Source organism: Vibrio sp. FF266 (genome assembly GCF_041439695.1).
GTDB lineage: Bacteria > Pseudomonadota > Gammaproteobacteria > Enterobacterales > Vibrionaceae > Vibrio > Vibrio tasmaniensis_A.
On the sequence record NZ_JBGOOO010000003.1, the window covers coordinates 57672 to 115342 of the forward strand.

At 43.6% G+C, this 57671-nt stretch carries 48 protein-coding genes (2 of these 48 cut by a window edge); 27 read left to right on the top strand and 21 right to left on the bottom strand.

The window, feature by feature from the left end; translation table 11 throughout:
* On the bottom strand, positions 1 to 1558 hold the 5' portion of the coding sequence (locus ACED59_RS03670; RefSeq protein ID WP_017096374.1) for a methyl-accepting chemotaxis protein. 386 nt of this gene lie to the left of the window's left edge; 1558 of the gene's 1944 nt are visible here — the first part of the coding sequence; it begins with the start codon at positions 1556 to 1558; its stop codon lies off the left edge, out of view.
* Between the two features lie 262 nt (positions 1559 to 1820).
* Here ACED59_RS03670 and thiE point away from each other — a divergent pair, with 262 nt between their 5' ends.
* Positions 1821 to 2438 carry a thiamine phosphate synthase gene (thiE, locus tag ACED59_RS03675; protein ID WP_029223730.1) on the top strand — a complete coding sequence of 206 codons (618 nt, stop codon included), beginning with the start codon at positions 1821 to 1823 and terminating at the stop codon, positions 2436 to 2438.
* Between the two features lie 128 nt (positions 2439 to 2566).
* Here the strand turns inward: thiE and ACED59_RS03680 are convergent, their stop codons facing one another.
* Both ACED59_RS03680 and ACED59_RS03685 read right to left on the bottom strand, forming a co-directional pair.
* Positions 2567 to 2911, bottom strand: a complete 345-nt coding sequence (locus ACED59_RS03680; protein ID WP_017096373.1) for a hypothetical protein — start codon at positions 2909 to 2911, stop codon at positions 2567 to 2569.
* A 418-nt stretch (positions 2912 to 3329) separates the two neighbouring features.
* A complete protein-coding gene (locus ACED59_RS03685) occupies positions 3330 to 4232 on the bottom strand; it encodes a LysR family transcriptional regulator (RefSeq protein ID WP_017096372.1) in 903 nt (300 codons plus the stop codon).
* 138 nt (positions 4233 to 4370) lie between these two features.
* Between ACED59_RS03685 and ACED59_RS03690 the strand changes: the two genes are divergently transcribed.
* From ACED59_RS03690 to ACED59_RS03710, 5 genes are all read left to right on the top strand, one after another.
* Positions 4371 to 4799, top strand: coding sequence for a PACE efflux transporter (locus ACED59_RS03690; RefSeq protein ID WP_017077482.1), 429 nt, complete (start codon positions 4371 to 4373; stop codon positions 4797 to 4799).
* A 180-nt stretch (positions 4800 to 4979) separates the two neighbouring features.
* Positions 4980 to 5960, top strand: coding sequence for a helix-turn-helix domain-containing protein (locus tag ACED59_RS03695; protein WP_017096371.1), 981 nt, complete (start codon positions 4980 to 4982; stop codon positions 5958 to 5960).
* A 357-nt stretch (positions 5961 to 6317) separates the two neighbouring features.
* Entirely contained in the window at positions 6318 to 7697 is a 1380-nt protein-coding gene (locus ACED59_RS03700; protein WP_017096370.1) for an amidohydrolase family protein, read from the top strand.
* An 81-nt stretch (positions 7698 to 7778) separates the two neighbouring features.
* Positions 7779 to 8438, top strand: coding sequence for a DUF3299 domain-containing protein (locus tag ACED59_RS03705; protein WP_017096369.1), 660 nt, complete (start codon positions 7779 to 7781; stop codon positions 8436 to 8438).
* 115 nt (positions 8439 to 8553) lie between these two features.
* The gene (locus ACED59_RS03710; RefSeq protein ID WP_050546534.1) at positions 8554 to 9753 is read left to right on the top strand and encodes a carbohydrate porin; all 1200 of its coding nucleotides are present in this window, start codon (positions 8554 to 8556) and stop codon (positions 9751 to 9753) included.
* A 96-nt stretch (positions 9754 to 9849) separates the two neighbouring features.
* Here ACED59_RS03710 and ACED59_RS03715 read toward each other — a convergent pair whose 3' ends face one another.
* Positions 9850 to 10317, bottom strand: coding sequence for a hypothetical protein (locus tag ACED59_RS03715; protein ID WP_017096367.1), 468 nt, complete (start codon positions 10315 to 10317; stop codon positions 9850 to 9852).
* Between the two features lie 343 nt (positions 10318 to 10660).
* Here ACED59_RS03715 and ACED59_RS03720 point away from each other — a divergent pair, with 343 nt between their 5' ends.
* Both ACED59_RS03720 and ACED59_RS03725 read left to right on the top strand, forming a co-directional pair.
* The gene (locus tag ACED59_RS03720; RefSeq protein WP_017096366.1) at positions 10661 to 11665 is read left to right on the top strand and encodes a Solitary outer membrane autotransporter beta-barrel domain; all 1005 of its coding nucleotides are present in this window, start codon (positions 10661 to 10663) and stop codon (positions 11663 to 11665) included.
* Positions 11666 to 11783: 118 nt separating this feature from the next.
* Complete coding sequence (locus tag ACED59_RS03725) at positions 11784 to 12857, top strand: sensor domain-containing diguanylate cyclase (RefSeq protein ID WP_017096365.1); 1074 nt, start codon at positions 11784 to 11786, stop codon at positions 12855 to 12857.
* Positions 12858 to 12893: 36 nt separating this feature from the next.
* On the opposite strand, the gene ACED59_RS03730 is transcribed toward ACED59_RS03725, so the two are convergent.
* A complete protein-coding gene (locus ACED59_RS03730) occupies positions 12894 to 13889 on the bottom strand; it encodes an AraC family transcriptional regulator (RefSeq protein WP_017096364.1) in 996 nt (331 codons plus the stop codon).
* A gap of 159 nt (positions 13890 to 14048) precedes the next feature.
* Here ACED59_RS03730 and ACED59_RS03735 point away from each other — a divergent pair, with 159 nt between their 5' ends.
* The 5 genes from ACED59_RS03735 to ACED59_RS03755 all read left to right on the top strand — a co-directional run bounded on the left by ACED59_RS03735 (position 14049) and on the right by ACED59_RS03755 (position 18794).
* Complete coding sequence (locus ACED59_RS03735; protein ID WP_017096363.1) at positions 14049 to 15170, top strand: HlyD family secretion protein; 1122 nt, start codon at positions 14049 to 14051, stop codon at positions 15168 to 15170.
* Complete coding sequence (locus tag ACED59_RS03740) at positions 15160 to 16179, top strand: DUF2955 domain-containing protein (protein WP_017096362.1); 1020 nt, start codon at positions 15160 to 15162, stop codon at positions 16177 to 16179. Before ACED59_RS03735 ends, ACED59_RS03740 begins: the two co-directional genes overlap by 11 nt.
* A gap of 22 nt (positions 16180 to 16201) precedes the next feature.
* Positions 16202 to 17302, top strand: a complete 1101-nt coding sequence (locus ACED59_RS03745) for an AI-2E family transporter (RefSeq protein WP_371704908.1) — start codon at positions 16202 to 16204, stop codon at positions 17300 to 17302.
* Entirely contained in the window at positions 17303 to 17959 is a 657-nt protein-coding gene (locus tag ACED59_RS03750; RefSeq protein WP_017096360.1) for a potassium channel family protein, read from the top strand.
* Between the two features lie 253 nt (positions 17960 to 18212).
* On the top strand, positions 18213 to 18794 hold the full coding sequence (locus ACED59_RS03755) for a hypothetical protein (protein WP_017096359.1): 582 nt from the start codon (positions 18213 to 18215) through the stop codon (positions 18792 to 18794).
* A gap of 239 nt (positions 18795 to 19033) precedes the next feature.
* On the opposite strand, the gene ACED59_RS03760 is transcribed toward ACED59_RS03755, so the two are convergent.
* On the bottom strand, positions 19034 to 19243 hold the full coding sequence (locus tag ACED59_RS03760; RefSeq protein WP_004731601.1) for a hypothetical protein: 210 nt from the start codon (positions 19241 to 19243) through the stop codon (positions 19034 to 19036).
* 949 nt (positions 19244 to 20192) lie between these two features.
* Here ACED59_RS03760 and ACED59_RS03765 point away from each other — a divergent pair.
* From ACED59_RS03765 to ACED59_RS03785, 5 genes are all read left to right on the top strand, one after another.
* Complete coding sequence (locus tag ACED59_RS03765; RefSeq protein ID WP_029223728.1) at positions 20193 to 21125, top strand: siderophore ABC transporter substrate-binding protein; 933 nt, start codon at positions 20193 to 20195, stop codon at positions 21123 to 21125.
* A gap of 99 nt (positions 21126 to 21224) precedes the next feature.
* Positions 21225 to 22178 carry an ABC transporter permease gene (locus ACED59_RS03770; protein WP_009844852.1) on the top strand — a complete coding sequence of 318 codons (954 nt, stop codon included), beginning with the start codon at positions 21225 to 21227 and terminating at the stop codon, positions 22176 to 22178.
* The gene (locus tag ACED59_RS03775; RefSeq protein ID WP_017096357.1) at positions 22171 to 23121 is read left to right on the top strand and encodes an iron chelate uptake ABC transporter family permease subunit; all 951 of its coding nucleotides are present in this window, start codon (positions 22171 to 22173) and stop codon (positions 23119 to 23121) included. The genes ACED59_RS03770 and ACED59_RS03775 overlap by 8 nt, the downstream gene beginning before the upstream one ends.
* Before the next feature lie 12 nt (positions 23122 to 23133).
* Positions 23134 to 23898 (top strand): ABC transporter ATP-binding protein, encoded by a 765-nt coding sequence (locus ACED59_RS03780; protein WP_017096356.1) that lies wholly within the window; start codon positions 23134 to 23136, stop codon positions 23896 to 23898.
* Between the two features lie 319 nt (positions 23899 to 24217).
* Positions 24218 to 30205: a response regulator gene (locus tag ACED59_RS03785; protein ID WP_371704909.1), complete on the top strand. Its 5988-nt coding sequence runs from the start codon at positions 24218 to 24220 to the stop codon at positions 30203 to 30205.
* 94 nt (positions 30206 to 30299) lie between these two features.
* On the opposite strand, the gene ACED59_RS03790 is transcribed toward ACED59_RS03785, so the two are convergent.
* The gene (locus ACED59_RS03790) at positions 30300 to 31190 is read right to left on the bottom strand and encodes a LysR family transcriptional regulator (protein ID WP_009844857.1); all 891 of its coding nucleotides are present in this window, start codon (positions 31188 to 31190) and stop codon (positions 30300 to 30302) included.
* A 227-nt stretch (positions 31191 to 31417) separates the two neighbouring features.
* Here ACED59_RS03790 and ACED59_RS03795 point away from each other — a divergent pair, with 227 nt between their 5' ends.
* Positions 31418 to 32593, top strand: a complete 1176-nt coding sequence (locus tag ACED59_RS03795; RefSeq protein WP_029223726.1) for an MFS transporter — start codon at positions 31418 to 31420, stop codon at positions 32591 to 32593.
* A gap of 213 nt (positions 32594 to 32806) precedes the next feature.
* Here the strand turns inward: ACED59_RS03795 and ACED59_RS03800 are convergent, their stop codons facing one another.
* From ACED59_RS03800 to ACED59_RS03810, 3 genes are all read right to left on the bottom strand, one after another.
* Positions 32807 to 35563: an immune inhibitor A domain-containing protein gene (locus tag ACED59_RS03800; RefSeq protein WP_017096352.1), complete on the bottom strand. Its 2757-nt coding sequence runs from the start codon at positions 35561 to 35563 to the stop codon at positions 32807 to 32809.
* Positions 35564 to 35610: 47 nt separating this feature from the next.
* Positions 35611 to 35922 (bottom strand): hypothetical protein, encoded by a 312-nt coding sequence (locus tag ACED59_RS03805; protein ID WP_029223725.1) that lies wholly within the window; start codon positions 35920 to 35922, stop codon positions 35611 to 35613.
* 576 nt (positions 35923 to 36498) lie between these two features.
* Positions 36499 to 37461: a hypothetical protein gene (locus ACED59_RS03810; RefSeq protein ID WP_017096350.1), complete on the bottom strand. Its 963-nt coding sequence runs from the start codon at positions 37459 to 37461 to the stop codon at positions 36499 to 36501.
* 151 nt (positions 37462 to 37612) lie between these two features.
* On the opposite strand from ACED59_RS03810, the gene ACED59_RS03815 reads away from it, so the two are divergent.
* Together ACED59_RS03815 and ACED59_RS03820 are read left to right on the top strand one after the other, a co-directional pair.
* On the top strand, positions 37613 to 38080 hold the full coding sequence (locus ACED59_RS03815; protein WP_009844861.1) for an Lrp/AsnC family transcriptional regulator: 468 nt from the start codon (positions 37613 to 37615) through the stop codon (positions 38078 to 38080).
* A 206-nt stretch (positions 38081 to 38286) separates the two neighbouring features.
* Complete coding sequence (locus tag ACED59_RS03820) at positions 38287 to 39849, top strand: PAS domain-containing methyl-accepting chemotaxis protein (RefSeq protein ID WP_017096349.1); 1563 nt, start codon at positions 38287 to 38289, stop codon at positions 39847 to 39849.
* Between the two features lie 182 nt (positions 39850 to 40031).
* Here the strand turns inward: ACED59_RS03820 and ACED59_RS03825 are convergent, their stop codons facing one another.
* On the bottom strand, positions 40032 to 40487 hold the full coding sequence (locus ACED59_RS03825; protein ID WP_009844869.1) for a methylglyoxal synthase: 456 nt from the start codon (positions 40485 to 40487) through the stop codon (positions 40032 to 40034).
* Between the two features lie 60 nt (positions 40488 to 40547).
* A complete protein-coding gene (gene torT / locus ACED59_RS03830) occupies positions 40548 to 41495 on the bottom strand; it encodes a TMAO reductase system periplasmic protein TorT (RefSeq protein WP_241820684.1) in 948 nt (315 codons plus the stop codon).
* Here torT and ACED59_RS03835 point away from each other — a divergent pair.
* Positions 41440 to 41604 carry a hypothetical protein gene (locus ACED59_RS03835; RefSeq protein WP_231847902.1) on the top strand — a complete coding sequence of 55 codons (165 nt, stop codon included), beginning with the start codon at positions 41440 to 41442 and terminating at the stop codon, positions 41602 to 41604. The genes torT and ACED59_RS03835 overlap by 56 nt on opposite strands.
* A 64-nt stretch (positions 41605 to 41668) precedes the next feature.
* On the top strand, positions 41669 to 44692 hold the full coding sequence (gene torS, locus ACED59_RS03840; RefSeq protein WP_371704912.1) for a TMAO reductase system sensor histidine kinase/response regulator TorS: 3024 nt from the start codon (positions 41669 to 41671) through the stop codon (positions 44690 to 44692).
* A 217-nt stretch (positions 44693 to 44909) separates the two neighbouring features.
* Here the strand turns inward: torS and ACED59_RS03845 are convergent, their stop codons facing one another.
* From ACED59_RS03845 to ACED59_RS03855, 3 genes are all read right to left on the bottom strand, one after another.
* A complete protein-coding gene (locus ACED59_RS03845) occupies positions 44910 to 47264 on the bottom strand; it encodes a fatty acid cis/trans isomerase (RefSeq protein ID WP_017096346.1) in 2355 nt (784 codons plus the stop codon).
* Between the two features lie 148 nt (positions 47265 to 47412).
* Positions 47413 to 49074, bottom strand: a complete 1662-nt coding sequence (locus ACED59_RS03850) for a VRR-NUC domain-containing protein (RefSeq protein ID WP_017096345.1) — start codon at positions 49072 to 49074, stop codon at positions 47413 to 47415.
* A gap of 77 nt (positions 49075 to 49151) precedes the next feature.
* Complete coding sequence (locus tag ACED59_RS03855) at positions 49152 to 50390, bottom strand: OFA family MFS transporter (protein ID WP_017079765.1); 1239 nt, start codon at positions 50388 to 50390, stop codon at positions 49152 to 49154.
* A 594-nt stretch (positions 50391 to 50984) separates the two neighbouring features.
* Between ACED59_RS03855 and ACED59_RS03860 the strand changes: the two genes are divergently transcribed.
* Entirely contained in the window at positions 50985 to 51365 is a 381-nt protein-coding gene (locus ACED59_RS03860; RefSeq protein ID WP_004730275.1) for a hypothetical protein, read from the top strand.
* Between the two features lie 189 nt (positions 51366 to 51554).
* Here the strand turns inward: ACED59_RS03860 and ACED59_RS03865 are convergent, their stop codons facing one another.
* Positions 51555 to 51899 (bottom strand): YajD family HNH nuclease, encoded by a 345-nt coding sequence (locus ACED59_RS03865; RefSeq protein WP_004730279.1) that lies wholly within the window; start codon positions 51897 to 51899, stop codon positions 51555 to 51557.
* A gap of 275 nt (positions 51900 to 52174) precedes the next feature.
* Between ACED59_RS03865 and yghU the strand changes: the two genes are divergently transcribed.
* The gene (gene yghU / locus ACED59_RS03870) at positions 52175 to 53032 is read left to right on the top strand and encodes a glutathione-dependent disulfide-bond oxidoreductase (RefSeq protein ID WP_017096344.1); all 858 of its coding nucleotides are present in this window, start codon (positions 52175 to 52177) and stop codon (positions 53030 to 53032) included.
* Between the two features lie 182 nt (positions 53033 to 53214).
* A complete protein-coding gene (locus ACED59_RS03875) occupies positions 53215 to 53538 on the top strand; it encodes a DOPA 4,5-dioxygenase family protein (protein WP_012600903.1) in 324 nt (107 codons plus the stop codon).
* A 110-nt stretch (positions 53539 to 53648) separates the two neighbouring features.
* On the opposite strand, the gene ACED59_RS03880 is transcribed toward ACED59_RS03875, so the two are convergent.
* The 5 genes from ACED59_RS03880 to ACED59_RS03900 all read right to left on the bottom strand — a co-directional run bounded on the left by ACED59_RS03880 (position 53649) and on the right by ACED59_RS03900 (position 57431).
* Complete coding sequence (locus ACED59_RS03880) at positions 53649 to 53801, bottom strand: hypothetical protein (protein WP_009844874.1); 153 nt, start codon at positions 53799 to 53801, stop codon at positions 53649 to 53651.
* 87 nt (positions 53802 to 53888) lie between these two features.
* Positions 53889 to 55181 (bottom strand): sensor histidine kinase KdpD, encoded by a 1293-nt coding sequence (locus ACED59_RS03885; protein ID WP_017096332.1) that lies wholly within the window; start codon positions 55179 to 55181, stop codon positions 53889 to 53891.
* Positions 55178 to 55852: a response regulator transcription factor gene (locus ACED59_RS03890; RefSeq protein ID WP_012600901.1), complete on the bottom strand. Its 675-nt coding sequence runs from the start codon at positions 55850 to 55852 to the stop codon at positions 55178 to 55180. The genes ACED59_RS03885 and ACED59_RS03890 overlap by 4 nt, the downstream gene beginning before the upstream one ends.
* Positions 55853 to 55860: 8 nt before the next feature.
* Positions 55861 to 56772, bottom strand: a complete 912-nt coding sequence (locus ACED59_RS03895; RefSeq protein WP_017096331.1) for a sterol desaturase family protein — start codon at positions 56770 to 56772, stop codon at positions 55861 to 55863.
* An 11-nt stretch (positions 56773 to 56783) separates the two neighbouring features.
* Positions 56784 to 57431, bottom strand: a complete 648-nt coding sequence (locus tag ACED59_RS03900) for a hypothetical protein (RefSeq protein ID WP_017096330.1) — start codon at positions 57429 to 57431, stop codon at positions 56784 to 56786.
* Positions 57432 to 57611: 180 nt separating this feature from the next.
* Here ACED59_RS03900 and ACED59_RS03905 point away from each other — a divergent pair, with 180 nt between their 5' ends.
* Positions 57612 to 57671, top strand: the 5' portion of a protein-coding gene (locus ACED59_RS03905; RefSeq protein WP_032499540.1) for an ABC transporter six-transmembrane domain-containing protein. It continues 828 nt past the right edge of the window; only the first 60 of its 888 coding nucleotides appear in the window; the start codon lies at positions 57612 to 57614; its stop codon lies off the right edge, out of view.

Genomic DNA, 57671 nt, shown 5'->3' on the forward strand with positions numbered 1-57671 from the left:
TTACTTCATCGGCCACTACCGCAAACCCACGACCTTGTTCACCCGCACGAGCGGCTTCAATGGCAGCGTTCAATGCCAATAGGTTGGTTTGCTCAGAAACGCCTTTGATTACTTCAAGAATGGCACCAATATTCATCGACTCTTTGTGGAGGTCAGTCACTTTTTGGCTGCTGACCTGCATGCTTTCATCGGCGCTGCCAATCTCATGCAGTGTTTTGTCTACTTCTTTGAGTCCCATCGCGACATTCTCGGTTGCTTGGTTAGCAACTTGAGACGCGTGGTTAGCACTTGCCGCAATTTCTGATGTGCTTGAAGCCAATTGATCAACGGCAGAAGAGATGTTGATCATTTCACTGTTCAATTGTGTTGCATTGGTCGAGCTGTTGTTTGTCACTTGATTAAGCGACTCCGACATCTCACCAATACGCACGCTAGAGCGGTTCACTTGGCCAACAATATCGCGCAGAGATTCAATGGTGATCTCCATATTAGTCAGCAGTTCACCAATCTCATTTTTGCTCTCAATGTTCACTTCCACATTCAGGTTGCCCTGAGAAAGCTCATTGGTGATCTGTTTAACTTGTGCGATGCCTTTGGTGATAGAGCGAGTCACCAAAACGGCGCTCGTCATGCCAATAACTAAAGCGACACCCGTTAGCAAGATGATGATTTGAACTGAACGTTTTTCACTGGCTTGCAGTACTGGCGTGAGTGCTTGTTTCTGCTGCTCGAGAATACTTTGAGCATCCGCTACCGCGATAGCTAAGCTGTCACCAATAGAGGCAAGGCTAGCGGTTCTTTGAGTGTTCTCAAGCATCTGTTGATGAACTTGCTCAAAGCCTTTTGCATACGCTTCACGTTGGTTTGAGAAGTCTTCAATCAGCTCACTTTGATAAGGCGATGATTTAAGAGATTCAATATCGCCTTCAATACCCGGTAGCGCGTATTCAAAGATATCTTTACCCGCTTCATAGGTTTTGAGGTCATTGTTGTTTGAATAACTGAGTACGGTGATCTTGGCTGCGAGGAAATTCTCCATCAACATGCCCGCGTATAAGCTCGCGTTAGGATCATTGTTATTGTATGACTCATACAACAAACTCTGAGCAGCTTTCAGTGCGTTGGTTTCTCGTTGGACCATCTCAACGTTGACCAGTTGGTCTATGAGAAGCTCACTCTGTTTCATTGAACCATAAGCCACATCAAACGCCACCACACTGTCTTGCACTAATTGCAGGCTAGCTAGGCTATCGGTTTTGGTGGTGGATTGGATTAAGTTGTTGAGCAGTTCATCAATCGCAAGTTTGCTTGATTGATAATTCGTTTCGTACTGTTCATCCAATGACTCTAAGTAACGTTCAGAAGCTAAACGCATCTGAAGAAAGTGCACTTGAATGTTGCTTGATAATGTCGCTTTTTGGCTGAGCTCACTGTATTGGCTAAAGCCGTTCGACAAGGTTTGGATACCTTTGTAACTCACAAAGCCTGAAATGACGAAAAAGAGCAAGCAGATGGCATAACCCAGCTTGATCTTGAGCGCTATAGAAAGGTGGCGCATAACTATCCCTATATTTACCTGATTCCTTCACAGCAGAGTATTTCATAAAACAGCGTTCTGGGCATGCTTGAAGTGAATACTTTGTGTAATAAGTAACGCTTTCGTTAAAAATTTCAGGGTTTTCGGTATGCTTTCAACGAGTTGCGTATTTGATGGTGCGTGTGTAATTGAGCTAATTTAGTATTAACTTCCATGCACATGATGTGATTTGTCGGTAAAATAGTGCAACGCCAATTTTAGACATCGACTCCAAAGGTACGATATGAACCCTTATAAGCTCTATTTAGTAACGGATGACCAACAAGATTTAGAAACGCTTAAGGTCGTGGTCGAACAAGCGGTCGCGGGTGGCGTAACTATGGTTCAAGTGAGAGAAAAGCACGGAGATGTAAGAGCCTTCATTGAACGAGCACAAGCCGTAAAGTCGATTTTGGCAGGTTCTGGTGTACCGCTGATCATTAACGATCGGGTAGACGTTGCATTGGCTGTCGACGCCGATGGTTTGCACTTAGGGCAATCGGATATGCCTGCAGAGTTAGCACGCCAGTTGATAGGTCCAGATAAGATTCTTGGGTTATCAATTGAAACTGAACAACAGCTACAAGAAGCCGATAGCTTGCCGATCGATTACATTGGCCTCAGTGCGCTTTTTGCCACACCGACTAAGACAAATCTTAAGAAACATTGGGGCTATGATGGAATTAAAATGGCGTTGGAGACAACGAAGCTACCGATTGTCGGTATTGGTGGAATTAACGAATCGAACATCCCGCAGTTAGTTGAGAGCGGTATTCATGGGTTAGCACTGGTATCTGCGATATGTCACGCTGAAGATCCAAAACAAGCGACGCGGGATCTGTTGTCTCTGATGGGAGAGTGAAGGGGTTATAGACTAGAAAACAAATGAGGTTAACCATTTGTTTTCTAGTTAAAGAACAGGCTCATAGAAAGGCTAAATTGGCCTATCGCTTGAGCTTTTAAGACAATTTATTTAATACACAGTTTGGTTTACTGAGCGCATAAAGCAACAGTACCGATGATCATAAGAACGATCGCGGCATACCAGCCGTATTGTGCGGTCTTATCAGCAACAAACACCTTAATGTAGTTGAGCTCTTCATGTGCCATTGCGATGAAGTCCGTGTAGTTAATCGATAACTCACGGCTAGCTTCTTTCAAGTCTTGCTGAAGTTTGTTGAAAGCCTCATCGATGAAGCCTTTTGTTTCTGAAACAGACGGAGTAGCAGCCAAAGTTAGGCTATTCCAAACCGCCATACGCGATTCATATTCGCTTTCACTGACACAATTAAGTACGCGTAAATCATACTCTCGTTTGTTACGCTCTTTGCCCATTTTCTCAGGGCAAATATTTCTTAAAACGTTCACGACAAATTTTCCAAAAGGTTCATTTAGATATAAAAAAGCACTCAAAGAGCGCTCATAAACTGGGTGCGAATCAATATTCAAAAGTGATCTATTTGAAGCTTTCACAAGTGGTTGCAGGGCAGGGGCACTTATTTGGGAGATTTGAAGTTGGGTCAGTGGTGTTAAAGAGCGATTTGGTTTTGTCGATATCAGTTTGATAAGACAAACCCTTTGGGATCGCATACTAGTTATGTCACTTTGGTATATCAACTAGGGTGTTTTATCCACACGACAAAGAAAATTATCGGCACGAAAAGCGGAAATGAGGTAGTGCTGGAGAAAACGCCACCGTCATTGATTTAGGATTCAGTTGCTGAAATAGGCTGAACTCAAGAATTGGGGGAGATTAGTTGGCTTGCCACTGATTGTTCTCTAATGAGTGGCCTTTTAGTTTTTCAAGTAAACTTGTTAACACTGGGCCATTGATATGACTGCGAGACACTAAGCAACCCACTGGAGTAATCCAACCACCATGCTCGTGTGCCACTGGCAGTGCTACGAGATCGCCTTTCTGAATCCCTTCCAGCACCATCATTTCAGGCACATTTGCCCACCCTACGTTCTGTTCAACGAGATCGATGATCGTTTTGTGGTTGTTGGCATACCAAAGCATCGAGCTAATACCGTAGGTGAACCACAGTTCGCGCTGCTTTGAACTGCGATGCACACATTGGCGATAACGCTTTAGATCTGAGTCTTGTACTACCGACATTTGGCTGAGTTCGTGAGTGGCGGAGCTAACTGTAAGAAAGCGGGCTTGGCCCAGTAAGAAGAAGTCCATATCCACTTTAAGTTCACCATCCGCATAGATGATGCCAATCTGCGCTTTGCCGCGTCTTACGAGGTCTTCCACATCGAAGGTTGAGGCCGTAATAATATCGAAGTGCGTGATTGGGAACTGATCGGCCAGTGAGCTGATTATCTTAATGAAATTCTTATCTATGATGCTTTCATCAACCGCAATGATCAGTTCGTGCTCATCTTCTTGTGTGAGCGATTCTACTTTTTGGTCGAAGTACTTTTGTTGGTCGAGAATCGACTTAGTGACAGGTAATAACGCTTTACCTGTGTTGGTCAAAACGGGGATGTTTTTCTCTCGGTTAAATAGCTCTTGGTCGATGGCAATTTCTAGGTTGGCGATCGACTGGCTGACTCCAGACTGAGCGCGTTTCAGTTTGCGAGCGGCGGCAGAGAAAGAGCCACTTTCACACACAGTGACGAAGACTTTTAATTGCTCAAAACTGTACATGTGATCTCTCGCTCAATACCAAAGGGGGTAATAACTCCTAGGCTATCACTATTCGTGATGGCTGTTAACTTTCTCTTATTATTTCAGGTGACATAATCTCGACCAATCCAACACGTAATAGATTATTTAGAGGAATGTATGAGTACGTTAGAAAGAGTGTTTCACTCTGTGTTATTTGAAGTATTGGCCGTCACACTATCAATTATAGGCTTAGCGATATTTACCGATCATGATGTGAATGCCTTATCAGGAACCATGATAGTTGTTGCGACCATCGCGATGATTTGGAACTACTGTTTCAACCGCATTTTTGATCGCTACTTCACGGGTGAAAAATCAAAGCGTTCACTCAAGTTACGTGTTTTTCATGTTGTGCTATTTGAGGCAGGCTTGCTGGTGGCGACGATCCCAGTGATGGCTTACTTACTTGATGTGGGGATTTGGCAGGCATTTTTAATGGATATCGGCGTGACCATTTTTATTACCATTTACGCGTTTGTGTTTAATCTGATTTATGATCATATACGAGCATTCTGGGTACGCAGAGCGGACTTAGCCGTTCAGTAATCTACCAAGTCAGTAAACACGAGTTTGGCTACTAACCGTTTGTTTATTCGTTATTTTGACGGAGACATCCGGTTAGTAGGTCTAGGTAACGCGGCGTTTGTTCTGCTATCTTAAAAAAGGTGATAATTTGAGTTCGTGAACGAATAGATAAGGGAAAGGATGCCAAATACCCCTCAGATAATGACAGTTGTCGATAAGAAAGAAGTCGAATTGTTCGCGGAACTGTTCAAACATATTGATGGTGAAATCTACACCTTACTACGCAGTGCCCAAATCCCTAATGATATTCTCACCAGTAATGACCATTACGATTATCTCCCTGAGACAACGGTTAAGAACGTGGTCAAGATTATGGGGGAATCTGCGTCGAGAGAAGAGTTTTCGCTGTTTATGTGGAGTTTTTGCAAGCAAACCTATGTGCCAAGGTTTGTGGCTAAGCTAAGCCAGCAGGATTCATTGAAAAACGCGCTAGACCAATTTGGTGAGCAGTTGAAGCTCGTATCCAATGGTGCGAATGTCTATACCAAGCAATCCGGAGGCAAGTGGTGGTTGGTTCGCGAGAAGCCATTTACTAACGCACCTTGGTTTAAGTTCGCTGAACTGTTCTCTGTTATTTTCATCAACGAGCTACTTTCAGTATTAACGCAAGGTCGTTGGAAGCCGTCTGAGGTTGGCATTCAGAATGGCGATCTCGAATGCTTTCAATCTCTACCACAAATGGGCAGTGCTCAGTTTTATACGCATAGGCCGGTCACTGCCTTTGAGATCCCTGAAGACATCATGCTTGCACCGATTGTTTTACCCAAAATTGCTCAAGTATCAGATCTCACTAAGCCTTTACCTAGCTCATTCCTGAGCGCTTTTAAGCTTGTTATTAAACCTTATCTCACGATGGGGAAACTCCCAATTAGCTTAGCTTCTGAGATTCTGAATATTCATGTCAGAACGATCCAGCGCCGGTTGGAAAGTGAAGGGGCGGTCTACAAAACCTTGATTGAAGAGATGGTTCTTGAGCAGGTTTTAGAATTGCTTAAGCAGTCCGATTTATCGGTCACGCAAGTAGGTGCGAAAATGGGCTATTCCGATTCTTCCCACTTTACCCGAGCCTTCAAACGACAGATGAACATGACGCCAAGACAGTACCGAAAAGAGCACAGCTAACGTCGGTAAGCAACAGTACCAAGCTACCAGTAAGAGCTTCGGCAATAATAGTTCCGCAGCGAAACTCTAGCCAATAAGTAAAAACTCCAGCTATTAAGCAGAAACCGGAGCCTGAACGCATAATTATTTATTGTCACCAAATGGCCATTTATCAACCTTGAACACTGGCAGTATCACTACTAAGTTATTGAATGTTGATGAGTTGTTTTTGCCTCGATTTTTTCCCGGAATTTTGATTAGATTTTTGTGATTATCACGGCTGACAAAAACACCTTTGAAACCTCATGACACTCATTAGTAGTTACGGAATCGTTATGGGAAGTGGACTCCACTCATAAACGGAATCAAGGTGTATAAATGAAAAATGCAGGCTTAAAACTCTCTGTTGTTGCTCTTTCGTGTTCATTTGCTCTTTCTGCAAATGCCGCATCAACGCTATTTACTTACGTCGATGTATTCAATGGCACTGAAAACAAATTGTACGAAGACCATCATGTATTAGTCGAAGGCAATCTTATCAAACAAATCTCTGCGAGCCCGATAGAGGCTGGTGATGCTGTAGTGATCGACGGCGAAGGCAAAACGCTAATGCCGGGTTTAATCGAAGGCCACGGACACTTACTGCTGAACGGCGGTAACCTAAGCGACCACGAGAACAACCGAACGATCGAAGAGTTAGCTGCGCGAGCGACAGTCAACGCGAACGCTGCGTTTCAATCAGGTTTCACCACGTGGCGTGATGCTGGTGGCTTGAATACTGGCTTACGTAAAACAATCGATTCTGGCATGTTGCCGGGCCCACGACTTTACACATCAGGCGCATTTATTGGCCCGACGGGTTCGCATGCCGATTTCAGTAACCTAACCACGGCTAACCAACACTTCTTTGGTTCATCGACCAGTATGGCTCGAAATAGCGTGAGCTTTAATGCCGATGGTATTACAGAAATCAAAGCCGCTGCTCGTCAAAACTTCAAGCAAGGCAATACTCAAATTAAGATCATGTCTTCGGGTGGTGTGGCTTCAACATTTGACCCTTGGCAGCTGAATGCGATGTCTGCGGAAGAAATTGAAGCCGCCGTTGAAATTGCTGATGCGTATGGCTCTTACGTGATGTCTCACGCTTACAGCAAAAAAGCGATCATGCGTAACTTGGATGCGGGTGTTAAAACGATCGAGCACGGTTTCATGTTCGATGGCGATATTGCCGACAAGATGGAAGATAAAGACGCCTACATCACAACTAACATGACCGCGTTTTCACCTTACCTGACACAGATCGAAGCGATTAACTCGAACCCAGCCTCTAAGCGTAAAGCGGAGTCGGCAACCAAAGCATTCAAAGACTACATCTCGAATGTAAACAAGTACCAACCGAAATGGGGTTTCCACACAGACTGTGTCGGTGACGTGGTTTCTTGTATCAAACAAACCGACCACACGATCTTCCTTGCAGGTAAAGAGTTAGGCAACTTCTTCACTTTGAAAGGGATGACATCGGTAAACGGTGAGATCGTTAAGTTATCTGGCGTGATGGACCCATACCCAGAGGGTAAGTTAGGCGTGATTGAAGCGGGCGCATACGCCGATATCATTATTGTTGAAGGCAACCCACTTGAAGACTTGTCAGTGATTGGGGCAAACGAAAAATGGTTTGATGCAGAGCCGCGCAGCCCTGAAATCGACACCATTAAAGTCATCATGAAAGACGGCAAAGTCTACAAAAACACGCTGTAGTTCAGTTCGACAACTCAGTTAGAAATTAAGCTTTAATGGGTGACCTATTTGGGTAGGTCACCTCTCTTCAAGGTATTCCTTATGAAAAAAGTGCTTTCTCTTATCCTGTCAGTGGTATCACTGACGGCCGTTGCTTTTCCTACTTTTGCTGAAACTGCGATGAATCTTGAGTGGCAAGATCTGAACTCAGAGTCTCACGAAATGAAAGTAGAAATGCCGGATCTCAGCGATCAACAAATGCGTCTATTACAAGGTGTGATAGCAATGAGTGCATCAGAGGAAGAGCAAGCTCAACAACAGGTTCTATTATTCAAACAAACGCTAAAAGAGCAGGGTGTAGACGCAGACGAAATGATCGCACTGCGTGACGAATACATGCAAACCATGAAAGCAAACGCCGAAGCTATCACGACAGAGTTTGATGGCAAGAAAGTACGAGTTCCCGGTTTCATCGTTCCACTGGAGTTCTCAGAGGGAATGACAGCAACAGAGTTTCTGTTAGTGCCTGTGGCGGGTGAGTGTATCCACATGCCGCCACCACCTGCAAACCAGATTGTGCGCGTGTCTTTCCCTGAAGGCTTTCAGGTACAGAACGTTCAGTATCCAGTGTGGGTAGAAGGCGACTTTAGCTCCAACAAAGTGACTGAAGAGGTCTTCCTCGTAGATGGTAAAAGTAACCTCACCATGGGTTATGAAATGAAAGCTTCGATGATCGAAGACTATTATGAAAAAGAAAATTAATGGTTGTCATCAAATGACAATTTTCAATGTGAGTAATGAATAAAATAAAACTAACTTAAAAAGCACTGGTGACATGATGAACTCAAGATTCTCTAAAATAAGTATGGCTATTGTGATGGCGGCGGGCCCAATGAGCGGCGTTGTTTACGGCGCTAACTTTGAAGGCCCTGATTCTGTTGAAAATACAATTGCAGAGCAGAAAGCACACAAGAAATCTTGGAGGGAGTCATTAGCTGAAGATGGTTTTACATTTGGTGCAGATTACTTTGCTTTGGGGCTGACCTCTGGGGATGGGGGTGGCGGCGATAGCGTTGATGCATCGTCGGGTGTGGCACGATTATACGGTTCATGGCATCTATTAGGTAAGGACACACAGAACTCAGGTAGCCTGGTTTGGAAGGTGGAACATAGGCATGCCTATGGTGATACTGCGCCAAAAGACTATTCATTCGGCCCACTTGGCTATGTCGGTTCAATTGGCCCTGCATACAGTGACCAAGGGTTTCGTGTTACGGACTTAAATTGGAAGCAAAAAATCAACGATGGCAAAGGCACTATTGTTGTCGGTTGGCAGGATGTAACGAACTATGCGGATGTTTATGCTCTAGCAAGCCCGTGGTCTGGTTTTACTAATTTGGCATTCTCGACAGGCTCTGGTGCGATGGGCTTACCTGATGATGGTGTATTGGCCCTTTCTGCTGGTCATATGCTGGGCGAAAATTTTTATGTGGTCGGTGGTATCGCCGATGCAAATGGTCAGTCAGATGACATTTTTGATGGCTTTGATACCGCTTTTGGTAGCGATGCGTCTTACTTCACAACACTGGAATTAGGTTGGACGGCTTCGCAAGAGCAGATCTACACCGATAACTTCCATGTGACTTTCTGGGATTTTGGTGACGATACGCGCCACAGTAATAGCCTTGCTGCGGAAGGTGGCTCGGGCGTCAATTTCTCATGGAGCCAGTTTATGACGCCGCAAGTTATGCCGTTTGTGCGAGGTGGTTTCTCAGAAGGGGATGTTGCCCTTTACGATAAATCGATTTCTGTTGGTATGGGCTACTTTGGATTAGGAAAACCGACCAACAACCTTGGTGTAGCGCTAAACTGGGCGGAAGTGAATGGTGATTCTTTTGCAGCTAATGCGAAAGCGATAAGCGGTAGCACAGAGCAATGGACAGCGGAGATCTACTACAACATGCAGTTTGGTGACCATTTCCAAGTAACGCCAGACATCCAGTACATCAAAGATCCTGCGTTCTCTAGTGAGAGCAGCGCTTGGGTATTCGGTATTAGAGCGAGAGTCTTTATCTAACTTCTCTGCTTGTTAATCGCTGAAACGTAAAGAATAGATGTAAAAAGTGAGCCTTGATAGGCTCACTTTTTTGTCTTAGGTGTGTATCAAAAGAGGCTATGCTTTTTCGGCTTTGGGCGTGTCATCGAGTGCGAAGTAGATCTTTGAAACAATAATCTCTGCGACCAAAATAGTGAATACCACAGCGAAGAACGCCACCACACCATTCCATGGGCCTGTGAAATCGACCTTGTCTCCAAACAAGATATTGATGGCTTCCAGCATCACAAACTTAGAGCCCACTAGAATCACGTAACTGGATAAACCGCGATAAATCTTAGGCGCAGTGCCGGGTTTAGACTTGAAGTAATCTGCGAGCTTATGTTCTAAGCCAATAGACAGTTTGAGCAAGAGTTGTAGCAGAATCGCAGCTGCAAATGAGATGGTGAAAGACTCAATATTGACGAAGTTCCAGTATTCATCAAAAAAATTAAGAACCGTTAAATCGACGAGTACCGCAAGCGTGTATCCGACAAAGAGTCGTTGGGGCGTATTAAATCCATATACTTTTTCTATATTGCTCATCTACTTCTTCCTGAGTAAAGGGTTATAAAAAACTTAGGAGTTAATCCTATAATTTTCAACCGCTTATTGTTTTATATGCGAAACAGGTCTTAAAGTCAGTTTGGCGCATTATGGTAAGTAAGCGTTTTAATAATGATTCAAGATAAGACTCCAATTTAGACAGAGGCGCATATGATTATTCATTTTAGAATCCAAGACGTAGAAGAACTTTGGGGAGCCATCGATTTAGCAACGCTCTTGCAGTTGGAACTGAGAGCAGTATCAACCACACCGTTAACTCTCTGATTGAATTAGTTAAGTTACCAATTACACTTAAAGCATAAGTTTGAATGGAGTCAACTTAATGCTTTCACCCCTATCGCACTATCCCCGTTATATTATTCTGCTCTTAATGAGCCTCAGTTCTTCCTCAGCCTATGCTTCTAATGAATTGATTCAGAACCGCTTAGAGAAGATATTTTCTGTATCAATTGCGCTGACTGACAGCGATGCCATTTCAATTGGCTTTGTGGATTTTGATCCTAATTCGTTTATCAATTTAAACGACAGTGGTTTTGGATCCGATAAAACCATCGATACTCGAAGCCAAGTGAGTGTGGGCTCCATCCCTTACTCTTCCGTGATTAAAACGGATGACCCTGACTTCGACCTTATTTGGTCTGTGCGAGGGTCTTATGCGCTTTCTGAACAGGATATTGAGATCTCATCAGATGTGACTCCTGACCGTCGTGTTAACCCAAATGAAGACTCGGTATTGGGCCTGTATGGCTTTTTTGGAGGGCAAAACCATTTAAACCAACATTGGTCTATCGCCTATGGCTTAGGCACTCACTTGCTCTATTACCGCAATAAATACGAATACAACAACAGCTACTCTCAAGCATTTCAATCTCAGCTAGACGGCTACGCGTTGAATACATCAGCATGGGCGCTTGTTGCAGAACCTTCAGTCAAACTTCAATACTTGCAACCAAAGGAGTGGGGCAGTTGGAATGTGTCTTCCAGAGTTCGTTACTTTTATGGAACAGGCTGGGGCGAAGCGAACGATGGCGATATCGGTAACCCAGAAGGGATGCGATTTATTAATGAACTAGAGTTTAGGCAAAATGTAGCGCTCGATGCTTGGTCGCTTAATAACCCTCAAATCCACTATAACTTAACCAGAATCGATGTCGCGGGTGATTTGACTGCTCCTTTAGATACGCACTATTACTATGAATTCGGGGCAGGATTAGTATTTGATGTGCCTTATGACTCTTATTTTTTTGACAACTTCGGGATTGGAATTAACTTCAATTATGGCAGCTCACTCAGTGGCGGTAGCTTGTTATTCTTACTCAATAATTAGCATAAGTTGTTGATCTTAATGGTACTCATATAATTTGAATTTGTATGTGTCGTAAAATGGTAAATATCTTAGTGAAAACTTAGCCATCATAGTCATTCGTCCATCACTAGAGCAGACTATGAATAAGTTAAGTTTTGACCGAAAAATGCCGCTATACGTGGTGTCTACACTTGCCCTTAATATGGCAGTTAGCTTGTGGTTATTGAGTATGGCTTCTTCGGCAGTCATGGCTTTTTCTGTGTGCGCGTTGTTTTTGCTCAGCACCCTCATTACTGCACGCCTATATCGACATGAAATGGCTCAAAGCAAGAATAGCTTGTCGGAAGCGATCATTGATGGCGTTGCTGGTTTTATCATCCTCGATAGTCAATTGAGGGTAATACAAGTCAATCAACAGTTCTCTAGAGTTTCAGGTTATGCCTTTAATCAAGTCGAGTCTCGCCCGATTTCTGATCTCTGTTTTATGAATAACAGCAGTTTAATATCTACCATTACTCGCTCACTCAAGGAAAACCAGAGATGGAAGGGTGAGTTGAGTGGAGTCAGTCGACTTGGTGAACATTTTACTGTGAATGTGGTTGTCGAAAAGTTAGTTGAAATACTGTCGCACAATAATAAATATGTGGTGACCTTTACGGATATTAGTCGACGCAAAGTATTAGAACGTCGATTAAGAATGTTGGTGGACACAGATTCTCTCACAGGGTGCTGGAACCGCCGCCGTTTTGATAAAGATCTTAATCATTATTCAAACTTAGCGGAGCGTTATGGTTACACGCATTCCTGTTTGGCGTTGATCGATTTAGATCATTTCAAGGCCATCAATGATAATCATGGTCATGACCAAGGTGATTCAGCGTTGAAAGAGGTCGCAGAACTGTTGAGAAATAACAGTCGAGACACCGACATCGTCGCGCGAGTAGGCGGCGAGGAGTTCGCTATCTTGATGCCCGAAACTAATTTGGCAGAAGCGTTTGAGGCGATGTATCGATTGAAAGAAGTGATTTCCAAAGGAACAACACTGAACCTGACTGTGAGCAGTGGTGTATCTGAAATACAAGCACAAGCCGAAGCGACCTGTCGCAGTGCGGATAAGGCGCTTTATCGTGCCAAAGGTAACGGGCGAAATAGGGTGTGTAGCTCTAGCTCTAGCTCTAGCTCGGGCTGTGCTACTCCAATTGCCCTTGGTTAGATGCAGGCCGCGCTTGGTTAATCAATCGAGCGGTATCTAAGCCGAGATTGAGCGTTGGTAAATCTTCGGCGTAAGACCAGACACACGCTTAAACGCACGTGAAAAATGAGAGATGTTGGTGTATCCCAACTGGCTCGAAATGTAGGTCAGCGTGTGTCCTTCTTCCATCAGCTCACATGCGACTGAAAACATTAGGTTTTCTTTGATTTTTCGATAGGTCGTATTTTCATTTTTGAGTTTGCGTTGAAAAGTTCGTACAGAAAAATTGAGCAGTTCAGCCGTTTCTTCAAGTGAGAGATCTTGTTCTTTCATGTAGGGCTTGAGTAGCTCATAAACGCTATCGGTAAAGCTGGTGTGCCACTCAATAAGCGTCGGTTTAGCACTGAGTTCTTTAGAGGTTAGGCGAATTGGGAGTTGTAAGATTTCTTCAGGGATCAGCACAGCCGTCGACGACTGTTCAACAAACAATTGGCAGCTACTTGGCACCAGTGTTTTGACGACATCGATGTCATGTCCTTGCAGACGCACCTTACTAGGCAACCATGGGGATTTGGATAAAATGGTTATTAACTCAATGATATATGTAATTGCAAAAGCTTCTCCCCATTGAAACGTAGGGGAATTGTCTTCGGGTGCAGTTCGGCAAAACCAACTTTGGCCGTGTTCTTGAATAAGCTCGACTTTGCTGCCTGGGGAGTCGTAGGCAAAGATTGAATTTAGGTGTTTCAGCGAATCACCAATGGTTTTAAATTCGGCAAATTGATGCAAGACATTTGGGATGATTCGACGTCGAAATGCGAGTCCTAGAATATCGGTGAACCGAGATACGCCAAGTTGCGCCGATGTGAGATAAATCAAACGCTTAATGGATTCCGATGGCACAAAATCGCTTTCTGATTCGATAAGGTCTGGTGGTAAACCGGAATCTTTAAGCAACATATGTAAATCAAGACCATAGTCAGAAAAAACCTGAACCAGAATTTTAGCGTAGTTCGTCTGAATTACTGGGACTTGGTAGTGACTAGAGGTCATGAGAATACAATCCTGTATATATTGTTGCATTATTAGACGTGCATATCATTTGCAACGTTTTGTTTACTAAATCTAACCCTATTTACTTGAGTTTTCCATTGCTGGGTTTATTTTTAAAGTATTAATTTTGTTGATGTTAGTTATCTAGAAGGGAGCCCCATGTCAGAAGCCAAAGGGAATAAGCAAGAAGCCAATGAAGAAGTTGGCCAGCAAGAAAATGGAAAAGACAAAGTAAGAAAGGTCACAAACTACCTATTGTTGTTTGTTGCATTCATGTTGCTCTTCAGTGTCATTTCAGACCGCATCATCCCTATAACTGATAATGCTCGTGTAAAAGGTTATATCGTTCCAATCAAGCCTGAGGTGTCGGGTAAAGTGCTCGATATACTGGTTCAACCAAACCAACTGGTTAATCAAGGTGACAAGTTAGCCATTTTAGATGAGTCTGATTACAAAATTGCAGTACAACAAGCCGAGCAAAATTTAGAGATTGCAGGCCAAAATGTCGGTGCTCAAACCGCGAGTATTGCTTCAGCGCAAGCGAAACTCACTTCAGCGATTGTTGAAAGACAAAACACCAAACTACAAGCCAAGCGTGTTTTAGAGATGGCAGACAAAGGTGTGGTTTCTAAATCAGATGCAGATAAAGCGCGAGCAGCATTAGCGACCTCTCGAGCAGCTGTTGTGAATGCAGAGGCTGATCTTGAAGGTGCGAAGCAACAAATGGGTAAAGAGGGACAAGAAAACAGTCAAGTGAAAGCGGCGTTGCTGGCACTTGAACAAGCTCAATTGAACCTAGAGCGCACCGTGATAACCGCGCCGACACAAGGTGGTGTTTCTAACTTTAGCCTGTCTGAAGGGTTTTATGCATCGGCAGGGCAAGCAATCATGACCTTTGTTTCAACCGAAGATATTTGGATTGAAGCTTATTATCGAGAGAACAGCCTAGGTAATGTAACGGTCGGTGATGAAGTTGAAGTGGCGTTAGACTTCGCACCGGGCAAAGTGGTAAAAGGGCGCGTAAGTAGCATCGATTGGGGTGTTGATTGGGGGCAAAATGATCAAGCAGGTAAGCTTGCGCAAGCTAGCCAACAAACGGGTTGGTTGCGCCAAACACAGATGCTTCCTATCACCATTGAATTTGATAATGAAGAAGTGACAGGCATGCTCCGAGTGGGTGGCCAAGCGGATGTGATTGTTTATAGCGGCGATAACTTTGTGTTCAACGCGATAGGCAAAGTATGGATTCGTCTGATTAGCGTATTGTCTTATGTCCGATAAGCGGATTCCTGACCAACAAACACAGCAACGTATCCTGCGATTTACTGTCGGGGTCACGTTGGCTGTTTTCTTGGCGGCGTGGATAAACTGGCCACTTGCGTTTGTGGCGCCAGTGTTCACTGCTAAGTTCTTAATTGATAAATCAAACCTCCATAAGGAAACGGTCTACGAATTGCTCTTGGCCGTTGTGGTGACGATGGGGTTAGGTTTATTGCTGTCGCGAGGAATTACCCATTACCCAATTCCATTGCTGATTTTGGTGGGGTTAATGATGCTGTGGGGTTACTACTTGTTTGTCGACCCAAAATGGAACCTGTTCGCCACCATACTGTTGATTGCGGTCTTGATGTTGCCATTCATGGCGATTGATAACCCTGGCGTTTCAGTCATGCTGGCCTCTGGCTTAGCGACCTCTGGTGTGGTTTCAGTCATGCTTTTTGCGTTAGTGCATGTGTTTTTCCCTGAGCCTAAATCGGCGTTCTCTGGCTTCGCTGCTGCGCCACTCGAAAAGAAACAGCGTTGGTATGCGGCCTTTAGGGCGATGATTATCTCCTATCCAGTGGTGTGTTTTTTCTTTATTTTTCAAATATCTGAAGCTTTGCTGACAATGATGTTCATTGCGTTGTTATCGTTGATGATTACGTCAGAGAAGTCGATAAAGTTGAGCGCTTTTCTGGTGATAAGTAACGGTATCGGGGGATTGCTCGCGATTGCTGCTTTTTCAATCCTTTCGATTGTTCCGAATATTATCTTCTACTCTTTATTCATAGGCTTGGTCGCTATTGTGATTGCTAAGAAAATCTACACGGTTCCCGAAAAAGCACCGATTTTCGCCACTGCATTTAGTACCTTGCTAGTACTTGTCGGTAGCACATTGATGAGCTCCGGCGATATCGATAGCAACACTTTTATTCGCATATTCCAATTATTGCTAATTGGCATATATATGATTTTGGCCTCTTTATTCCTAGAAACTCGGAATTGGAAGTTTCTACAAAATCAGCATTAATTTTGTCTAACAAGGACGTCTCATGAAGTTAACCGACGATTTTTCAAAACAGGCGATAGACGCTGCCATCAAAATTGCAGCGATTGCTATGCTCGTCTACTGGTGTTTTGCGATTTTACGCCCATTCATTCTATTGGTTATTTGGGGGGCGATCATTGCGACTGCGCTCTATCCAGTTGCTGTCGCGATTTCAAATAAGACGGGAATGTCGAAAGGAAAAGCCAGCGCATTACTGAGCTTTATCGGAGTACTGTTACTGCTCATTCCTTTAGTTGCGCTCTCTTCCGGTATTTACACCAGTGCTTCGGACCTAATGACAGGGCTACAGGACGGAACCCTGTCTCTGCCGAAACCCAAAGAGTCTTTACAAGATATTCCATTCATTGGGGAGAAGGTATATTCAACCTTGGTAGCTGCCTCCAATAATATTGAAGGTACGTTCATAAAGTATGCTGACGAACTGAAACAGTTTGCGACGAAAGCTGCTTCTGTTTTAGGCTCTCTCGGCGGTGGGTTTATTCAGTTTATTATTTCTACCATCATTGCTGGCGCATTTATGAGTAACGCCGATAAGTGCCAAACGGGGGGCACTCACTTAGTGGCTCGCCTAACCGATGGTAAAGGTGAAGAGTTGGTACAGTTATCTAAATCAACGGTACGTAGTGTCGTGCAGGGTGTGATAGGTGTTGCTGTGATTCAATCCATTATGTCAGCAATTGGTTTAGTTATTGCAGGCGTTCCTGCGGCTGCGTTTTGGGCATTAGCTGTTCTGCTCATTGCAATTATTCAACTTCCGCCGATTCTTGCTTTATTACCTGCAATTATTTACATGTTCAGTGTTGAATCGACGCTAGCGGCGAGCCTGTTCTTAGTGTGGTGTATTTTGGTCAGTGGCAGTGACGCTATTTTGAAACCGATGCTATTGAGCCGCGGCTCTCATATCCCAATGTTGGTTATTCTACTGGGTGCATTGGGCGGAATGGCGATGTCAGGCATCGTTGGTCTGTTTGTTGGTGCTGTGATACTGAGTTTAAGCTATGAGCTGATGATGGCATGGCTTGGACTTGAAGAGAAAAACCAAGAAGAAACTGAGAAAAAACCAGCAGAGGCAGAGGAAAAATAGATGAAGCCAGTCTCTAAAGACGACAACTTCTACTTCTTATTCTATGCACTGTTGGTGTTGTTTTTTGGTTGCGCGGTGATGCAGCAGTTTTATCCGCAAGGTCAAAAGACCATTCTGTTTTTGATCATTATTACTTTGGCTGTTTCGATAGTGGGAATACATAAAGAGCGAGCCTTGTATCGCTCTTGGTATGGTCTGCTATTGATAACCGCTACGGTGTCGGGGGTATTCTCGTTTTTGGAGGACTATAACCTTTCGATAGTGACGTTAACGGCATTGGCGGTGTTTCTGTTCTCACATATTTATTCCGCTCTCAAACAGGTAATGAAAGCAAAGACGGTGACGCCCAATCACATTATTGGTTCTATCTGTATTTACTTGTTGTTAGGGTTCGCTTGGTCGACTATCTACTTGTTGATTTTAGAAATCTTCCCTAATGCATTTAACGGGTTAGAAGAGCAAATCTGGCTGACCAACTTGTTCAATGCGATGTACTTTAGCTTTATCACCTTGACCACGGTTGGCTATGGCGACATATCACCGGCTTTGCCTATTGCTCAATTCTTTGTGTTCATGGAGTCCATTATCGGCAGTTTCTATTTAGCCATCATGGTCGCGAGCTTGGTGAGCATCCGACTTGCGCAGTCTCAATCTTAAGTGCAATCTTTTTCATTTTAGTACCTGTATAAGTTAGAAGTCTGTTTTGTTGGTACAGGTGTAGTATGGTTTTTATTCGATGATCAGTTTTACCATTTCATGCCAAGTAGTGTGAAAACTAGCCAAAAAATAACGTGTTGCGAGAAATTAAGTACGTAGCTAGATGTAACCTATCAAGTTACCGAAAAAACGAGGTTATATAGTGGTATGATCGCGGGCTCAGCACCATAAGTGATAAAGAATAGGAAACAGAATGACTCACCTTACAGAGCAGCAAGAAGCTGCAATGGCGACGTTTAAGGAAAACTTACACCTTCCAAACGGTGGTTTTCATAAACTGATTATCGAGCTAAGTAAGGAATATCAGCTGCCTTTTCAAAAGGTGCGTGCGGTTTTAAAGAAAGCTCAAAAAGGTGTTGAACGACAGATACGAGAAGACTTTAACAGTGTTGATGGCACAGTACTGAGCCAAGAGAATTGGGTGAACATTATTAAGTCGAAGCTTGTTGAGTTAGCGGAAGAAAACCAAACGGTGATGGATAAGCTGCAACAAAACCTGAAGTATCAAAAAGTGTTGTCGGCAACCGAAGGTTCAATCGCAAGTGAAGACGAACGTGACGAGTTGATTCAAGCTTATGAGAAAGAGGTGTTCAAACCTTTACTGGCGATGCTGCATACAACAAAGCTGTATTGGAAGTTAATGCTGGTGGATGAGACATGTAAGATGAATGAGGAGAATCGTGAGAAATTCAGCGATTACCCTCAACACATGCAAGCTGCAGAACACTTATATACTCTTGATCAAAAGTTAAGGTCGATGCCGTTAACTTATTAGTCCATGAATGCAATGATAATGACTCATTGGTGATTCAGAGTTTGATATAAGTTGGTTTCAATAGAAGCACGATAACCTAGCTAGCGTTAGCCGCGTGTGAAATGCAAAAAGGGCTAGGTTTCTGATCTGTTTTACTTCTACTCTATTTTGTTCTGCTAGAGCGAATTGAGGGTGACATCTTTGACTTTTTTTATATCTGTCGAACTAGACGGTGTTTCTTTTGCAGCCTATGGGAAATGCTATAGGAGTGTGAAATGTCCTAGGGTGTTTCCGTTGCCTGAAACGATAGTTCCGATGCTTTCTCGTTCATTAAATTCAAAGTCGATGAGATAACTGTGATGTTGTAGCTTGGGCAATATGTGGCGGTGGAGTATATCGCTATTGAGCTGTCGAATCTCGGTGACCCATGAAATCTCTTCTTTGTGTAAGTCTATTTTAATCTTGAGCATTTATTACCTTTTAGTTTATTGACTGTTTTTTCGCGTGATAGTTGGTACCAATGGGTTTGTCGTGTTGTTCTGCGTGACATAACTGTGCCTTGTGTTTATTACATTTGTATTTAAGTGATCGATCTATTCTGACTTCGCTGATAAAAGAGCGAATGACGAGAGATCGGTAGTAGGATCGAATTTAAAAGCTATTGAATGACTATCTGGGTGAAAGCTGACGCAGAGATGGTGTAACGAGGGAATCGAGAACTGTCTATGTGGAACTTGGACTTACTTTAGCATTAACAGCTCTATAGATTAGAGCCAGGTGGCGAACTATACGCCTAGTTTTTTAAATTACAACCCTATTTCTAATTAAATTTAAAAATATTTTTGAATGATTTGCCGTCGCTTATTGATAGTTAAATGAACGAAGGACAGGGGATTGACCAAGGTATCTGACTGAGGCTCTGTTTTGCACCGCTTCGTATTCTTTGTCATTGGTGGTTTTAATTGAGGTATTAATTTAGTGGTGGTTAAGTGTCTGTTATACTTGGTCTTTACATTGTAAATTGCAATTTGTGACTCTGAGGTTTAGCGTTGTAATTAGGAGGTTTAGCGTTGTAATTACAGGGTTTTCGGACATTTTCCCCCATCAGGTTTTTTCTTCAGATTGATGATCATTTTCCTCTTCGCGCTTTTTGCTATTTTTGATTCCTAATATATCTCCCGACTACGCAAAACATGAATACTCACTTTTACATTTCTGAATAATAAAGTTGTTGTGTCGCTAATTTAACGCAAATATAATTGATAATAGTTCTCACTTGTGTTACAAGTTTGTTGTCAAAGCAATGACAGACTTTAAATTATCGTTATTTAGCCGTTGTGTACGCCCCATGCTCATCTATGAGTAATGTGACTTTTATTGTCATGAGTGGTGGTTTGTATCCTTGGCAAAGGAAGACACATGAAGAAAACAATCAATTCAGTTCGTCAGTTATTGGGTGGGCTTGCTATCGCTCTTGCATCATCATTGATAATGACCGCTCAAGCGGAAACAATCACTATTGAACACGTAAAGGGCACGGTGCAGTTTACCGAAGTACCACAGCGCGTTGTAGTACTTGGCTTTGGTAGCTTAGATGTGCTTGATCAGATTGGTATACAGCCAGTTGGCGCGCCTCACAGCCTAATGCCTGACTATCTAGCTTCGTACAAAGATACGACGGCAAATACGGGCTCATTGAGTGAACCTGATTTTGAAGCTATCTACATGCTGAAGCCTGACATCATCATTGCCGAAAACCGTATGCTTAAGGTTTACGATCAACTAGCAAAAATAGCTCCGACCATCATGTTCTCTATTGAAGGTGACAAATACTGGGCTGATGCTCAGCAAAACTGGCGCGCGCTAGGCAAGCTCTTCGGTAAGCAAGCTAAAGTAGAAGCGCTCATTAAAGAGACTCAAGCGTCTATCACGGCGGTTAACGACAAAGTCGCGTCTGACGAAACGTCAGCAATGATGCTAATGAACAACGGCAACAACATTGCGATGTTCAATAAGGGCAGTCGCTTCTCAATCATCTTTGATGACTTTGGCTTTGTGGAGTCAAAGAGTGCGACAGTGGCTCCGATTAAAGGGAATCACGGCAATCTAATCTCGTTTGAATATATTGCTGACGCAAAACCTGAAGTGCTTTACGTGCTTGACCGCGAAAAAGCGATCGGTAAGTCAGAAGGGCGCGCACAACAGCTGTTTGACAACCCACTGGTTGCAGCAACACCTGCAGCGCAGCAAGGCAACATCGTTTACCTTGATTCAAGTGCTTGGTATCTGGTAGGTGGCGGCGTAACAGCGATTCACAGAATGCTTGGCGACATTGAACGTACGATTCAATAGTTACTAGTCATCAGATTCTCGGGCTTATAAGAGTGTTCTTATAAGCCCTTTTTCACTTTTTTATACGGTCTCCCCGATCCTACCTTTAGTATTACTTCTATGTTAAAACCCATTGCAGCTGCTGTATTTCTTGTTGTGTTATGCGTTGCGTCATTAATGATTGGAGTCGCTGAGATCAGTTTTAGCGATTTTTTCAATGGCAACCAACACGCCAACTCTATTTATGTTGTTAGTCGGATCCCTCGACTGTTCGCGATTGTGCTTGCCGGTGCTGGCTTGAGTGTTGCTGGCTTGATAATGCAACAGATTGTTCAGAATAAGTTTGCTGCACCTTCTACGATGGGCACCATTGATTGCGCCATGTTGGGGTACATCGTCGGTATTCTGGTGCTGGGTAATGCCGCTCAATGGAGCTACTTAGGCTTTATCTTTGCGTTTGCGGTGTTAGGCACCATGCTATTGGTCCGCTTTCTACAACACTTGAAGTTCAAGAATGCGGTGTTGGTACCTTTGATTGGCATCATGTATGGCAACGTTATTTCCTCTCTAACAACCTTTATCGCTTACAAATACGATTTAGTACAAACCATGTCAGCTTGGACGATGGCGAACTTTGCGAGTGTATTGCAAGGCAGCTATGAAATCCTTTACCTCGCGGTTCCTGCATGTGTGTTGGCTTATTACTTTGCGAGTCAGTTCAGTGCGGCAAGTATTGGTGAAAGCTTCGCAAAAAACATTGGCCTCAATTATCAGAAGATCGTCTTCATTGGTGTGGCATTGGTTGCTATCTGCGCCTCTTCTGTAGTGATGATCGTCGGTGTTATCCCATTCCTTGGCCTTATCGTGCCGAATATCGTGTCGCTGATGATGGGCGATAACATGAAGAAGATTCTGCCTTGGACAGCCTATTGGGGCGTGATCTTGGTATTGGTTTGTGACTTGTTAGCTCGAATCGTCATCTTCCCTTATGAGATACCAATCTCGATGGTAATCAGCATCTTTGGTGGCTTGATTTTTATCTACCTAATCATGAGAGACAAGTCGAATGCGTGATTCAGTAAAAATTGCGATTCTGGCTATCGCGTCTTTGGGGATGGCGGCAGTATTTGTGGGGCAAGGACTTGCGTGGGATAACTACGAGTTCTTCTTATCTTTGCGACTACCAAAACTGCTGTCGATTGTGTTGGCGGCGGTGGCGATCTCTGCATCGTCATTGGTGTTCCAAACCATTACTAATAATCGAATTCTAACCCCATCCATCTTGGGCTTTGACAGTCTGTATATGCTGGTTCAAACGGTGCTTCTGTTTGTGTTTGGCAGTACCAGTTTCTGGGTGATTGATTCAATCGTAAACTTTTCATTGTCTGTGACTGTGATGATCTTGTTCTCGTTTGCGCTGTTCCATTTTTACTTCAAGAGCAAGCGAAACAACGTATTTACACTGTTGTTGATTGGTATTGTGTGCGGCAGCGTATTCTCAAGCTTGGCTAACTTCCTTGCGATGTTAATTGACCCGAACGAGTTTGCCGTGCTGCAGAATGTGATGTTCGCAAGCTTCAATAACGTGAAAGGCGAACTGGTTTACCTCAGCCTTATTCCATTAGGTTTGAGCTTGCTTGGCCTGTGGTTGTTAGCGCCTAAGCTTGATGTGCTTTGGCTTGGTATTGATAACGCAACAAGCTTGGGTGTGAACACCAAGCGACTGACTCAGATTACTTTGGTGATTGTGTCAGTGATGGTCGCGGTATCGACTGCTTTGGTTGGCCCTGTGTTGTTCTTTGGTTTAATCACCGTGAGCTTAGCTCGTCAGATATTCAAATCTTATCAACATCGTGTGCTTATCATCGCGAGCAGTTTGTTAGCGGTCGTTCTATTGGTTTCAGGCCAATGGTTTATCGAAAAAGTAATGGCGTTTGAAACCACAGTAAGCGTGATCATTAACTTGGTCGGTGGTTTGTATTTTATGTTCTTGTTGTTACGTACCAGAATTCAGTAAAGGTAGTAAGTAGTGATTAAATTAACAGGTTTAACTAAGAAGTATGGCAAGTCACTCGTGGTTGATGATGCCAGTGCTATGTTCCCGAAAGGGGAAGTGACTTCTATTATTGGCCCAAATGGTGCGGGTAAAAGTACGCTGCTTTCTATGGCGAGTCGCTTAACCGAAAGTGATGCGGGCGAGGTCGTTATTGGCGATAAATTACTGGCTGAATGGGATACCAAAGAGCTTGCGAAGCACCTTGCTGTGTTAAGACAATCAAACAACATCAATATGCGATTTACGATTCGTGAGTTGGTCTGTTTTGGGCGTTTCCCACATTCTCAAGGTCGCTTGAAAGACGAAGATCATAAGATCGTCGATACGGCACTAGAGCACCTTGGCATTACCGATATTCAAAACAAATACTTAGATGAGCTCAGTGGCGGTCAGCGTCAAATGGCGTTTATTGCAATGGTAGTGGCGCAAGATACCGACTATGTCTTCTTGGATGAGCCACTAAACAACCTAGATATTAAACACTCTGTAGAAATCATGCAGACGCTACGTCGTCTAGCGCATGAGTTTAATAAGGCGGTGGTTATTGTGATTCACGACATCAACTTTGCTTCTTGTTACTCAGATAACATTGTCGCGATGAAGAGGGGCCAAGTGGTTAAGTCGGGCAAGGTCTCTGAAGTGGTTGAAAAGTCAGTGATGGAGTCGATTTACGAGATCCCATTTGAGATTCGTGAGTTCGATGGTGTTCGAATCTGTATGTATTATTCAGGTCGTTAGGTTGCGGGTTCGCTAGGCTATTTGATTCTCTAATGACTTAAGTGAAAAGAGCTCCCGAGTGAGGAGCTCTTTTTGTTTTTGCCAGTTTGTATTTTGTTAATAAAAGGTCTGGATTCAAAAGTAATCTGTATAATTTCCTTTGTATTATAATGACTTAATCGACGTAATATTGACTGGTCATACTTCGACAAACGTTGGTTTGATGTCACTCGAAGATCTACTCTTCATTTTCAATAAACAATTGCTATTTTTTCTGATTAACCTCTAAAAATCGTTCTACACTATATTTATAACTGTTTGATTTTTATACGAGGTATCAATGAGTCGTAAACCCATAGTGTTAGTCGTAGATGACACCCCAAGCAATTTGGATGTGTTGACTGCAATACTTAAAGATACCTATCAAGTCAAAGTAGCAATTAACGGTACCATTGGCATCAAGATAGCCAAGATGGTGCCTCAGCCAGACCTCATTCTCCTCGATATCATGATGCCTGATATTGACGGTTATGAAGTTTGCAGACAGCTCAAAGAACAGCCCAACACCGCGCATATCCCCATTATCTTCGTTACTGCCAAAATTGGACCTGAAGCCGAAGTAAAAGGGCTCTCCTTGGGGGCTGTAGATTACCTAACCAAACCGATAACCCCTGCTATTGCACTCCAGCGTGTGAAAACGCATATCGCACTTTATGACCAACAACGCGCGTTGTTTAGTCAGGTAAAAGAGAAAACTCAAGAGATCAATCTCGGTAAGCTAGAAACACTGAACATACTGGGTAGAGCTGCTGAATTTAAAGACAATGAAACAGGCATGCACGTTAAGCGTATGAGTCACTACTGTGAAGTGCTAGCTAAAGCCTTGGGAATGACTGACGAAGATACCGAGACGTTGCGTGATGCAGCACCAATGCATGATATTGGCAAGATTGGCATTCCCGATAGTGTGCTGCTAAAGCCTGGTAAGTTGGATGCCGGTGAGTGGAGTACCATGCAGAAACACGTCGAGTACGGTGTTGAAATTCTTGGTAGGCAGAGTGATTCCAAACTGATGCGTATGGCGATTCAGGTGGCGCAATATCATCATGAGAAATGGGATGGCAGCGGTTACCCAAACCAGATCGCGGGTGAAGAAATTCCTTTGGTAGGAAGAATCGCTGCGGTGGCTGATGTGTTTGATGCCTTGACAGCAGAGCGTCCTTATAAGAAGGCTTGGAGTGTCGATGAGGCACTGAGCTTGTTTGAAGAACAGAAGGCAAACATTTTGATCCAACTATCGTTGATCTGTTCTTTCTTAAGTTGCCCGAGATTCTTGCGATTAAAGAGAAGTTTAGCGATGAGTGATGGCTTGATGTTGTCACTAAATCGTTTTGTATTATCTCTTATCATTGGCTTATTGGTGTGGTCACTAGTCATTCGCAGTGTAAACGCGGCTGAAGTGACCGATGCTAAGTTAAGCCAGTGGTTGGAAAACCAACCGACCATCACATTTATTGCTCTTTCCGACCATTACCCGTACTCATTCATCGATGACGACGGGCTGGTTTCTGGGATCATCAAAGATTGGACATTGGATCTTGAACAGCGTTTTGGTGTCCATGTTCGGTTTATCACAGTTAACTCGCGCGTCGAGGCCAAAGCGGCGTTAGTCGATGGGCGAGGCGACGTGTTCCCATTCCAACAGTTCGACCCAAGTGAAGGTGGACGTTTTCTTGCAAGTGATCCCTATATTCCTTATCAGGTGGCTGTGATAGTCCCTATCGACAAAAAACTCGATGGAAATCTAGATCAAAATAATAAACGCCGCATTGCGATGGTAAATGAAAACATAGACTTGGAGCGTGCAGGAGTGAGGTTGAGCTCTATCGAAAGAGTCGATTTTGAGAATGTTATTGATGCGGTGCGTGCGTTAGGGTCTGGTGATGTTGAAGGCATGGTCGGTGAACCTATCACCACTATGGATCTTGCGAAAAAGATTGGCGTTCATGATCTAGCGGTCAACTATGTTTTGGAGCATTGGAAAAAGTTAGAAGCGTCGATGGTGATTCGAAATGACGAACCAGAGCTACTGACGCTAATCAACAAACAAATTGAAACTTTTGACGTTGCAAATAAGAACCAGATTTTATCAAAGTGGCTAGATACCTCTCCTTATCGAGTGCCACTAAAAGGCGTATTTGGCTTTGGTAACCCTCCGTATATGTATCCAGACAGCACCGCGGTCGGGCTAGAACACGACATTATTCAACGTGCTCTTAATGATATGGGGTATAAATTGGGTGACGTTGTCACTCTTCCTCCTAGTGCCGCTAGAAAGGCCATCGACAACAATAATTCTATTGCCTTTGTTTCTGGCGTTCAGTTTGATGATCCTAATGCTCATTTCCTAAGTGATAAAGTTCTTAATGTTGAGTTTGTTCCTGTTTCACTGACTCGCCGCAAGCTCAAACTTGAATCTCAGAACGACCTATCACTAGGGGCGTTATTGTTCGACGAGACCTCACCAATTAAAAATTCTGTTGAAGTACTGAAGGGTAAGTTAGACATTGGTCGTGTCGAAGATTACGAAGGTCTTGAATCGGCATTCTCACAATTGAGGGCTCAAAATGTTGACCTGTTAATGGTTGAACGAAGGGTTCTGGAGTGGTTTATCACCAATACTCGTTTTATTGAAATGGCAGAGCTAACGTTACATGACGAGTATAAAGTTGAGTATCCGATCTATGTTGACTTTAAGAGTGAGGAAATCAGAGACAGCTTCAATGCCGCGATTAACAACCTTAAACAGGCCGATGACGGTTTAAGCCAAATTATCGAGATGCAGGTTCAGAATGATCTAAGCCAAGTGCTTAAAAAGGCGAATATCATAGCGCAAATATCCGCGTATTTTATCGTCAATGACCGCTTTGAAGAGTTAACCGAAGTTTTTGAAATTTTCGATACGGACAGTTCATTTCAGGTGATCACTGCACAGGCGGATAATAGTAATCGTCCAATCAAATCTTGGTACATCGGTAACCTAGTTGATGAATATGGAGAGAAGAAAAACACCTCTCACTTTTCATCAGTCACCAAGGTCGCAAATTATCGAACCAAAGGAGGGAGCACCAATTCTGGTTCGATGACTTTCTACTTTGATGTTCAGTCGTTAGAGCGGAACCATGTTTATTTTCCATCAGTCGAACAATTTAGTTCATTCGGAGATGCGGCGAAACGCTATATTGCGGATGTTTATCAAGCGAGTAATTTGACTGGAGAGATCTTAAATCTAAGCCAAAAAGAGAGGAAGTGGATCAAAGACAATCCGGATGTTCGGATAGGTATCGATCCAAATTCGTTGCCTTATGAGGCGGTATCCAATATCGGTGAATACATCGGTATGATTGACGATTACCTAACGCTCATTGAGCAGAAAACAGGGTTAAGTATCAACCATGTAGACGTTGCAAGTTGGTCTGAGACCCGAAGCTTGGTTGATCATCATGAAGTAGAACTGGTCTCCGCAGCACAAGAGAACCGTTCGTTAGGAGACAACGTCAAAGCAGTTAAGAGCCTGTTTTCAAGCCGTTTAGCTATTGCATCGAGACGAGACATAAGTAGCTTGGTGCTTGAGGAAGCTGAAGGATGGAAAATCGGTATCTTGAAGAACGCAGCAAATACCGATGCGATTGTCGGGAAATACCCAAATATTGAATGGGTGAAAGTAGAATCCACTGAAGATGGGCTTAACCGACTGGATGATGAAACCCTAGATGGCATGATCGATACTGTCGAAGTCCTAAACTACCTCATTGATTCATTTGGTCATCGTGAGGTCGGAATTATCGGACGACTTGATTTTTTCCTTTCACCCACCTTACACGTCATTAAGTCTGAACCTTTGCTTTATTCCATTGTGAATAAGGCGATTGAGAGCATTTCTGCTGAAGAACGTCAAAAGATATCGGCGAAGTGGGCAGCGCCAAAAGCGATAGAAAGAGTCGACTATGAATTGGTTTATACCATTTCAGGTTTTGCTTTGGTGATCGTTTTACTTATCGTTTTCTGGAATCGAAAACTCTCGAAACAAATAAGCATTGCCAATGATGCAACAGAGGCGCTTAAGAAGGCTCAGGAGCAGCTCTACAATATGCTTAACAGCTCTCCTATCGCCGCGAGTGTTGTGTTTGAAGAGAAAGTTCGTTATGCCAACGATACTGCGAAACGGCTGTTTGGGGTTGAAGGTCTTGATCTTGATTCTATCGATGTAGCTTCTATTCATGACTCTTTATCCGTTCGGGATGATGTACATAAGGAGCTAATGCTCAATGGCAAGGTAGTAAACCGGGAGTTGGTGCTTAGAAAATCTGATGGAACCCGTTTCGTTGCGCTCGTCAGCTATTATTTGTTTGAGCTAGATGGCGAGATAGCCACGCTATTTTGGGCATTCGATATTTCAGAAATGAAGCGCCTTAATGAGCAATTAGAAGAAGAGAAACAGAGGGCCGATTTGGCGAGCCAAGCTAAATCGGAATTCTTAGCCAATATGAGCCATGAAATTAGAACGCCAATGAACGCTATTATTGGTTTGTCTTATCTGGCGATTGGCGAAATATCTAATCCTGTTGCTCGAAACTATATTGAGAAAGTGCACCGTTCGGGGCATTCACTGTTAAGCATCATTAATGACATCCTCGACTTCTCTAAGATAGAGGCGGGACAGCTTGTCATTGATAGCATCCCATTTGATCCCGTGACGACATTCCAAGATGTCATTGAGTTGATGGAACCCAAAGCGAATGAGAAGCAACTTAACTTGTCTATGTCGATAGATCTAGAGTTAAACACTCCTCTGCGCGGCGATCCATTAAGGCTGTTCCAAGTAATACTTAACCTTGTTGGTAATGCGATTAAGTTTACGGAAACTGGTAGTGTCTCGTTAACTGTAGCCCTTGTTGAATCAGATGATAACAGTCTGACTATGAAGGTGATGGTGGCCGATACTGGCATAGGAATTTCTGATGAGAATCTACACAAGCTCTTTGAAGCATTTAGCCAAGCCGATAGTACAACCACGCGCCGATTCGGTGGCACAGGGTTAGGACTCAATATTAGTCAGAAATTGGTTCGTGCAATGGGTGGCCAAATTAGTGTTGGGAGTGTTTTCGGGCAAGGCAGCGAGTTTTCGTTTGTTCTAACATTGCCAAGATCAAGCGTTGAAAAATTGGCAGAGTTTAAAGCCCAAGAGCTGCAACTGGATTACCAGATAGAGTTCAAAGGTCAAAGGGTGTTGCTAGTTGAAGATAATGAGTTAAATCAAGATTTAGCTTTGGCATTCTTCACCCGCTCTAATCTGAATGCCGACTTGGCAGAGAATGGAAAAGAGGCACTGGAGTTAGCTCAAAGCAATGAATATGAGATGATCTTTATGGACCTGCAAATGCCGATTATGGATGGTTTCGAAGCTACACGTTTGATTCGTGAGTTTGATAAAGATGTACCAATTATTGCGATGTCGGCCAATGTGTTTGCTGATGCGAAACAGCGAGCGCGAGAGGCTGGAGTCACGGACTTCTTGGATAAGCCCATTATCATCGATAAAGCCACCGCTTTGATTACGAAATACATCGTGCCAGAGGTTTTGGTTGAGGGTAAAGCGTCATCAGAGTCGCCTTTAGTTAGGATGCAAAATAGCAGCTCTAACAGTCCGACATTAAGCTCTGATACTCTGATGGTTCTCCCTGTTTTCTCATTGCCAAGGTTCGGTCAGCTGACTCATCATGATGTGAAGCTGCAAGACAAGATGCTTGGTAGATTCTGCCAAGGGGCGCCTGACATTATGTCGGATACCTTCGACAACCTAGTGCAAGATGAATGGGTGACGTTAGAGCGGAACCTACATACGTTAAAAAGCATGGCGGCTTCTATTGGCGGGTTGCAATTGGCTGAACAACTCGGTGGTCTTGAAAGCAAAGCGCATAACAAGGCGTGTGATGAGCAGGATCTTAAACAAGCTGAGCTTGGGTTAATCGAATTGATCAAAACGGTAGAGAGCAGCTTTGATGGCTCTGGTGCTCAAGGTGTTGAAACGGCATGTACTCAAGAAACTGAGGTGAGAAGCGCTGATGCATCGAATTCGCCTAATATCACTCAAGAGCAGCGTGCTAAGTTGTATTCGCTGTTGGATGCTTATGATAACGATGCGACCCAATACGTGACTGAATTACTGGCACAGTATCCACATTCAGCAGTTCTTAAAGATGTCCAAAGTGCGTTAGATAATTACGACTTTGAACGAGCCAAAGAGGTTCTGAGTGCTTCTGAGTAGCTGTCTTTTGAACATCACTCCAACATTAAAGCCTTTAGCTCTTGCTGCGAAATAACGAACTAGCTAAAGGCTTTACTTCTTTCTGTGTCTCGGATTAATTACTGACGTGTTGTTTGATTAGATCGATAAGGGTGTTGTATCTGTGCGGCAGTTTTCGATTTCTTTTCTGAACCAAATACAGTGTTTCTTCAACCTTCACTTTAGGTGGCACAACATGCAACTTCTCTTTGTCTGGAAAGTTTTCGACAGCCCCTGCGGGTAACACGGTGAACCCAAGCCCTTTTGATACGGGTAATAGAATTTGGTGGAGTTGATTAATGTAGCCAGACTTCGGGATCTCATTGATGTTGATGTTCGCTAAATCTTTATCTCCGCATAGGTCAAAATACAAAGACAGGTAATGAGCAGAGTCTGGATGGGCTATGAGGCCGATATTGTGCAGAGCTTCAGGGGTAATCTCTAAGTCAGCAAGACTATGATGGACGATTAAGCACAGCGCCTCATTACCAATAACTTGGCTCTGATAATAGCTGTCATTGGGTGAATGTCTTACGATTCCAATATCGGTGGTGCCTTGGATTAGGTCGTTCAATATCTTTTTGTTCGGTGCCGCTTCTAGGTTGATGCTCAGGTCTTGATGTTGCTGCTGCAGTTCAAGAAGCTTGGGATACAGACGCAAAGAGAGTGAACCCGAACAGGATAGATGACATTGCCCAGAATAAGGATTGTCGAAACTCAGAGATTCGAATAAATCTTCTTGGTCTTTTTCCAGTTTAAGAGCGTAGCGATACATAATCCGACCTTGTTCGGTCAGTTCGAAACTCTTATTTTCTCTCGATAACAAGTCACAGTTACAAGCTTGCTCAAGCTTTTTGATGTGTTGGCTAACGCCAGGCTGTGTCATATACAGCTTTTCTGCAGTTTGGGTGAAATGACCAACTTCAACCAGAGTCTTAAATGTATTGAGCCAAAGTGGATTAATCATACTCACCTTTAAATGCTAAAGCCTATAAATAACAAAAAATTATTATTATCTTAAGTAATGATAATTTCAACTCTAGCGTCTTAAGTAACGCTAATCAAAGTCATATGGTGGTAACTATTGATATTGGCCTATTGGCCGCTTTGTAGAGTTGCTATGAGTAACAAAGTGTTGCGACTTTGTTGATTATTTGGTCTATTGACCAACTGTGCTCATATTTAGGAACGAAGATGAATAGAAATGTTTGGCTGCTCTCGCTGTGTCAGGCCTTGCTGATGACGGGTAACATATTACTGATCTCGGTGATTGGCTTGATCGGCAAGCAGATTGCGCCCAGTGTCAGCATGATTACCTTGCCGGTTGCGCTGCAATTTTTGGGTTTAATGGCAGCCACTATTCCTGCGTCTCTAATTTCAGGAAAATTAGGGAGAAAGCGAGGATTTAGCATTGGTAATGTGGTTGGCATTACAGGGGCTAGCCTTGCCACTTACGCACTGTCTCAGCAAAATTTCTATCTGTTTTGTTTCGCCACGTTCTTACTTGGGATAGGCATAGGTTTTGGCACGCTTTATCGCTTTGCTGCAATCGAGGTGTGTGATGAAAATGCCCGTCATCGAGCGATATCTATATCGATGGCTGGTGGCGTGTTGGCGGCGGTACTCGGGCCAAACTTGGCGATTATGTCTCAACAATGGTCAGCAGATGGCTTGTACATTGGTGCTTTTGCTTCGCTGATCGGCCTAAACATCTTAGCTTTAGCCTTGTTACAAACAATTCAGTTTCCTAAAGTCTCTTTTAATAGTCAGGCTCCCAAAGCCGATCCTTTAGGCGTAATCGTTAAAGCACCGAACTTTATTGGCGCTGTGTTTGCGGCCATGGTTGCTTACGCCGTGATGAACATTTTGATGACGGCAACACCATTGGCGATGATTGGTTGCGGATTCGATTTTACTAAAGCTGCTGGTGTGATTGAGTGGCACGTATTGGGTATGTTTGTGCCTGCATTCTTTACGGGCTCCCTCATCGAGAAGTTCGGTTCAAGAATGATGATCCTTGCAGGTGGCGTGTTATTTGTGGTGAGTATTGCCATCAATATCCATGGCGTGTCAATTTGGCACTTTAGAGCGGCTTTGGTTGTGCTTGGTGTGGGTTGGAACTTTATGTTCATCGCTGCAACAGGCTTATTTAGCCAGTCGTATCAAGCTCAAAATAAAGCCAAGGCACAAGCGTTCAATGAATTTGTTGTGTTTGGTTGTGTAACTGTCACGGCGCTACTGTCTGGTTGGTTGGAGTCAACAGTAGGTTGGCAAAACCTTAACGTTTACGTTTTACCATTCGTTTTGGCCGTAATTTTGTTGTTTGCATTCAGTGCGCGTAAATCACGCATTCAAAAGCAGCCCGTGTAATGGTTCATCGAATGGTGGTTCAGCAAGTTTTTTACTGTGACTAAACCCCTAGTATCTTAAATTGCGACCAATAAAAAGCCCTACCGAATCGGTAGGGCTTTCGCTTATGGCTTAAATAATGACGTTTTCTTAAAACTGCTGTCGTGGTTTATATCCTGTGACAACAGTACTTAAGCTTATTTTGTAAATCCTCATGATAGAGCCTGCTATGATTTACAGGTCGACTAAAATTGTCTTAGTCGTAATCCCACCTTGGTCATCGATTATCTTCAGTGTCACCTCGTGCTCTCCGTATGAAGGGAAGATTGAAGTGAATGTGCGACCTCGTTTCACCTTTCCGTTTGGAAGTGTCCACTCGGTATCAACAATACGACCATCGCTGTCTGAACTTGTAGACCACATGGTTACCCAACGACCCAAGTGAATGTACTTCGCGCTCGCTTCTGGAAGGGCGTTTGGAGATTCAACACTCACCACAGAACTAAATGAATCGGTAGCGCCTTTGTCGTCAACAACAGTCAAGTTCACCGTGTATTCACCGGCTTGCTCGTAAGACCAAGTTGGTGCCACTTCGTTACTTGTTGTGCCGTTGCCAAAGTCCCATAGATAACTGACGATCTCACCGTCTTGATCAGAACTGAAGTTACGTGCAGAAACGTTCAGGGCAGTAACATTGAGCTCGAAGTTCGCAGTAGGGGCGACGTTGTGTTGGCTTACTTTCGATAAGCGAACCACACCGTATTCGTTGTTGTCACTCTGATTCACAATATCAACGGATAAGCCAAACTCCGTTAGGATACGTCCTGAATCAGGCGCTTGTGGAGAGGTGTAATCTTGGTCGTCAGAGAAGCTAGCATTGCCAACCAAACTGGTATCTTCAAGTACATCATCGTCGCTGTTCACAAGACGCATTGGGGTATGATCTTTGAGTGAAAACGCAGCATCACGAACTTGATAACGAGTTTGAGCGACTTCACCGGATTTTTCCCAAGTCATGGCATTCTGGTCTGCATCGACCACGCCTAACCAACCTTCACCTGGGTGTTTACCTACCCAGTTATCAGTCAGCGACTCGTCTACGTACCAAATGATCAAACCTGGGTCGAATGAGATCAGTTGTCCCATGCGTTTGATGTTGGCTAGACCTTCATCAACGTCCATGTGGCTGCGCCATTGCAACAGGTAGTAGTGTTGCGCTTGGTGGAACCCATTACTCAGCTTGTAACCATTTAGGGCGAAGGCGGAGTTGCTCTCACCATCGTCTATTAAGGTTACTTCACCATCAACGACCACACTGAGGTTATCCAAATAGAAACCTTCCATCGCCAAGCCACCATCGGTGATGTATTCAAACGAAAGCTCTACTTCTTGGCCTGCCCATTGTGAAACGTCGAACTCAGCATCAATCCAACCGCCAGATTCGCCGCCAATAGCAGGAACGAGGCCAGTATTGTACGGGTCATCCATTGAGGTGATGTTGCCGGCAATGGCTTCTCCATTCACGAGTACGCGTGCAAAGTCGTAGTCTTTCTCAATTTCATACCAAGTTTTGAACGAAAGCAGTGCAGAATCGCCGGCTGGAATCACCAACTTGCGTGTCATGCTGTTTTTCAGGTCATCGCCTTTTTGAGAGTGGAACGAATACTCACCAGCAAACGGTTTTAAACCTTCGATCTGTTTTTCTGGAAGATCCACTTTAATCATGTTCGGACGGTTGTTATCCGTTGTTTGGAACAGCGTGTAAACTTGTGGGTTGTCTTCTAGATCATTAATTGAGATTTGATCATCGTTAACCCAGCGACCACCAATCGACTTCTGTAGGAAGTGTTTTGCCCAAGAGCTGAATGCCGTTGGCTGTGTGCCACCAATTTGACCAGCCCAACTGCCCGAAGACATGATTGACCAGTAAGAGACAGGTTCACCCTTGCCTGTATATTGCGTGTCGTACTCGTCTGGCAAGCCTAAATCATGGCCATACTCGTGAGCACATACACCAGCTGCGGCATCAATCGGTTGAATCGTGTAATCAAATGCTGCGTATTGGCCACCAAAGCGGTCTGGAAGCGAGCTAGAGGTGCCTTTAAGTACATGGGTGCGACCAAGGTTGAATCGGTGAGACCAAATCGCATCAGGGCCTAATACGCCACCACCGGCTTCTTCACCAACAGATGCGTGGAACACCATTAGATGATCAATCACACCATCGGGTTCACGGAAGTTTCCGTCACCGTCGTAATCGTAACGATCTTCAATATCGTAATCGGCTAGATTGATACTCGGATCTTGAGCCAATTGATTCAGTGCTTCGCGAATCAGTTCTTGCGCGTTGAGATCGTTGTCGGTAGTAGGGGAGTTACCCCCATAGAATGACGCAGGTTTAGAGGCGCGATACCAACCTGCAGCTTGGCCCGCAACGCTGTAACTATCACCAGATTCGCTTTGGTAATACTGACGCATCGAGATTAGGTTTTCGCCGTTTGGCCCAGTGTAGCCAGAGTTTGAAAACAACAACTCTTGATAATGTTCTGGGTTGTAGCTCTCGTAGAGCATTTGTGTGTGCTCTTCGGTCAGTTTGTTGTTATCCCAGTTCAAATCAGGGAAATCGACTAACAGAGCGAGTACTTTATCGGTACGCTTGGTGCCGACTTCTAACGCAAAGACGCTCGCCTTTCTAACGCCAGATCCTTTTTCTATGGCTTTAAGTATTTTCGCTCGTTGCTCAAGTGCTTTTTTACCGAATTGAGCGTCACCTTTAAAACCGGAATTGATTTTATTCTTCAAGTAGCGGTCAAGTGCGTCGTGCTTTGCCACATCGGTTGCATCTTGGTCGACTAAGCCCTGTCTAACTAGCATTTCAATGAGTTTGTCTTCATTAACAACGCCTAAATCAATAGGTGTTTTTGCATAACTACTGACGCTAAATAGAGTAAGCATTGCTGAAGCCAACAATGTTTTTCTCATCATTTTCATTATATTTTCCTTTTATATTTCCATGTCGATATCAGTATCAACTTGCCTTATTCGGATCTGTTGTCCGAGTTTGGCCTAATACACTCTTGTGGTGTCTTATTTAACTGACGTGTGTTTGTTGTATTTTTTTTACTTTCTATCTCCTTTGTATTGGTTGTCTCTTTTCTACTTTTTGAATCAAACGGAGTGCTCTTCGCTTTTTTAGCGTTGAGATAGATACGTAAAGCTTCTTGATTTTCCTCATAGGTTAAGCCAGAACAGATAACACCTCTTTTAATCAATGACTTAAGCAATAGTTCATCGTTCTCAATAGTGGAAGCCTGTGACAGTGATGACAAAGTTAGAACCATTAAAGTCATTGCTTTTATGGGTGTTTTTGTAAGAATCTTAGTTGTGCGAGCCTCGGTTGTAAGAGGCGCTGTTATAAGGAGCATATTGAAAAGAGCCATCAGTTTTGATTATGTAACAAAATATATTTATAAAATTAACCAATCAAATAGATAATTATTACAAGCAATTGTTCGTTCCGATTTCAACATTTAAAGTTAATATCAAATAATGGTCGTTATTTATTTTATTATCAGCTATTTAATGAGTTTTGTTGAATGAATAGTTGATAGTTTGGATTTTAATAATCTTGGTTGGGAAGTGATTATTATCTTGAGAGTACTTTATACAAGGTATGGAGTTATAAGTAATAAGATGCGTTTTATATTCTCTGTGTTTAAATATTGCATTTAATAATTGAGTTATTAGTAAATACCTGTGCTGAAATTATTTTCACACGAAATATCAATAATTAGGGTGTTGAGAATGATTTTCAGTGTTTCAAGGGCGTGAAATTTAAAAATAGCGGAGGTGATAGGAGTACCAAGCCGTAAAAAAGAACCCGTATTTGAGTTCTTTTCCTTTTATTCTTGTTGGCGATTTACTTATTACTGAGAGACATCGCGATAAAAATACCGTTCGCAAGTGCTTGGATTCATGCGCTTAATGACGTTTGATATCACAGCGACAACCAACACCGAGAATACAAGCCTTCCCCAAAATATCGTGTAGAAATCAGCCCCGATGAGTAGGATCAACAACGTATCTTCAATTAAACTGTGGAGCAAGTTGAGCAGCATGATTGCGGTGAATACGTCTCTTGCTGAGATATGCCCTTTCTTAGCTTCATTGATTAATAAGCCGCCACCAAACGAAAGGCCGAGCGTGATTCCTATTATTGTTAGGTTTGTTGCGTCTTTGCTGATTCCCAGCACTCTTAACAATGGTCTCAGTAATACTGCCATGAGTTTCTCAATACCTAGAACCTTTAAGATCTTGAGTAACAGTAATAGTGCTGAGATTACCATGAAGATAACCGCAAAGTTCTTGAACTGTTCAAGCGCCCAACCAAGATAACTCGTGTCTCCAGATACTTCCGGTTGCCAAAGCACGGTTGCTGGGTAGTTGAGCCAGTCTCCGTATTGATAACTGAGGTTGAGTAGCCATGCCAGCACTAAGCCTCCACCCACTCTCACCGATAGGGTAGCCAGCCAGTTAACACCTGCTTTTTTGGCAATTGCGCCTTCAATTGGCAATGAGTGAGCAAGGAGCATCATGCTGCCTAAAATTGAAGCTTGAGCAACCGTTAAGGGAACATCGGAATTAATAAGAATAATCAGCCCCGCATAGATGTTAGTGAGTATGGTTGTTGCCCATACCAAGCCCATTTCTTTGGGTAATCCGACGCTTTCCATTATAGGGCTTAGCCATTCGCTAAGAATCATTATGCCGCCAAGCTCTTCGACGACTTTTATCAATATGATGATTGGAATCATGATACGGAAAAGCGTCGAAGTGACATCGAAGATTTCTTTGAGGAGCTCTTTGAAAAATTGATAGGTTGATTTCATTGTTACGACCATAACTCGTTGTGTTGTATAAAAAGATCTTACCGCGATTGTTGTGATTATTATTTCAAAAATAACCTATAAAGTTGCCTATAATTTTTAAATTGCCTTAAAGTAAGAAATTATCAATCAAAAAATCATGGTTTAAGAAATTATGGAAATAGACCGTATAGATAGAAGCATATTGGTAGAGCTTCAGAAGAATAACCGGATCCCTAATCAGTCGTTAGCCGAGATCGTAGGGCTATCACCTCCTGCTTGCTTAAAGCGAGTGAAACGATTGAGGCAAGAGGGCGTGATCGTCGGTGATGTTTCGATCATTAATCCTGAGCTTACTGGCAGCAAGATGACCCTAGTTGTGTCCGTTGAAATGGAGCGCGATCGAGGGGATATCTATCAAATTTTTCGCCATTCTATTTCTAAGGCGTCAGAGGTTACTCAGTGCTATCAGATATCAGGCAGCTTTGATTTTATGTTGATTGTTACGGTGAAAGATATACAAGCTTACGAAGACTTTGTTGAACGAGTATTGCGCAAAGATCTGAATATTCGCAAGTTCCATACCTCCGTCTCTATGAGAACAGTGAAATTTACCACTGCAGTTAACTTAGATGAGTCATGACCTTTAGCCAGATAGAGGTGTGAATAATTAGATCAAAGGCATAATAGTTAGGGAAGAGGCTTAGCGTTTAGAGTTTTGTGAGGTGCATTGGTTATTTTTGTATAAATAGCAGTCATTTACACAAAATGTTACGTTCGCATTTTGTAAGAACTTTAATAATTGTATATATTCCTCGGCTACAATAATAGTTAACAAAAGTTAATATAATGACAGCCAGCTCTCCTTCTCAATCTCGTGAAACGCTTTTAAGCGAAAATGAACAACTTGTCTCAACTACTGACCTTAAAGGTGTGATTACCTATAGTAATGACGCTTTTTGTCGCATTGCAGAATACAACCAAGATGAATTACTTGGGCAAAACCATAATATTGTTAGGCATGGTGATATGCCTAAAGCGGCTTTTGCCGATATGTGGGTGAATCTAACACAAGGCAAGGCGTGGCGCGGGATCGTAAAAAACAAAACTAAATCCGGTGGGTACTACTGGGTTGATGCTTACGTTACCCCTATTTATGATGGCGGGAAGGTGAGTGGCTATCAGTCTGTTCGTGTTAAGCCGAAAAGCGAGTGGGTGCAAGTTGCGGATAAGGCCTATCAAAGCTTGTTGAAAGCTGAGACGTCAGGTCGCCAATGGTCACTACAGATCAGTGACAGTGTTCGTTACGCAGTGTTACTTGGCTCTTTGGCTGCGCCTCTGATTTCAAATCTTGTAGAAGTAGGGCAAGCATCGCAGTGGATATTGAGTCTTCTTCCTGTCTCTGCTCTAGCACTGCTTTTCCGACAAGAGCTCATTGATACTCCATTACAGTTGAAAAAACTGCAATCTAAATTCGATAGTGTCAGTCGCCTTGTCTATTCAGGTAATCGTCAGTTCTCTGTTGCCGATTTTCATCTCAAGCTGCTGTCTGCCCGAATCCGCACTGTATTAGGTCGTATGACAGACTCAGCGAAACCATTGCAAGATTTAGCCGATAACCTTAATGCGACGTCATACCAAGTCACTGAAGCGCTCGATCAGCAGACAAAAGATATTCTTCAGGTACGTGAAGCAACTGAAGAGGTTGAGGTGACCGCCAATGAAGTCTCTACTCGTACAGAAGAAGCTCACCAAATTGTTGATGTGACCTTGCAAACTTGTGCAGGTGCTAAAGAGAGCATTGATCAAACCCATCGTAACCTTGAAAATTTGGCATCTCAGGCGGAGAAAGCGACGCACACGACTTACCAATTGAGCGACCAAGCGCAAAGCGTGAGCAAGATAATGGAAGAGATTGGTGGAATCGCTGAGCAAACTAACTTGTTGGCACTTAACGCTGCGATTGAAGCGGCAAGAGCAGGCGAGCAAGGAAGAGGCTTTGCAGTTGTTGCCGATGAAGTACGTGCGTTATCTGGGCGAACGTCAAAGGCCACAGTTCAGATTAAAGAGAGCATCGATACCATGCTGGCGACGATTGAAAGCTGGCAGAAAGATATTCTGGCGAACAGAGACCAAACAGACGCGTGCGGTGATGTTGCGAAGGTGAGCGCAGAGCGTTTATCTGAAGTTGAAAATCTAATGCAATCGATGAATGAATTGATGCAATCTGTTGAAAGCTCTGCTCATAAACAACGTGAACTATCGAGCGAAGTGAACCTGCATATGCAGTCTATTGCATCTACCGCAGAGCAAAACTTGGTTGCAACACATTCCGTGAAAGACCACTCCACAGAGCTAAAAGAGCAAGTGAATGAGTTCTATCACTTAGCGAAGCGCTTCGAAGAAAAATAGCGGTTAGATTTTAGAGTAATGAGAAATAAGAGAAGCCTTGCGAAACTAGCAGGGCTTTTTTGTGGCTCAAAAGAGCAGATTACAAAAACAGAAAGCCCCCAATAATTGATGTCCAACTGTTGGGGGCAGTTCATAATGCAGGCTCTTTAGTGTGTTTAGTAAAGGGCTAATTTAACGTGTGATTATGTGCGCTCTGCCAAGTATGCTTCGTAGTCTGGGATCTCAATGATCACTTCTTCTTCAAGCAGTGAAGAGTTAAACAGGAAGTTAGCGGTAGCGCGGTTGGTTGCTACAGGGATGTTCCAAACACTTGCGATACGAAGCAGTGCTTTTACGTCCGGGTCGTGTGGTACGGCATTTAATGGATCCCAGAAGAAAATCATCATATCGATCTTGCCTTCAGAGATAAGCGCACCAAGTTGTTGGTCACCGCCCATTGGGCCACTGATCATACTCTTAATCGCTAAGCCTGTTTCTTTACTGAGTAGAGAACCTGTCGTGCCCGTTGCATAAAGGAAGTGCTTTTGTAGTTTTTCTTTGTTCTCTTTGACCCATCTTAATAGCTCAGGTTTGAAATGGTCATGAGCGACCAAAGCGATATTCTTATGCGTTGGCATAGTACGCGTCGTTTTTTGCATGGATGTTCCCTAAATGATTGATTCGTTTTTATTGTTTTGAGTTCTTTAGTCAATATAGCACTAAGGATTCACACTGAATACCGGGCGAAACTCAGAAGGTGACAATGAGTCGGCGATAATTTGATCTTTGAGTGTTGCTGGTGTCAGTGCCTCAATCATGGGTGCACTATGTTTTTCATAAGGTTGACCACGCAAGTAATTGGTGGCTTGCTTTACCGACAAGCGACCTTGTTCAACCATTTTATCTGTTGGTGCAAAAAGCACCTTGTTACGAAGCAAACCGCGGTAGATTCCGTGACTTAAGTAACTTGAAATTAACCCAATATCTTTGGTTTTACCCGCAGCTCTTAGTTCACTTATCGCAGCTTCAATCGCGACTGCACTTCCGACAATATATTGAATATCCGGTTGTTCGATGACTTGTTGTACCAAGTTTCTTTGCAGTTCTTTATCGTTGTCTGCCCAATAGCTGATCGCGATTTTGATATCGCTCGATTTGATTGCATCATAAAACCCGAGCGCCACAGGTTTAGTGCCACCGCTTGCTTGTGGGCCAAGTAATAGGGCGATAGGTGTTTCTCCTGACCCTTTTGGATGTCTTTTCGACAAAAACTCTCCGACTTGGAAGCCCATTTGATACCAGTCGACACCGACCGTGCCTTTTAATACTCTTTGTTGCTCTTTATTGACGGTTAACTCATTGACTGTGGCAAACACAGGGGTTGCTCCGACCCAGTTGGTCAGATTCTCATGGTAAGCGTCAGGCGAAACGGTGCCTAAAATAATGGCATCAGCTCCCCACTGCGTGCAAAGCACCAGTTGTGAGGCCTGTTTGGCTACGTTGGGGTAACCGCCAGCTTCCAAAACTCTAAGTTCGACTTGTTGCTTTTCTGCTTCTGAGACCATTCCGTAGTTAACCGATAACCAATAAGAGTCTTTTAGGTGCGGATAAATGGCACAAATTTTTTCTTTTTGTGATGTGGCTTCTGCCGGTTTTATTGGGCTCAAAGGCTCACTAGCACTTGCTACAGTGGTGACTGATGCTAGTAATGAGAGAAGAATTTTTGAAGTTAAAGGTCTAGATAGCATGAATTGCCGTTTTATTGGTTTTAGATAAGAAACACTGCAAAATATAGCGTATTCTGCATGGGTAAAGAAGAACGTTTTAAGGTTTAGAGTTTATGTTGTTAGCTTCAGCGAGTATTGGACGCAAGCTACTCGCCTCATTCTTAGTGATGGCCCTGTTGGTTTTATTGTCTGCATTGATCGGTGTTTCTGGTTTTAGCTTTGTAGCAAAGACTGAAAGAAACGTCGTCGATTCTGCTCTTCCTGCCATGATCGAAGCTCGTCAAGTGTCTGAGTTGAGTAACCGTATTATTTCGTCTGTACAAACGCTTTCTAATGCGAGAAATGAAGCAGAAAGAAAAGAGGCGGGGACTATGTTGTTCGGTCAACTTGAGTCGCTTCTTCAGCATATCAAAGAACTTGGCGTCGACAGCTTTGATTCCCAACTTCTTAATAAACTCGAAAACAATGTCCAAAGTGTTATTAATACACTGGCTGAGTTGGGCGTGTCAGTTGAACGTAAGCTTTGGTTAAACAAGGAACTGTCTTCTCGTGTTGAAGAGATGCGTCTACTTGCGGAAGAGCTAGAACAGCTAACCCGAACCCAAGTGTTGAACACGGCCACCATCGCAGTTGCCAACGTTACACACATTTATGATCTACTAGAAACCAAGCAAACTGATAAAGCCTACCAAGCCTTAGATGCGCTTGTTGAGGTAGACCTTGATTTGTCTGAACGCTTGCATGAATTACATTTGTTGGCGTACAAAATGCTTAATCAAATTGAAGAAACGCAGACTGTCACTAACGTTGAACGTATTCATCAAATCCAATCTGAGTTTGAATCTAATCTAAGAATTATGGCGCGCCGTGTGAAAGCGGTCGAAGACCCGACTCGTTCAGCGCAGATGTCTCAGCTTCTTGAAGAATTAAGAAAACGCCAAGTCGTGTTCGATATATCGCTAGAACAATATGAGAACACCAAAAAATCTGAATTTCTGATGCAAAATACGCTGGAGCTGTTTTCGCAACTGAATACAACGGTTAACCAATTGATCGACGATTCGAATCTAAGTACCAAAAAAGCGGTTGATGAGCTGACTAGCACGCTGAATCTAGCTCAATGGTCGTTGTCGGTGATTTCGGTTATTGGCTTGGTTATCGTTGCCGTTATTGTGTGGCGAGTTGTTTATATCTCGGTGGTTAAACGTCTTACTGAATACTCTTCAGCTTTGATGTCTATCGCTCAGGGGCGCCTGAATATCGATATCTCGGTTAAAGGTAATGATGAACTGGCTCATATGGGTGAGGCTATTATTACAGCGAGAAATACGGCACAGGCGCTACAAGTGGTAGCAGTTGGAGAAGCGAAGGCGAAACGTGAGCTCGAAGAACATAAAGAGCACTTAGAAGAATTGGTCACCGACCGAACTTATCAACTGCAAAAAACCAATGAGAAGTTGAATGTCGAGGTGGAAAATCACGCTAAGGCTCGTAATGCCGCAGAGCAAGCAAGCCGGGCTAAGTCCGCCTTCCTCGCGACGATGAGCCATGAAATACGAACACCGATGAACGGTGTATTAGGTACGGCTCGATTACTTAAAGATACTGGGCTAGATCCTTTGCAATCGGGTTATGCCGATATCATTAACCGCAGCGGCAAGAATCTTCTCGCCATTTTGAATGACGTGCTTGATTATTCAAAGATAGAAGCGGGGCATTTAGAAATTCGCACGGCTTCGTTTGATCTCTACCAGATGGTTAAAGATACCTACCAACTAATGGAGGGACGTGCTGCTGAGAAGAAACTTAATTTCGATTTCCATATTGAAAGTAACGTACAACGTTATTGGCGTGGTGATGTAACACGAATCAGCCAAATTTTGAACAATCTGGTTGGCAATGCGATTAAGTTCACTGAAACAGGCTCAGTCGATATCTTTATCAGCTTAGATATAGAAGATGAAAATCGAGTGATGTTTGAAGTGTCAGACACGGGGGTTGGCATTGATAGCAAAGAGCAAGCTTGTCTGTTTGATGCATTCACCCAAACCGGTAGTGGTCGCAATAAAACTGGCGGCACTGGGCTAGGGCTAGCGATCAGCAAAAGTATCATGCAAGCAATGAACGGTGATATTGGTGTTCATTCCGAAGAAGGTGAAGGTAGCCAATTCTGGTTCTCAGTACCTTTGTTCGCGGGTGAGAAGATTGAAACGAAAGCACCGACTATTGAAGCTTGTATCCGTGCCAAAGTATTGTTGATTGAAGATAACCCTGTTAACTGCATTGTTGCTGAAGGATTTCTGAATAACCTAGGCCATGACGTTGTGATGGCGACAACAGGAGAAGAGGCCAGAGCTATATTCAGTGAGCAGGCGTTTGATATTGCGTTGGTAGACATTAACCTACCCGATTGTGATGGCATAGAGCTGATTCAACAGTTAAAAGCGATTCTAGAACAAACGTCCACGGCTGAGCCGATAAATATACCACCTATGGTGGCGGTGTCGGCGCATGTATTCAATGAAGAAGTCGAAAGCTATTTAGCATCAGGGTTCGATGGTTTCTTGCCTAAGCCGTTGGAGAAAGAGGCTCTTTCTCAGCTCATCGTTACTCAACTCGATGGTAAAGCACTGTTGTTACCACAGCCTGATCCGAACGATGCTGTTTGCAAACAAAACTATAAACGCGTAATTGAGAGTAACAGTGATGAACGGAACGCCACACAGGTGGCTGATGTTTTGGCTAATCACACGGCTACCATTGATGCTCAATATGATACCCAAGACCGAGGAGATGCTCCGGTGAAATTGATTGATTCCAAAGTGATAGAGGGTGATCTGTCGATTCTTGGATTAGAGAAAATGAAACAGATCGTTGCGCTGTTTGATGAAAGCAGTGACCTGACCTTGAATGAATTAGCTGAGGCTAGTCAAGCGGATGATGGACGAGAAGTGAAGTCCTTGGCGCACAAACTTAAAGGGTCGGCGGGTAGTTTGGGTCTATCAGCACTGTACAGCTTGTGTCAGAGCATTGAAGCAAGCGAAGAACCATTATTGCAGTATCGAGATAACGACCAAGCTTTATCGGAACTAGTTAGAGATTCGTTGAAGGCACTTGTGCCCTATGTTTCCGTTTAACGATGTGAGCCTGTTTTAAGCTTATACTTAATCTGCAAGCTAAATAAAAAATCCTCTGAACGACTATTCGTCAGAGGATTTTTTCTAGCATGTGTACCAATGGTTCTCTAAGAAAGACTCACCAAGATTCCAAGCAATATAGCCGACGCTTGAGGCAATATAGTCAATGCTCAAAAGCTAGAATCAAGGTATACCGTTTACTCGCTATCTATTTTTACTATCTATTCTCAAAACGGTTGTAATCCAATAAACCAAACTCAATCGGTTGATCTTGTTGATACCAACGGTGAACTCGGTCGCTGAATGGCCAAAACTCAGGCGAACTGCGTCGTACTGCAAACTTATCCAGTAACGCGACGTAATCTTTTTCTGTGTCCAAGCTTTGCAGTGCTTTAACCAGAGTCGGTATATCGCGCTCAGTTAATGACAGATAAGCGGCAGGGTAGCTACCTATAACCCCACGTACCAGTGTTAAGTCGTCATTGGCGTAATCTCGATTACCCTCTTCATTGAACAGGCTTGAAATGTTGCTGTGAGCGTTATTGTGAATCATAGTGAACAGCTGCTCATCGCCGCTCTCGCTTTCAATCATGATCGTCACTAATTGAGGCACATGACGCAGACCAACTCCCTTAATCAAATTCACTTGTTTGAGCAGAGCTTCGTTTTTCCGGCTGAACCCTGTTTCGACAATATCAAAGCGATTATCGAGGATCGGCGCGAGCTTATCTTTGATCATATTAAGCAGTTCACGCTTAGGATTTGTCGTTTTGTATATCACGTTGGTTGGCTGGTCAAAAGGTGCAATATTGCGCTGCAAGTAGTCGCTCAACTGTGAGCTTTGGTTTTCATACCAACTTGAGTGTTCAATGTGTCGCACGTCTTTTGGAAGAAGGGTCAAGAAGTTACTCTCACCCTCAAGGCGCAAGAAGTCCATAAACATGCGGGTAATCAGTTGGTGGCCGAAGTTACCGTAGACATCAAAACCAGCAACGAGAAGGTAATGGATACGTTCTAGAAGGGCGTAATCAAGAATCCACGCTGTCTTGGGTTGTGGGCCAACTAAACCTTGAACAACTGAAGCGCTATCAAAGTGTCTAAAGATAGTAAGCGCGGCATTAGGGTTCGTGCCATTGCCATCCCAAATGATATCTGTGTCTAGATTTACGCCGCTATCAAACCATTGATTGGTGAAGTCTGATTTCGCATTAAGGTATCGAGCTTGCTGCTTCGCGTAGCTCACCCAGTTTGTGACAGGGACAGTGTTGCTTTCTAGTTCACTAGGCAGCTTTAGGTTTTGCTTCTGGTTGGCATAAAACTGATTAATTTCAGGCAGATCCGCTTTATCAGGATCGATGAATAGTACCCAGAATCTATCATTGATCACGTTGAGTGCCAGCTGCCCGCGACACACCGGCCCCTTGATAAAGGCCATGATGGTGTTTTGTGCATTGTCCAGCATGAAATGGAAGCGCGAGTTCACCGGAAGAGCTTCAAACGAAGTCATTGGATTCGCCGCGACGTCAATCGCGTAGCTAGGAAGTTGTTTGACAGCGTAACGAGCATCCACAAACCATGTGTTCCAATTGTTCAGGCGTTCTTCATTTAATGCAAAAGGCATGTGTGTTTTGTGGACGATGGTGCCTTGCTCTGGAATCAGGCGATAATAAACCCGATCCACTTTTGGATCGTCGTAAGGTCGACGACTCGTGATGCGTTGAACCGCTTCACCAGGAGGCGTCGCAGAACGAACCAAGGTGAAGAAGCGTGTTGGCTGAGCTATATCAGAGAAGTAGAGGTGTGATAGAAACAGATGTTCATAGATATAACGTGCTGAAAGCTGGCTTTTATTGTCACTCTTATTGAGAAAGCTCTCGTAGATATCAACGAGCTCTTGTTCCGCATCATTCAGTGGAATATGGTCGTTCATTAATGCGCCATTTTCCAACCAGCTCATTAAAGTCGCGTATTCCGTTTTATCTAAGTTCGGCATGCCATAAGGCATTCCCCATGTCGGGTAATCTCTTTCGTATTGAGCGTACTCTTCAATGGTTGGACACTGTTGGTCGCGATCGGTTGAAAAGTCGAAGCCTTCAAGTTGCGTTTGATCTGGAAGAGGGTGATTTTCTTTTTGCATCAACATACGAGAAACAAGCCCAGCATCAAGGTTAGCCGTTGAATTCTGCATACGCTCGTTAAGCACTGGATGAAAATCCGCATCACGCCACTCTTGTGTGGTTATCGCGTCTTCAAACAGGCGGGTAGGGGCTGAGGCGGTTAAACGGGTGCCTTGATAAACGAGTGCTTTACTAGCCCCTCGGTCGATACCTTCAACTGAAGACATTTTGAGCTGGCAAGGTGCATCATAACAAGCGTGGCAAACAACACAGCGGCTATCAATGATAGGTTTGACTTCGTCAATGAAATGCTGTGCTTGAGATGAAAGAATAGGCGCTTGGCGATCACGGACTTGTTGTTCACCAAAGAGCTGATCGAAGTTCAACCCCGCGTAGACGGCACAACCTGAGAAGACGCTAACAAAAGCTAAAATGAAGAGTTTTTTCAAATTCATACGTATTAAAGATTAGGCATTTTCTCTAATTATATCGAAAATGATTGAAAAAGCTCATGTTCTGACTATTTTATAGATAAGATATTGATGTAAGTTATTTACTAGAGACTAGAGACTAGAGACTAGAGACTAGAGACTAGGCAACTATCTAATGATTGACGTAGTAAACCGAGAATGGAACAGATAATCGCTCGAACTCTTTGATCCATCGCCACTGGTTGTCTTGCAATTTATCGCCGGGCCCTTTGACCTCAATCCAATGAAACTCTTTGTCCTTGAATGCAATCAAATCCGGCATCCCAGTTCTAAATAGCTTTAAATCACTCAATATCACTTTGAAAAGATCAACAATCAAGGCGTTGGGAATAGCCTCCATACTGTGCTCGACGAGTGATCTGGGGAAGTAGTTCCAATGAACAAATGGATTGGCGATACCGCGCTTCTGGTCATAAATATTGAGTAAGTGGTTCGGCCCATGCTTGAATATAGTCTGAAACACCGTTTCGACCTGTTCGGCTCGTTTGTCTACGAAATCGGAATGGTACAGATCCAGAGGTCGATGTTGGTATCGATTGATAAAGGCGCCTTCAACATCTGCAAAAATGACCTCCCAGAAAGCCAAGCCGAACAAGCCACATAAAAAACTGTTCTCAGAGAAGTAGACATTCCATCCTTGGCTTTCAAAGTGCTGCGTTACCGCAAGCTCGACTCGCGTTTGGCTTAGGTCTAACTCCAGTTTTATCTCTTTGCAGTTAGGTTTTATGGTTCGTGAAACTTTGTGCCCCTTCTTTGTAGATAACATTTGCTTGCGTAATAACCTTTGCTCAAGCTTAGCCGCGACTTCCAACTCTGACACATCCGATGGAGTAGCTTTCATTTGCGTGACAATGTCACACATCAAGTCTAACTCGTCTTGCTTGTCATAGATGCGCGCAAGTCGTTCTCTGCTCGGAGGAAGTACAGATTGTTTGAACCAAAAGATAGCTTGGTCGTTTTGGTTGAGCCTTTCTAGATCGCGCGCGATATCGTTGATCAAACGCGATCGTTTTCTGGCACTGCTCCTGTGCTCCGATTCAGCGGGTATCGATTGTAAAAGGAGTTCAAGAAACTCTGGGTCTTTACGGTCGCCCTCAGAATATTGGCGTTGAATATCGCGCATCTGGATCAGTTGATTGAGTTGATCTCTTGAAGTGAAGAAGCGGCGCTGCTTGCTTAATGGGTAGTTCTCAAAGGTATTGAGCCCAAGATCGCTTAAGACGAACTGGCTTAAGTCTTGATAGGTGTTAGCAAAGAAGAGTAACAGCAAAACATCAATAACTTGAGATTCGACAACGTAAATACAATCGAACGACAAGTTTTGGAACTGATCAAAAGGTTGGTGATCAAGTAACGCCAAGAGTTCGTCTTTCTTCGCTGTCTTATTGTTTTTAAGAGATGGAAATGCGCTCAACAGCTCTGGTTTAGTGAGTAAATGCAATCCTAGTTCGACATTGCTAATGACAAGGTCATGTTGTTCGGTGGGATGACTTAACGCAATAAAGCCTGAGGTGCTTAGCTCTTGTAGTGCGGTATTCAAATCAGAAATCTCAACATAGTTGAGTTTATCGCTGCGAAACCAACGGCCTTTACGAGAAAGCAAACGAACCATTAAGCATTGGCTTGAAACGGAAAGACGTTTGTATGCGGACAACCAACGACATTCATCGTCACTTAGAAGATCGGTATAGAGCGTTTGAGCGTGTTCAACCAACCGATTGAAGTTGTCGAGATAATAAGTAGGGGGGAGCTGAAGATTGGTTTCTATCGTCAATGGTTCATCGCTTGATACAAAAAGAGCCTAACCCTAAGGTTAAGCTCTTCAGTAACAAATTCAATCTTTTCTGATGATTAAGCTTGAGATGCTTTTAGTTCAGAAACTTTAGCTTCAGAGATTGGCTTAGTGACGATTGCAAGAACAATACACACTGCCATCATAGCTGCAGAGATTGTGTAAGCTAGGCCGTAACCTTCGCCGTTTGTCATTGAGTAACCAACAACTGCTGCACCGATAGCGCCGCCGATACCCCATGCCGTGTAAAGCACGCCGTAGTTAGTACCGTAGTTTTTCAGGCCGTAGAACTCAGCAGTAAGTGTTGGGAATACTGCTAGAAGCGTACCGTAACCAACAGCTGCGATAGCCGTGCCAATGATTAGCGTGAATTCAGAGTTGAACGTAGCGAATAGAGCCATGTTCGCCCCTTGAAGGATGAACGCTAGAAGTAGAGTACGTACGCCACCGATTTTATCTGCAAGCATACCCGCAGCAACACGGCCGCCTGAGTTGAACACAGCAAGGATAGACGCTAGGTAAACTGCGTTTGGTAGGTTCGCTTGAACGCTAGCAATCGTAGTGATGTTACCGATGATCATAAGACCAACAGAAGCAGCAAATGCGTACATGATCCATAGAGAGTAGAACTGAGGAGTCTTCAGCATTACTTTCCAAGTTAGGTCTTCAGTCTTCTTAACTGCCTTAGGTGCTTGGCCTGCTTTTACTTTAGGCTCAGCTGGCGTGTAATCCGCTGGTGGGTTGTTGATTGTTGCTGCTAGAGGTACTGCAATCGCAAGTACGCCGGCACCAAGAATCATAAAGCTTGTTTGGATACCCATGCTGTCGATTAGCGCAGAAGTGAGTGGTGCTAGGTAAATAGCAGCAAGACCAAAACCTGCAGCGATTAGACCGTTAACCATACCTTTCTTCGAAGAATGGAACCATTTCATTGCTGATGGCGAAAGACATGCGTAACCAAAGCCGATACCAGCACCTGTCATCACACCAAACGTTAGATTTAGCATCATAGGAGTCGTAGCGAAACCAGAAGCAATCATACCTAGACCAGTAAGCGCTGTACCAAGAATAAGGATCTTACGTGGACCCATACGGTCTTGTAGGATGCCTGCAACAAGAAGACAAACAGAGAATGTGATAGTTGCAATAGCGTAAGGTGCAGATGCTTCAGCAGCACTCCAACCAGCTTCGGTGACTAGCGCCTTGTTAAATACACTCCAAGCATACAGGATGCCAAGACAAAGGTTGATACAGAAGCCTGCTAGCAGGATACGTGATGCTTTATCAATCTTGCTCATTTTTATTCTCAGTTTTGTCGTTGGTTAGTGGTGAGCCACTTAACTAAAGACGGGTTATTGTGATTGTTTCTTCAAAATTAGTTTGCGTTTATCAACAGACAGCGCAAAAGAGCGCGGATTATAACCAATAAAAATGTGATTGGAATCTCTTTTTCCATTTTTGGTAAATAAACTCAAACTTGTTAATAAGTTGTTTTTTATTGGTTTTGCAATTGTATTTAATACCTTTCTGTTTTGTTCTTTTTAACGTGGCGAGCCTATTTTTTAAGGTGTTCTTCGATAAGTATTTCTGAATTGCCACGTATTCCGTGCGGATATCACAGAGTTACGAATTATTTTAATTATTTTCTAAGGTTAATTTTGTGTAACAAAATAAATCGAAGTGGAGCTTTGTCCATATGAGACAAGGAGTAACGGAGTTTTATTAAAAACAAAATGTTAACCAGTTGTTACAGGTGGTTTTTGGCGGTACCTTTGCTTACATTTTGTTCGATTAGAGGGGTTGTGTTGTTGAAAAAAAGTGGGAAAATAGTACGCAAACTGAGATTCCAAATTTGAAAGGATGCGTTTCCAACTTATGGCGAGGCGAGTATTATGAAACTGTTTTTAATTCTATTGATGTCAATTTCTGGTGGTGTAGCGGCAGCTGACCATATCCACTCTTTCTTGTTTGGCTTCTATATTGCTGCATTGGCAGTGGGTAGTTGCTATTGGTTAGCTTTCCGTAGCACGCGTTTCCCACAGTTAGCTCTAATGTTACTGATGTGTGGCTTTTTCGCGAAAATTGCAGTGACAGTTGTCGGTGTTTCTTGGGGTATCTCGAACGATATCATTCAATCGCCGTTCATTTTCTCATTGTCATACCTGTTCTTCTTAGTGGTTGTGTCTTACGTTTGGTTTGCATACCGCGATAAGTTGACGCTAAAAAAGCGCGCAAAGCAGGTAGAAGACTCTCGCAAGCAAGCGGCTGCATAATTGCAGACCTAATACAGAATTCTAAAAAGAGCCTTCTTCGGAAGGCTCTTTTTGATCTGGCCTTAACTTGAGTGAACTCTAGCTATAAGGCAGATAAAAGAAACCCCAGTATGGTGACATACTGGGGTTTCTTGTTATTTATCTAGTATCTAGCCGCTATCATCTAGCAAATACAGGTCTTAACGCGTGTTACTTCTTCATCAACTTCGCTAGATCGGCGAAAGGGTTGTGCGTCGCTGATTGGTGGTCGTCTAAACGAGCCTTAGCATCAACGCCGTAACGGTCATGGTCTGTGTATTTTGAGTGCTCATGATCGTGACAGTACAAGCACAGTAGTTCCCAGTTGCTGCCATCTTCAGGGTTGTTTGTATGGTCGTGATCCACGTGGTGAACGGTAAGCTCTCTCAAGTTTGAGTAAACAAACTCACGTGCACATTTACCACAAACCCAAGGGTACAGTTTCAGTGCTTTTTCGCGGTAGCCTTTCTCTTGGCGAGCGTACGCTGCACTCGAGCCTGTGTAATCTGAAGACATTGCCAAATCCTTATCAATTGTAATCTCCCGATTTTATCACAGCTTTCTGGAAGCTGTAGGAATGTCGTGACTAAATCACGTGTCGTACTAACCGATATGGGGCTTAGGTTTGATTGAGCACTTATCTTTTACGTGTGCTATCTCATAAAGCAGGTTATGTCTTTCTGGAATAAGCCATGCTTAACAGTTTGAAAAGAAATTGTATTTAGGGGTTTTAACCAAGGGAGCGTGACCTAATATCAGTTAAAGCTACCCTATATTAATAAGGAAATATCATGTCAGAACAATACACACCGCCAAAAGTTTGGGTTAATGATACTGATGGTGGTAACAAGTGGGCAAATATCAATAGTCCTGAATCTGGCGCTCGCTTTGATAAAGAGCTTCCTTTTGGTGATCATGCTTTTCAATTGTATTCCCTTGGCACACCTAACGGTCAAAAAGTCACTATCTTGCTGGAAGAGTTGTTAGCGGCGGGTGTTAAAGAAGCTGAATATGATGCGTACTTGATCAACATCGGTGAGGCTGATCAGTTCTCTTCTGGCTTTGTTGGTGTAAACCCGAATTCGAAAATACCAGCACTTGTTGATAAATCTGGTGACGAAGATGTGAATGTCTTTGAATCGGCATCCATCTTGATGCACTTGGCCGAAAAGTTTGGTCACTTTTTACCGAAAGAGGGCGCTGCTCGCACTCAAACATTAAATTGGTTGTTCTGGGCGCAAGGCTCTGCACCATTCCTAGGTGGTGGCTTTGGTCACTTCTACGCTTACGCCGATGAAAAGCAAGAATACCCAATTAACCGTTTTGCGATGGAAGTGAAGCGTCAACTAGATGTATTAGACAAACAGTTAGCGAATAACACGTATGTGGCAGGCGAAGAGCTTAGTGTCGCAGATATTGCGATTTGGCCTTGGTATGGCAACCTTGTACTAGGTAAAACATATGATGCCGCTGAATTCCTTCAAGTTGAGTCTTACGCCAACGTAGTTCGCTGGGCGAAGCAACTAGAAGCGCGCGAAGGTTTCCAGCGCGGTCGAGTGGTTAACCGTTCATTTGGCGAAGAGTGGGAGCAAGTACCAGAGCGCCATTCTGCAGAAGACATTGATCGAGTTTTAAAGCTACGCCCGTAGTGATTTTAAAACGATAGTCGACACCAGTATCTCTAGAGTTTGTTTTAGCGGCCAACGTTAACTCAAACTCTAGTTTTTTGTTCATACGGATTTTTTCCATAGTAAGTCCACTTATTTAGATTTAGCTATTAAAGGCGGTTTAGGTATAAAATCGCGACATCATAATTCTAAAGGATGGTGCCATGTACCACGGTCATATCTATTTCCCTCTGCGCTTTGCAGAGCAGGCAGAAACACTGCGTCAGAAAATTCTATCGGAACGTAAAGATGTGTTAGAGACTTTCCCATTAATCCAGCGTTTGGTTGGCCCGCATAAGATGCCGATGTTTGAGATTCACTTTGCAAACAAAGAGTCGGGTATTGTTGAATGGCTTGAGCAAGAACGCGGTGATATGTCGGTGCTTATCCACCCGGTAACTGGCGGTGAAGAAACTTTGGATCACACAGTAAGAGCGACATGGCTTGGTCGTGAACTGGGTGTCTTTGAAGAAACGCTGACTAGCTAATTTAATTCGCGCCCGACAGTACGTACCTAATCAACGTACTTAGTAAATATCGCTGCTGTCGGGTGTGCCAATACTCACTTATGTTTTGAACTATGCTCTTCCTTAAATAACTAGCTTCTCCAGCTATTGCCCAGTAACAGCGATACCGCTACCGACACGCCTAATGCGATTAATATATTAGGTAAGTACAGTCCCCAAATCGCGACACAAACCGCCACCGTTACCACAGCCCACAACAGTGTTTCTAAAATCCAAGTGCCCATAAAATAACTCCTAACTAGATTGTGCGACTAGCATAACCAAGCAAGGGTAAACTTTTGGTCACCATACAATAACCATTTAGATAATCGCTATAGCATGACTTTGACGATGAACTCATTGTTGTGAACTTGATGAGTAAACTGCCAACCTTGGTTCTGACACACGCGATCGATGAGCTCTAGGCCGATACCAAAAGAGGTTTGTTGTTCAGAGTCGTTTGTTAGGTTTTCATCTTCCAAACGGTTGGTTACCTCAAACTGATGTTCTGTCAGTGTGATACTGATATCTCCGCTACCACCGTGTTGGAATGCATTTCGGACCAAGTTGGTGAGCACAACTTCTGTTAACTCACGGGGAAGGGAGTGCTCGCCTTGGTCGACCTTGGTGTGGATCTCTACTTCTTTGTTTTTGAGGAGGTAACGTTGGCTTTCGATGATGTTGTTGAGCAGGGGAGTCAGCTTGATTTGCTCATAGTTGGTTTCCATTTCGCTATTACGACTCATCCACAACAGAGTCGTTACCAAGGCTTTCATGTTGGTGGCCGAACGTTGGATTCGCGCTACCGCTCGTTGGCCACTGTTAGGGATAGTTTCAGATAACCGAACCAGCATATCGCCACTGGCTGCAATAGTGGCAATCGGTGTTCTTAGTTCGTGGCTGGCTGCTCTTAAGAAAAAGCTTTCACGTTCATTGGCTTGGCGTTCACCTTGTACGCTTTTAATTAGTTGGGAAGCTAACTGGTCGATTTCTTTATACCGAAACTGAGCAAGCCCTTCAGTGTTGTCCACGTCCATAGATTCAGACCATTTTGATAGCGTAATAATCGGTTTGGTGACTCGATGTATCAGTAGGCGAATGATTAAAAATACCAAGAGTAAAAGGGCGCCGATGGCAATGAAGGCGTTGTTAATTTGGTTCACGGAATCGGGTGGGTTGAGCTCGAATAGATTCAAGTAGATGGCTTCGTCGTATTCAGAAATGATGTACAAGGCTTCGTCTTTACCAGAAACTTGATGTTTGGCTGCATAGAGGTATTGGCCTGAATCATTGTTAGGTGATTGCTCGTAGTGTTCATAAATTGCATCGTTATCAAACGCTTTCCAATCAAAGGTTTGTTGAAAATTAACGGGCAGATCTGAATAACTTAGAAATGCTTGGAATGTTGGGTTTTGGTAGTCTGGCAGTTGCCCTGTTTCGATGTATTGCTGCTCTGCCACTTCCAACTCATACAGAAATCCATATTTTGCCGATTCATTAAGGCCAATATGGTAGCTCTGTGAAACCATCAAACTGTAGATGGCAGTCAGTAGCACGACGATGCCAAATAAATAGAGGTAGATGTCGCGCTTAATACTGACTCGATTCATGTTCGCGTGTTTCATGATGGCTCCTCATGCAAGACCACACCAATACCATGAATCGTGTGAATTAGTTTTGAGTCAAAGGGCGCATCAACCACTTGTCGAAGCTTAAACAGGTGTGCTTTCACGCTGTCAGAGCTTGGCATTTCGTCTTCCCATGCTTCTTCAAGCTTGGCTTTGCTCACCACGTTAGGGCTGTTTCGCACTAACATCACAAGCATTCGCCAACAGACAGGGGACAGCTTCAATAGCTTGCCGTCTCTAACAGCTTGGTGTTTGTCCAAGTCCAGTTTGAGATCTGCCACAGACAGCGACGTCACCGAACCTTGAGAGCGACGTATCAGCGCCATCAGTCGTACTTTGAGTTCTTCCATCGCAAAAGGCTTCACTAGATAGTCATCCGAACCGACCTCGAACCCCGCGATCTTGTCTTGTAGCGTGTCTCTTGCGGTCAACATTAGGATCGGTGTCGTGACACCTTGTTGGCGAAGTGATTGGCAGACATCAAGCCCGTCCATTTTCGGCATGTTGATGTCCGTCAAAATGATGTCATAACGTCCCTCTAACGCAAGGTTGAGTCCTGCGCTGCCATTGTAGGCAAAATCGAATTCGAAACCGTCGAGTTCCATATAGTCTGCAATGGCTTCTGCTAAGTCACTGTCGTCTTCAATCAACAGGGCGTTAATGCTCATAAGTGTCCTTACTTTGTTTCTCGTTCTCTTTTCCAAGCCCAAATCGGTGGCTGAATAAGAATTTGTAATCGGTAATTCCAATTTGGCGCATGCCATAACTGTTGACACAGTTTAACGTAGCCGTGGAAATATACCTTAAATGGGTTCACAGAGTTGATTCTCGGGAACACACCATATCTGACTTCTTTCTCTTCTTTGGCGAAGGTACCGAACATGCGGTCCCAAATGATAAAGATCCCAGCGTAGTTCTTATCAAGATACTGCTTGTTGGTCGCGTGATGCACTCTATGGTGTGAAGGCGTATTAAACACCGCTTCAACAGGGCGGGGCAGGCGCTTAACGGTTTCGGTGTGCAATAGCGTTTGATAAAGCTGCACAAAGGTTTCACACATCAGAACCACAAACGGGTTAAAGCCGAGCAGAATCAACGGCAAGTGGAAAAAGAACGGGAAGAACCAATCTAAAGGCCCGAATCGGTAAGCGACAGATATATTAAAGTAAGGCGAGCTATGGTGAACTGAGTGCGTTCCCCAAGCTAAACCGTTGCTGTGCAAGGACCTATGCTCCCAGTAGTACGCGAGATCGGCCAAGATCAAGCAACCAAGAATTGTCCAACCGGATATCGGTAGCTGAGTTAGGCTGAAATTCTCGTAGGCGTAAACAAACGTGCCCACATAGGCTAACCCGACAAAGAAAAGGGTCACCAACAAGAAGAACAAAGTGACTAAGTTGGTCGCGCTGTCTACCAACATATTCCAGCTGAGCTTTTTCTTAAAGGCATAGCGGATAAGCTCAAAGATAAACAGAGCCAGAGCAAGCAATAGAAAGTTGTCGTCTACCCAAGTCTCAGTAAGGATGATGCTCGTTTCTGTGAATGTTTGAGAGAGAAAATTCCCAATACTACCCATAGTGAAATCCATAACTAAATCCTTCACTGATTGTTCTTATAATAGACGTATAACTCACTAGAATCTGGCAACCCATACTGATTCAGTTGGTGGTGCTCTATAACCATGTCCACTTCTTTTAATATCGCGATACCTTCCCAAGCTTGTGCTAATTCCTGTTCGGTATGTTCGCCTTTACCTAGTAGAAGCGTGCCTTTGACTTTGTTCGGGAGCTTAATTAAGAGCTTGTTTTTATTTAATTTTGATTGCTGAGTCGGGAAGCCAATCATGATTGTTGCTTCGCTGAAATCTAAGCTGATGTCTTGATAGACGACGATGACTTGCTGTTGCTGTTGCTGTGCGACCTCTTCGTCATCGGATTCGAGGTTCTGGTAGAAATCCACCCATAGGTTTGGCACGTCTTCTAAAGGAATTGTCTTACTCAAACCTTGCAGATAAGTCGTGTTTGCAGTGACTTGTGGTTTTACCTCTACGGGCTTAGTTGCTTCTGACTGAGCTATTACTGATTGAGTTACTGCCGTCTCAGCTGTTGATGCCTTTTTAATTGGCTGTGCTGTCGAATTAATTGGCTGCTCCGTCGAAGCATCCGCAACCGCTGGCTGAATATGTAATACCCCCCAGACAACACCAGTAATACCGACTGTCGTGAGTAATGAAGCGAATAATTTCATGCTCTTTCCTTGTTGTTCATTTTTCTTATCAAGGACAATAAAGGAGGCGAGGTAAACAAAAGGTAACCGAGCTAGTGACTAAGCGAGTCTGTCGTCTAATTTGTTAATACAGCAATTTGGGACACTTTTTTCCATGTTGGATTGGTAATACTGGCGCCATATTCATTTATGGGCTCAATAATGCTATTCAAACATCCCATCTCTCTGCTGACGATTATTCGGCTTAATCCATTAAAGGTC

Bases quoted from the DNA above. Each gene is read 5' to 3' on its own strand.
- thiE (WP_029223730.1), top strand. From the start codon at position 1,821: ATGAACCCTTATAAGCTCTATTTAGTAACGGATGACCAACAAGATTTA.
- ACED59_RS03680 (WP_017096373.1), bottom strand. From the start codon at position 2,911: ATGGGCAAAGAGCGTAACAAACGAGAGTATGATTTACGCGTACTTAAT.
- ACED59_RS03685 (WP_017096372.1), bottom strand. From the start codon at position 4,232: ATGTACAGTTTTGAGCAATTAAAAGTCTTCGTCACTGTGTGTGAAAGT.
- ACED59_RS03690 (WP_017077482.1), top strand. From the start codon at position 4,371: ATGAGTACGTTAGAAAGAGTGTTTCACTCTGTGTTATTTGAAGTATTG.
- ACED59_RS03695 (WP_017096371.1), top strand. From the start codon at position 4,980: ATGACAGTTGTCGATAAGAAAGAAGTCGAATTGTTCGCGGAACTGTTC.
- ACED59_RS03700 (WP_017096370.1), top strand. From the start codon at position 6,318: ATGAAAAATGCAGGCTTAAAACTCTCTGTTGTTGCTCTTTCGTGTTCA.
- ACED59_RS03705 (WP_017096369.1), top strand. From the start codon at position 7,779: ATGAAAAAAGTGCTTTCTCTTATCCTGTCAGTGGTATCACTGACGGCC.
- ACED59_RS03710 (WP_050546534.1), top strand. From the start codon at position 8,554: ATGGCGGCGGGCCCAATGAGCGGCGTTGTTTACGGCGCTAACTTTGAA.
- ACED59_RS03715 (WP_017096367.1), bottom strand. From the start codon at position 10,317: ATGAGCAATATAGAAAAAGTATATGGATTTAATACGCCCCAACGACTC.
- ACED59_RS03720 (WP_017096366.1), top strand. From the start codon at position 10,661: ATGCTTTCACCCCTATCGCACTATCCCCGTTATATTATTCTGCTCTTA.
- ACED59_RS03725 (WP_017096365.1), top strand. From the start codon at position 11,784: ATGAATAAGTTAAGTTTTGACCGAAAAATGCCGCTATACGTGGTGTCT.
- ACED59_RS03730 (WP_017096364.1), bottom strand. From the start codon at position 13,889: ATGACCTCTAGTCACTACCAAGTCCCAGTAATTCAGACGAACTACGCT.
- ACED59_RS03735 (WP_017096363.1), top strand. From the start codon at position 14,049: ATGTCAGAAGCCAAAGGGAATAAGCAAGAAGCCAATGAAGAAGTTGGC.
- ACED59_RS03740 (WP_017096362.1), top strand. From the start codon at position 15,160: ATGTCCGATAAGCGGATTCCTGACCAACAAACACAGCAACGTATCCTG.
- ACED59_RS03745 (WP_371704908.1), top strand. From the start codon at position 16,202: ATGAAGTTAACCGACGATTTTTCAAAACAGGCGATAGACGCTGCCATC.
- ACED59_RS03750 (WP_017096360.1), top strand. From the start codon at position 17,303: ATGAAGCCAGTCTCTAAAGACGACAACTTCTACTTCTTATTCTATGCA.
- ACED59_RS03755 (WP_017096359.1), top strand. From the start codon at position 18,213: ATGACTCACCTTACAGAGCAGCAAGAAGCTGCAATGGCGACGTTTAAG.
- ACED59_RS03760 (WP_004731601.1), bottom strand. From the start codon at position 19,243: ATGCTCAAGATTAAAATAGACTTACACAAAGAAGAGATTTCATGGGTC.
- ACED59_RS03765 (WP_029223728.1), top strand. From the start codon at position 20,193: ATGAAGAAAACAATCAATTCAGTTCGTCAGTTATTGGGTGGGCTTGCT.
- ACED59_RS03770 (WP_009844852.1), top strand. From the start codon at position 21,225: ATGTTAAAACCCATTGCAGCTGCTGTATTTCTTGTTGTGTTATGCGTT.
- ACED59_RS03775 (WP_017096357.1), top strand. From the start codon at position 22,171: ATGCGTGATTCAGTAAAAATTGCGATTCTGGCTATCGCGTCTTTGGGG.
- ACED59_RS03785 (WP_371704909.1), top strand. From the start codon at position 24,218: ATGAGTCGTAAACCCATAGTGTTAGTCGTAGATGACACCCCAAGCAAT.
- ACED59_RS03790 (WP_009844857.1), bottom strand. From the start codon at position 31,190: ATGATTAATCCACTTTGGCTCAATACATTTAAGACTCTGGTTGAAGTT.
- ACED59_RS03795 (WP_029223726.1), top strand. From the start codon at position 31,418: ATGAATAGAAATGTTTGGCTGCTCTCGCTGTGTCAGGCCTTGCTGATG.
- ACED59_RS03800 (WP_017096352.1), bottom strand. From the start codon at position 35,563: ATGAAAATGATGAGAAAAACATTGTTGGCTTCAGCAATGCTTACTCTA.
- ACED59_RS03805 (WP_029223725.1), bottom strand. From the start codon at position 35,922: ATGACTTTAATGGTTCTAACTTTGTCATCACTGTCACAGGCTTCCACT.
- ACED59_RS03810 (WP_017096350.1), bottom strand. From the start codon at position 37,461: ATGAAATCAACCTATCAATTTTTCAAAGAGCTCCTCAAAGAAATCTTC.
- ACED59_RS03815 (WP_009844861.1), top strand. From the start codon at position 37,613: ATGGAAATAGACCGTATAGATAGAAGCATATTGGTAGAGCTTCAGAAG.
- ACED59_RS03820 (WP_017096349.1), top strand. From the start codon at position 38,287: ATGACAGCCAGCTCTCCTTCTCAATCTCGTGAAACGCTTTTAAGCGAA.
- ACED59_RS03825 (WP_009844869.1), bottom strand. From the start codon at position 40,487: ATGCAAAAAACGACGCGTACTATGCCAACGCATAAGAATATCGCTTTG.
- ACED59_RS03835 (WP_231847902.1), top strand. From the start codon at position 41,440: ATGGCACAAATTTTTTCTTTTTGTGATGTGGCTTCTGCCGGTTTTATT.
- torS (WP_371704912.1), top strand. From the start codon at position 41,669: ATGTTGTTAGCTTCAGCGAGTATTGGACGCAAGCTACTCGCCTCATTC.
- ACED59_RS03845 (WP_017096346.1), bottom strand. From the start codon at position 47,264: ATGAATTTGAAAAAACTCTTCATTTTAGCTTTTGTTAGCGTCTTCTCA.
- ACED59_RS03855 (WP_017079765.1), bottom strand. From the start codon at position 50,390: ATGAGCAAGATTGATAAAGCATCACGTATCCTGCTAGCAGGCTTCTGT.
- ACED59_RS03860 (WP_004730275.1), top strand. From the start codon at position 50,985: ATGAAACTGTTTTTAATTCTATTGATGTCAATTTCTGGTGGTGTAGCG.
- ACED59_RS03865 (WP_004730279.1), bottom strand. From the start codon at position 51,899: ATGTCTTCAGATTACACAGGCTCGAGTGCAGCGTACGCTCGCCAAGAG.
- yghU (WP_017096344.1), top strand. From the start codon at position 52,175: ATGTCAGAACAATACACACCGCCAAAAGTTTGGGTTAATGATACTGAT.
- ACED59_RS03875 (WP_012600903.1), top strand. From the start codon at position 53,215: ATGTACCACGGTCATATCTATTTCCCTCTGCGCTTTGCAGAGCAGGCA.
- ACED59_RS03880 (WP_009844874.1), bottom strand. From the start codon at position 53,801: ATGGGCACTTGGATTTTAGAAACACTGTTGTGGGCTGTGGTAACGGTG.
- ACED59_RS03885 (WP_017096332.1), bottom strand. From the start codon at position 55,181: ATGAAACACGCGAACATGAATCGAGTCAGTATTAAGCGCGACATCTAC.
- ACED59_RS03890 (WP_012600901.1), bottom strand. From the start codon at position 55,852: ATGAGCATTAACGCCCTGTTGATTGAAGACGACAGTGACTTAGCAGAA.
- ACED59_RS03895 (WP_017096331.1), bottom strand. From the start codon at position 56,772: ATGGATTTCACTATGGGTAGTATTGGGAATTTTCTCTCTCAAACATTC.
- ACED59_RS03900 (WP_017096330.1), bottom strand. From the start codon at position 57,431: ATGAAATTATTCGCTTCATTACTCACGACAGTCGGTATTACTGGTGTT.